This window comes from Peribacillus folii (assembly GCF_030271255.1).
In the GTDB taxonomy this organism is placed as follows: Bacteria; Bacillota; Bacilli; order Bacillales; family DSM-1321; genus Peribacillus.
In genome coordinates, this window is the sequence record NZ_JASJOM010000002.1 from 230686 (window position 1) to 288356 (window position 57671).

A 57671-nucleotide genomic window follows, 5' to 3' on the forward strand; every position below is an offset into this window, starting at 1 on the left:
GATGATAGTCGAGCTTTACATACAGAACCGATGTTTTGCCCCAGGTCGTTAGGTTTACTCAGCCTAATTGACGTTTGAATACCATGCTGGCGAAGAAGTAAGCAATAACCATGATGCCGATGCACCAGGCAAGCGCGATCCAAATATCATTGCCCACAGATCCATGATACAGGAGGGCACGAATCGAATCGACGATAGAAGTCACAGGCTGGTTCTCGGCGAACGCACGGACGATTTTAGGCATCGTTTCTGTGGGGACGAAGGCCGAACTGATAAACGGCAGGAAAATCAGCGGGTACGAGTAGGCGGTCGCCCCTTCCATGGATCTCGCTGTCAATCCGGGAATGATCGCCAGCCAAGTCAGCGCCAGTGTGAATAAGCCAAGTATTCCGGCTACCGCGAGCCATTCCAGGATACCGGCACTGGAACGGAAGCCCATCAAGATTGCGATGAGGACGACCACCACGATAGTAAGCACATTGGAAACAAGGGAGGTCAATACATGTGCCCACAATATCGACGATCGCTTGATGGGCATTGTGATGAAACGTGCCATCAGCCCGCCCTTTACATCTGTAAACAGCCGCACGGAAGTGTAAGCGACTCCTGATGCAATGGCCATCAGCAAGATTCCAGGCAATAGATAATTAACATAATTATCCACACCAGCCTCTATGGCTCCGCCAAATACATACACAAACAGCAGCATCATCATGATTGGCGTGATGGCGACCGTGATGATTGTATCCGGGCTGCGCATGATGTTGCGCATTAGACGCCCTAGCAATACTCCAGTTTTACTTTTCATTTACATTTCCTCCTTTTTGCCGATGATTGCGAGGAAGATCTCTTCCAATGTCGGCTGCTTTTCGATGTACTCCACTTTCGCAGGCGGGAACATCCCCTTGAGTTCCGAAAGGGTCCCGGTTGAAATGATTCTTCCGCCATGCAGAATGGCGAGGCGATCGGCCAATTGTTCGGCTTCCTCCAAATATTGGGTCGTCAGTAAGATGGCCGTGCCGCCTCCAGCAAGCTCCTTGACAGTATCCCAGACTTCTATACGCGCTTCAGGGTCAAGCCCTGTCGTCGGTTCATCGAGAAAAATGACTGCTGGCGTTCCGATCAGGCTCATGGCGATATCAAGCCGGCGTTTCATCCCGCCGGAATATTTGTCTGCGCGGCGGTTGGCCGCATCGGTCAAGCTGAATCTTGCAAGCAAATCGTCGGCGACTTGGGCAGGATTGGAAATCCCCCGTAATTTGGCTATCACCATCAGGTTTTCCCGGCCTGTGAGCATACCGTCCAAAGCTGCGAATTGTCCAGTCAGGCTAATGCTCTGGCGGACATCCTCGGGTTGATGCTGGACGTTATAACCGCAAATAGTTGCTTCGCCGCCATCTGCCTTCAATAATGTCGAGAGAATATTGACCGTCGTCGTCTTGCCCGCTCCATTTGAGCCCAGCAATGCGAAAATTTCACCGCGCCGCACCTCAAGGTCGATCCCTTTTAGTACTTCCTTGTCAGAAAAGGACTTTTTCAGCCCTTTTATGGAAATCACTGCATGTTCCATACATTTTCCTCCTTATAATAAGCTCGGTAAGACCGCCAGCGATATCGTCATCATCCGGTAACGCATCTTGCGGAGCTAGTTTTCCCAATCTTATCTATTCTGTGTTGCTGATAATCAGTATAACTTAGTACTGAGTTGAAAATATAACTGAATAGCGTAGGCAATTACATTTGTAACCAGCTATTCAGTCAGTATTATTTGTTGAGATTGTTTTTTTCCAATCGTTCGATGATGCTTTGATTTAAATCTTCGCGATATTTAGCCACATAGGTTTTCGCATTCGCCACTAGTTCGTCGGCAAAAGAAGCTACATCAGCCCCTGTTATTTCCAGAACTCCCCTGCCCTCCGCGCTACCGGCTTCGAACAAGTCGATCAATTCATATTGGAGGCGAAGCATATCCATCCCGTTTCCAGCTGTGAAATTCCACATATAGGCCTGAATTTTCTTGAATACAAACTGGTAGTCCTCCGGCAGGGCATCGACCCGAGCCATCATCATCTTGTATTCTTTTTTATCACCAATCATTTTCTTGAACATTTCCATCATGCTATTTTCCCTCCTATTAGTAAAAAAATTGAAAAATACACTCCATAAATATCTTACGGAAAACTATATGAAGCTACTTTGACTTTAAGACGTTTATTTTTGATGAAACAAAGGCCCATTTTTCCCAAAACAGTGCCAGCTCCTGGATGCCAGCCTCATTAAGTGAGTAAAACTTGCGGGGTGGTCCCATATCTGACGGTTTTTTTTCTATGTTCACCAGTTTTTTCTTTTCTAAGCGAACTAGGATGGTGTAGACCGTCCCTTCCACCACTTCAGTAAACCCAAGTTCATTCAGGCGTCGGGTAATCTCGTAGCCATAGGTTTCATGACGGCTGATGATTTCGAGCACGCAGCCTTCCAGGGAACCCTTCAGCATTTCAGTTAAATTTTCCATGTTCAGAGCCTCCTCTATCTTGTCTGACTTATATTCAGTATCACTCAGTACAAGGGAAAATTTTTTTACTGAATAGCTTTATATCTTATTCAGTATCGGTAATAAATGTGCATTGAAACCGAGTCGGCTGATATATTTATTGCAGCCTCAGTAATCAGTGAAGCCGGTATTCAGTGTGACTTGTTACGTCTATATCGTATCACGCAGTAGATGTGCTGTCAACTGAATGCCCTAACTACTTTTTCGAAATTCCTCCTGTGCTTGAAACATCAGTGCGTTTACCTCTGCAACTTTTTATATACAAATTCCCGGTACCTTTTGAAACCTTGCTTTTGATAAAACTCCTTTGCCGCAAGGTTTGCAGACCAATAATCCAATTCCAATACGTCTACTCCCTTTTCACTGGCTATCTCTTCCACCTTTTTCATGAGACTACATCCATACCCCTTATTCCTTTTTGCATCACCTATGCTAATTTGATGGAGATAAACAGAATCATATCCTTTTTTAAATGGAGTGTCTGGATATTCTCTTAACTCTATCCATGCGTAACCGAGCGCTGCTTCATCTTCTTCCAACAGCAGGAAAATGAAGCGTTCGTTTTGTATCAGACTTTGAAAACCAGCCTTCACTGCTTCATAATCATATTCCTTAAAATGTTCAGGATATATACGGAAGTGCAAATCATGTACATGTTCATTTAATTTTGCGATCAGCTGGAAATCCTTCGTTTGACTGATTTTCATAACAAGCCCCTCACCTATATCAGTATTTCTTGTAACTACCGCTCCCACTTGCCTACGATAAACCCCATGTCAACATCAAATTCCTGGGCTTAAAAGATGTTATCGCATTCTTGCCGCCGATTTGAGAAATCTCATCTCTATTCCATCCATGATGAACAACAATCAAAATAATTAGGTGCCCTATAGGTCATCAACACTCTTATCAAATATACCAAACTAATCCATATAATGTAAGTGACATATCTCCCTGTCAATGTTGGTCGCTTTCGCCAATCTTCTTTTTCTGACATAGTCCATTACTGTTTCATTGGTAATTTGTTGAAAAAGTCGGTGAAAATGATAATCACAAAAGCCTGCATATCGGGCAATATCGTAAAGATGCAGGGGTGTTTCCAATGATTCCTCTATATGATCAATGGCGGCTTGAACGCTAGTCCAATACTCTGAATGCATCAATAAACCTCCTTCCCCAGTAACTTTTCAGTTTTTATCATTAGCCCTTTCTAAATGCCTTGTCCGGCACAACCTCCATTATAGAAAGATGTAAATGACTTTTCTTGATGATTTTTGCTTTTTTCAACCCTGAAAAAACGTTCATGGTATAAGCAACATAAGGCAAGTATTATCAAGAATTCAAGTGATGGCCGATGTATGATGTAGCTATCCGGAAAGGAAAGATGAAAGAATACTATATACTTTTCATCCACTATAAACATGAAATACGGGAGGAACGAATATGTCAAATTTACAAATACTCGACTTTTCTTTCAAAAATGAAGATAATCGCTCAAAAGACCTTAATTTTTTGCAAACTGTACTAAATTTCAAGGTACAATTTGAAAATGAAGTATACACGGCACTTTCAGATGATAACGGACTCACCATCGGATTCATGAATACAGATAAATTGGAAGAGGCAGCGCGAGAAGGGTATAGAGAACAAGTTATTCCAAATTTTTCTGTCAAAAAAGCTGACTTCGAGCAAGTGATTGACTCTGCCGAACATAACGGAGGCAAAGTGCTGATGCCCCTAACGCACATTGAAGGCACTGGGTTATTCGCCATCGTTCAGTCTCCAGCTGGGATTAACCTGGCACTCGTTCAAGAACAAGAAAAATAAAAGTTAGGGTATATTATATGTTCAGTTAAACTTCCCTAATCAAATTTGAAAATAAGCCTCCTTATCTTTAGGAGGTTTTTTTGTCAATTTCCTTGAGTTAATTCCTTCATTTGAAGGGAACGAGCCCATCACCGCAATTAAAAAACAAACATCAATCAAGGTCGTCGATTTAGCTTAATATCCTGAGATGATGTATAGTGGTGAAAACATGTTGGTTTTCTTTTTGAAAGAGAGGGACATTAAAATTAACCTAATGATATGTTTCTGCAACTTCCAAAAACAGCAGTAAGTAACGATATGTTTCAACTTTTTTAAAAGGACGTGCTCTAAGAATGAATCAAGACAAAACAACCATTTCTAATATTCGAACAGGCCCCATGTTTGCGGTGATGCTGGCTGGTGCTCTGGTCGCCTTCTTGAATCAAACTTTGATCAATATCGCTTTGCCCCAATTGATGGATCATTTTGAGATATCAGCAGCAACCGCTAATTGGCTTACAACCATCTTCTTGTTGGTCAATGGGATTGTTATCCCGATTACGGCTTTCTTGATGGAACGGTTCAATACGAGACAATTATATCTTGCTTCGATGGGGCTGTTTGCGCTTGGCACTTTATTATGCGGAATTGCTCCTGCCTTCTCCGTCTTACTGATTGGGCGTGTTGTTCAAGCCGCAGGCGCCGGGATATTATTCCCCTTGATAACAAATGTAATTTTCACATTATTCCCCCCCAACAAACGCGGATTTGCAATGGGCATATTCGGGATAGCGATGAATTTCGCCCCGGCCATAGGACCTACGTTATCGGGATGGATTGTGCAAAACTATTCCTGGAGAGTCCTGTTTTTCATCATTTTCCCATTCGCTCTTCTTGATTTTATATTTGCCATATTCATCATTAAAAAGGTTGGGCAAACCAGCCGGCCTAAACTTGATAAAATTGGCGTGATTTTATCGACTCTCGGATTCGGCGGGGTTTTATACGGATTTGCTACAGGCGGTACAAAGGGTTGGGGCAGCTTCGAAGTCCTGACTATGTTCCTTATTGGAGGAATCAGCTTAGGTTTATTCGTCTGGAGGCAATTTACTGTAGCGCATCCTATTCTGGAATTCAGGATATTCCGCTACCGAATGTTTACATTAACAACCATCATTAATGTTATCGCGACGATGGGCATGTTCTCAGGAATGATCATCATGCCGATTTATATGCAGAATATCCGAGGCTTCACACCATTGGAGTCTGGCCTCATGCTGTTGCCCGGAGGCATTCTGATGGGAATCATGTCCCCCATAACAGGGAAGCTGTTTGACCGGTTTGGCGCGAGATGGCTGGCGGTAAGCGGGCTTGCCATTACCATCATCACCACTTATCTTTTGACACTGCTTGAAACGGATACATCCTTTTTATATGTAGTGTCGGTATATACGATAAGAATGCTCGGCATGTCGCTATTGATGATGCCCATCTTCACGGCTGGATTGAACGAATTGGCCCTTAGCCTGAATAAATATGGAACAGCCATGGTCAATACATTAAGAATGATTGCAGGTGCTGTCGGCATGGCGTTCTTTGTATCCATCATGACCAACCAGGGAGCAAAGCATGTACAAGGGATCTTAACTCACGAGCACATCTCTCCAGAAAATAAGTTCCAAGTGGCCATGGCCATCAAACAAGGAAACGTAATGGGAGTAAATGATGCATTCATGATCGCAACATGGTTGACGATAGTTGCCTTCATACTCGCCTTTTACATACGGCGGACTTCACCGCAAGAAGATACCATCACGAACCGCCTTTCAAGGAAACAGGCTACCTGAATCAGTGATCATCAATCAGGTTTGAATGACCGCCTCGAAAAGAGGGCATTTTTTTCGGGTGTCCCTTCTTTCATGGGTTCAACTTTTTTATACAAAAAAAAGCCGGTGATCCAAAACATGGATACACCGGCTTTCGTTTGCAAAGGAAAAAAACTGTCTGGTCCAACACCAGGCAGGTTTTTATGTCATTTGCCAGCTGTTCTATTCAGTTTGTTTGCTTTTTGAAAAAGGGTTGTTTCTCTTCCTGTTGGCTTCACTGCTTATTTTTTTCCTTTTCCCCCAAGGTTTTAAATAAGAAATGACAACTAAGAAAGTTAAAATCGTCAAGCTGATCCCGATACCTGAAAACAGGATTTGCCGGCTCTGATGATAAAGCGGGTTTTGTGATGGCTCCACATCACTCGAAAGGATTTTCGGGAATAAATTATGTACGGCATTACCAGTAATGGTTGATCCCAATAAGATGGCAACAATGTTACCGACCCACTTGGCGATGATCCAATAATAGGTTGTAAGTCCTCCCCAATTGGTTCGTAAAGCAATCCAAATACCAGTAAATAAGGAACCCATGGCACCTGGAATCGTTAAATAGTCGTCAAAATAACGGATGAATTCCAATCCTGCATGAATAGACTCTTTTTTTGAAAAAGATGCCGTTGAAAGCAGAATTACCAGTTGACCGGTAACTCCGCAAAAATACACGATCACAAAAAGGATATGGGCAATGACCCACCATTGTTTCCGTTTATGGGGCAGTTTTCTTGGTATTTTATTCGCGATGAATACCATTATCCAAATCAACATGAATACTATCACTACTATCCGCATGATAAATATGACCATCAGCGAGCCTCCCAAAATTTTCAGTATAACGCATTTATTACAAACTGATCATCCATTATCAGCGGCTCTTTTTATCATTTCAGTCACTCCCCATTAAAGCGTGGATAAAAAAAGGGAAGGGGAATATGATTAATTATCAAGCGTAGGGAGGAAGAAATAAATGAAAAAAACAAATAACATATACTGGGTTTTCACCGGATTGCTCGCGGCCTTAATGGGCCTTGGTTCCATACCGGATATCTTGTCTGATCCTGATGCAGTTGTGTTATTTCAACATTTGGGCTATCCCTCCTACCTCCTGCCCTTTCTTGGGATAGCCAAATTATTGGGTGTTGTGGCAATCCTCGTCCCAGGCTTTCCGCGAATCAAGGAATGGGCTTATGCTGGATTCACATTCGATTTGACGGGTGCCATGTATTCAACCATCGCTGTCGGCGATTCCGTAAGTAGCTGGCTGGTTTTCGCCATCGGATATATTTTGATAGCCGGGTCATATATTTATCATCATAAAAGAAACAAGACCGTTCCTGTAAGTGATAATGCTCGGTTCATAAACTGATTGGGTTGATTGTCCCCTGCGCTTTAGCCACAGAAAAAGCTCCGTGACCGGTGCTTTTTCTGTGGCTATTTCCTAATTTCAATGAGTGCTTGAATTTTATTAAAGGGGAGGATTTTTTACGCCTAGATGGATCCAATCTTCTTTTGGCGGTCCATAAACTCCAGGAGGTTTTATCCCTGCTTGGCGCATTAGTATTGTCATTTGGCCGCGATGATGAACGATATGCTTAATCAGCCCCATTAAAATCTGTGCATTTGTTTCCTGCCTTCCGAACGCTGTTTGCATTTGTTCGAGTGAACTGTCTGTCCATTGCTTTTCAATAACTTGGGCAGCTTCGGAACTTATATTCTTAAAGGCCGCAGCGATTTCTTCAGCGGAAGCTGGGACGCTTTCCCCATCCTTTTTCTTGTCCATCTTGAGACCAAAATGCGCTAAATAATCCGGGATATTGGTTGTTACGTGCCATGCAATTCTTCCTAAAGTACGGCCTTCAGCATACACTTGTTGTTTTAAGGAATCATCTGTCAGGCTATCCAAAACATTTTGAGTCAGAATGGCTTCTCTTTCCCATTCTTTAATAAAATCAGATATTGAACGATACATAATATGCCTCCCTTTCAAAAATATCGAACTGCTTGGACTACATTATAAAACATACGTTCCCGCACATCAATTTAAACATTCATTTTTGAAAAAAAGGCTGCAAATGCTTTTGACGGGTCGGCAAACCATTGCGCAATTTCATTCGCTTGTGCCTGATCTTCTGCACCCTTCAGCAGCATCTGCACAATATGATCAGGCAATGGCTCGGTCATGGCATTCGTCCATTCGGTCACTTCTTTTACATATAGTTTCGTACGATTCCAATAAGACTCTCCCATTTCTCCGTCCCAGTTGGAATGCTTCCATTCAATGAGCGTTTCATACAATTGCTCCGCACAGTAAGAAGAGAGATTACAGCCTTGACCGGTTATCGGGTCATTTATAAACACACTGTCCCCGCAGCCAATGACGAGCTTGCCCTGATCGATAAGATATGGCTTTCTAATGACAGGCGTTATCGCTGTTTGCAGCCAGCCATTTTCATCACATAATTTAAATTTTTCCCGTTCAAGGCGGTTATAAACGTCAGGAAAGAACCGTTCGAGAGCACCTCGCATTTCCTGAGAGAATTCCGCGGCATTTTTGATTCCTTTACATACGTCCAGCTCATGGTTTGGAATTGCCATGATGAATAAAATCGTAACAGGACCCTGTTCCGTCATTGCAGGGATTTCAAACATTTCGCCCAAACCAGGGAGAACCGTTACACCGATTCCCAGAGGGTCATTGGCTTTTATGCCTTTGAAATAGCCAACGATGCACTTTCGCTGCGGAATTGAATAAGGAGACAGCTCCGCTTCAATCGGAAACGGAAAAAGGGGTCCCTTTTTCCCGGTACAATCAATGATCAAATCAAATTCTTCCATTAACACGTTTACCTTTTCTTTATCCACCTTTTTCGTAAGGAAGGGTACGCCTTTTTCGGCAAGATCCTTCATTGCTTGAGCGTAATACACACGTTGATCGATGGATAATCCCGGTTCCTGCAGCATTCCTACGAATAGTTTTTCAATTCCAATCGTAATATGAATGCTTTCAAGCTGGGCTTGGTCTCCCCAGTTTGGCATGTTATACCGTTTTTCGCGTGTCCTTGTCGAACCGAAATGGACCTGTGTGGACATGATGCGTCCTTCTTTGATTTCCTCGGATGTACGGCGTTCCATGACGGTGATATCAAATTCATCCTTTAGTGCATAAGCCAGGTGCAGCCCGGCAATGCCACTGCCAATGATGCAAATTCTTTTGTTCAAAGCATTCACTTCCTTTTTCGGAGGTAGTTTCTCATCACCTTATCTTCTTATGAAAGCTGGCATCGTCCACATTCCGAACAGGTTCAAGGAGTTTCCTTGGCTAACATTTCCAGCTTACTTCTTATTTTATGGAAGCCTGTTTTTGATGTAAATGGTTCTTTAGTGACAATGAACGATACTCAGCGAGCTGAATATTTTATTAAACCAGTCGTTGGTCATTTCTTTGGAAGGGTCTCTTTTCCAAGGTATGCAATAGAGTTCATGACAGGCGTTTTGTGCTATAATTAGCAGGAATTGAAAAACACAGAAAAAAAATATTATTCTGTAAACTAGACCTTTTGAGGAGTCGATGAAAATTGACGATTGATATCAGCAAAGAACAAACCATCTTTAACCATAGTGGAAATAAAATCAAAACAGAAGATAGAGAGATTAATATCATTGCCAGGATCGAAGAACCGCTAATTTTAATCTTAGGGAATGTTTTGAGTGACGCGGAATGTGAAGAACTGATTCATATGTCAAAAAACAGATTGCATCGATCCAAAATTGGCGATACACGCGAGATTAATGAAATGAGGACAAGCAGCAGCATGTTCTTTCAAGAAAATGAAAATGATATCATAACGAGAATCGAAAAAAGGATATCTGCCATCATGAATATTCCCCGCGAGCATGGTGATGGCATTCAAATCCTTAAATATGCTCCTGGTCAAGAATATAAAGCCCACTATGATTTTTTCACAAGTAAAGATACGAAGAATAACCGCATCAGCACGCTTGTCATGTATTTGAATGATGTCGAGCATGGCGGCGAAACATTTTTCCCTAAACTAAACTTGTCCATATCGCCGCATAAGGGAATGGCAGTGTATTTCGAGTATTTCTATAAAGACCATGAACTGAACGAACGCACCTTACACGGCGGTGCTCCGGTTATCGCCGATGAAAAATGGGTTGCGACACAATGGATGAGAAGACAAAAAAAAGCTGCGTTTTGATGGTTTGCCATGTTTAAGGCGATACAATATGATGCTCTACATCAGCTGTTAGTGAGCGAGCTTGAAACGAAAAGGACCCTGCCCGGGTCCTTTTTCACAGTTTATATGCCTATCAAATCCAAGCATGCCGAGTATTTCCGTGGAAGCATTGATTTCATTTCACGCAGCGATATTTCACCTCATCTTTAATAGCATGAAATCAACAAGATCTTGCAACATCTCTCTGCAAACATTTATTTTCATTTTCATGTATATAACTGTTTGAAAATTCGAAACCTATGACTAGCAACACATTAAATTATTAGGAGCTGAAGACATGGCTAGAAGTAACAACAGCAATCAATTGGTAGTTAGTGGTGCAGAACAAGCTCTTGAACAAATGAAATATGAAATCGCAAGTGAATTTGGCGTTAATCTCGGTCCTGATACAACAGCCCGTGCAAATGGTTCTGTTGGCGGAGAAATCACTAAACGCTTAGTACAAATGGCAGAACAGCAATTAGGCGGAAGAACTCGTTAATCGAAATTATATGTATTGATAGGGATAGTGATTATGCTATCCCTATTTATATGTTTGACTACTCTTTAAAAAAAATCAAACGGCCCTTCCCATTGAATACTAGGGAAAGGCCTCCATTTATTATATTATTTTGGATGCTAGTTTATCGAGGTCGCGTTCCCGAAAGCCATCATGAGGGCATGCCTAGAATCGCTTTTGGCTCAAGGAATTCTTCAATACCATAATCGCCCCATTCACGTCCGATACCTGATTGCTTGAATCCACCGAACGGTGCCGAGTAGTCGATCTTGGCATTGTTGATTGTAATTTGACCAGCGCGAATATTCGATGCCACTTTTCGCAATTCATCTGCATCCTCACCGAATACATAGCCTGCTAAGCCGTAGATCGTATCATTGGCGATCTCAATTGCTTCGTCAATGGTTTCATACGTAAGAATAGACATGACCGGGCCGAAGATTTCTTCCTTTGCGATCGTCATATCGCTTGTCACGCCTGTGAATACTGTAATCTTCGTGAAATACCCTTTATCTAGGCCTTCTGGTTTACCCTTTCCTCCAGCAACAAGCACCGCGCCTTCCTCGATTCCTGTTTCAATGTAGGATTGGACCGTTTCCCACTGTCCTTCAGATACTTGCGGTCCCATGAAGGTGGACTTATCTTGCGGATCTCCGACAGGAAATTCCGGGAGCACCGCTTTTATCGCTGCAATGAACTCATCATGCATGGATTTCGGAACGATCGTCCTCGTTGCAGCTGTACAAACCTGTCCAGTATTCATGGCCACATTCAAGACAGCCGTTCGTGCCGCTTCTTTTACATTCGCGTCCTTTAAAATCACTAATGGCGATTTGCCGCCAAGTTCGAGCGATACTTTCTTAATATCCTGAGCTGCATTTTCCATGATTTTCGACCCTACGCTTCCAGAACCGGTAAATGAGACAAAATCAATACCAGGATGGGAGCTTATCGCATCACCGATTGTCGATCCAGAGCCATTGACTAAATTGAATGCACCTTTAGGCATCCCCGCCTTTTCGAAGATTTCTGCGAGAATGATTGCTGTAAGCGGAGTCATGGCAGCAGGCTTCAGTACGACTGTGCTTCCTGCGGCAAACGCACTCGCCAATTTCGTGCAGACTTGATTGGCAGGAAAATTCCAAGGAGTAATTAAGCCGGCAACGCCAATTGCCTCTTTTTGGATGATTGTGCCCCCACGCTCCTCCGTAAATTCAAATGTTTTCAGATTTTCTGCCGCTTTTTTAAAATGCTGCAAGCCCATCTCATACTGAACTTGTTCACTCCTTTTAACAGGAGAACCTAATTCTGCTGTCATGACCTTGACAAGGTCTTCTTTCCGATTTTCATATTCTTTTACGATATTCTCCAGAAGCTTGATCCTTTCCTCTCTCTGCATTCTTGAGAATGCAGGGAATGCTGTGCGTGCCGCATCGACAGCGCGGTCGACATCTTCCTTCGTTCCTGAAATGATTTGACCTATGACTTCTTCCGTAGCTGGATTGATAACATCAATCGTCTCCGATCCCGTGGAATCAACCCACTCACCATTAATGTACTGTTGTGTGTAATTACGCATCTTTCCAGCTCCTTTGTTATGTTGAATTCGATTCATATAAATCATTTTCCCTAAATTTTTTTCAATAAACCCTTAAACGAATCTGTACCTACTTGAACCCCTTTTCCAACCTCCCGTTTGATTCGACGGCTTTCACGTAAAAAACCCCGTTCGTTTTCATGAACAGGGCTAACCAAATGGATGACAAAGGCAAATGAATGATGAGCCCTTCAGGTCGTGTATAATGTCCTTATTTTAATATTATTCAGCTTTGGCACAAATTTCTGCTTCGTTTACTTGCAGCATAAAGTCCTACGCCACGATTCCCTTTACAAGGTGCACCTGGCGAAATCCCAAAAACCGCTTATTGAAAAGGTGCCACCAGTGGCTTGCCCATCTTGTTTTAACTCCTTCCCTGAAAAATGGAAATAATGAATAACTGGAGGACCATAAATGAAATGAAAAAAGTATACAGCCTGAGTGTTTTTCAAATTAAACCACCTACGGGTAACTCCCCCAGCTTGCATGGTCTTAGATAAAATGCTGAATCATCGTCACCGATTGTGCGGCATGGGAATTTCCGGCCGATCATGCTTATTTAATGCCAGTTCCTGAGCCTCCCAGGCCCTCCAAAATGTAACGCTGTGCCACGATATAGATAAGGATCAATGGAATCGTTGATAATGTCAATACAGCCATGACCTGATTGATGTATACCGGGTCGGTACTATTGATTGCCGTAATCGCCACCTGGATTGGAAACTTCGACTTGTCTGTCAAGACCATCAGGGGCCAAATATAATCATTCCAGCTTCCGATAAACGCCAATGTTCCAACAGTGGCGACAGCTGGCTTTGACATTGGCAGCATAATTCGCCAAAAGACCTGCCAATTGTTCGCGCCATCCAGTTTAGCCGATTCAATAACGGATTCAGGAATCGCCATGAAGAAGTTCCTGAATAAATAAATATTGAACGCTCCTGCCAATGCCGGCAAGATAACGGCAAGTCGTGTATCCACCAATCCCAGTTTGTGAATAATGGTAAATTGAGAGATCAAGATCGTTTCGAATGGTACGATCAAAAGCGCCAGCAAAATCCCGAACAACAGTTTTTTGCCGCTGAATTTAAGTTTTGCAAAAGCATATCCCGCCATCCCATTGATCATGATCGAACCGATCGCTACACATCCTCCATAAAATAAACTATTTCCGATATAGCCGATTAAATGAAAGCGTGACAGGACCTGACTGTATGATACAAACCATTCCGAAATATGAAAGGAGGGCAGGAAAGCCTTGAATGTATTCATATTATTGTAAACTTCCGCCTCAGGCTTCATCGAGGAAGCCACCATCCAAAACAGCGGGAAAATGAAAAGTACCGCTAACAAAATCAAGCAAATGTACTCAAGAATGGTTAATGGCCCGAATTTCCACCGCATCAATCATCGTCCTCCTTAACCAATTTCCGTTGCGCTAGCGTAACTATTCCAATGATGGTACCGAATAAAAGAGCCATCGAACTGGCATAACCAACCATCCGATCCGAAAACCCGGTTTGATAAATGTAGTAGACAACCGTCATCGTGGAATTCATCGGTCCCCCTTGAGTCATGACCATTGGTTGGACCAAGAGCTTAAAAGCACCGATCAACGTGGTGATAAAGATAAACACCGAAGTCGGCTTCAATAAAGGCAAAGTAATGTAGATGAACCTGTGCCATTTGTTCATGCCATCCATCTGTGCCGCTTCGTATACATCCCTTGGGATGTTCTGTAACCCAGCCAGAAAAATGAGCATCTGAAATCCTGCCCCCTGCCAAGCTGATACAACCACAATCGTAAATATTGCCTGCTTCGGACTCGTCAAAAACGGTTGGGCCGAGATTCCGATGTATCTTAGAGCATTGTTGATGATCCCTTCATTCGGATTCAGCAAATATAGCCAAAGAACGGAAATGACAACCAATGACATGACGACAGGACTGAAGTAGGCTACTTTAAAAAACGTATTGGCCCTACGTTGTTTATTTAATAGAAGGGCCATCCCGAGTGCCGCCCCTACCTGCAAGGGAATCACAAAAACTACGAATTTGAGTGTATTCAGCAAGCTTTTCAGGAATATAGGATCTTTGAATAAATGAATAAAGTTATCCAGACCAACGAATTTACGCATATCAGGTGTCAGTAAATAATAATCCGTAAACGCGTAATATATTGCCATGATCGCCGGTATTACTAGAAACATTGACAATATCATTAACGCTGGACCCAAAAACATATAAGCAATCATATTGTCCTTCCAATGGACACTGCCCCTCAGCCTTCTCTCCGGTTTTAAAAACGTATAGGCCAATCCTTCTGCTTTCCATCCCATTTTCCCCATATTGCCTCCCTCTAATTGACCTTATCGACAGCTGATTGCATTTCTGCCGCTCGCGTATCCAGAACTTTCTGGATGTCATGGTTTTGATCATAGAAGCTGATATCATCGATCGTTTGCTGGAAGGCACGCGTCACTTGCGGATATGCTGGTGTCACCGGGCGTGCATGTCCCGTTTCCTTCAATTGCTTCATGAAGACATTCATTTGCACCGAAAATTCTTTTGCCATCACTTTTTCTGAAGAGTAACGAACGGGTAATGCTGCAATCGAACGGCTTAACTCGATATTGGACTCCTTGTTCGTCATCCAGTCAACCAATTTTGCCGACCATTCTTTATTTTCAGACGATTGTGTCATGGCAAATTGCCAGCTTCCTGAAGGGGATACCAATTTCTTTGTAGTTGGAGAAACTGGATAAGGCATCACGCCATACTCCACTTTTGGGAAGTTGGTTTTCAAATCCGTTACGGTCCACACACCACTGAATTTCATTGGATATTTCTCCGTTTCAAATGCTTGTTTGACCGGAGTGCGTGTCGTATACCCTTCCTTAAGCATCGTTTGGATGAAATCCATGGCCTCTACGGAAGGACCTTTATTGAAGACACCTTCTACTTTCTTTCCATCTTTTGAGATAAGGTCACCTCCTGCGGACCAAACAAAAGGCGTCAGCGCATATGTCAGCATTTCATCTTTCGCTTGTAATTGCATATCGATTGATGGTTTTTTGTATTTATTTGTAAGTGTCCTACAAAGCTCAAGGAATTGGGTCCATGTCCAGGGAGATTCGACCGTTGGTAGCGTTTTCAAGTCAATGCCAGCTTCCTTCAGCATTTTTTTGTTGTAATAGATGCCGACGGAGGATTCACTAACACCTATTGCGTATAGTTTATCCTGATATGTCCCCTGCTGCCTGATGCTTGGAAGCAAATCAGCCTGATCCTTCACATATTCATCCAATGGTGAAATGACCCCCGATTTTGCATATGCGGCTGTATTTGGCCCGTCCAAAGTTATGACATCCGGCAAGGTGCTCGTCGTTAGCGCTGCATTCACTTTATCCTCATAGCCCCCGCCATTTCCGCTGCGCGGTATGAATTCGATTTTTGCTTCGACATCATCGGTTGCATATTCCTTGTTAAACGCTTCGACCCTTTTTTTGTATACCTTTCCTTCTTCGTTATCATCGGAAACGTGGACCCACATCGTGATTTTCTTTTTTCCATTGCCATCCACGTTTTCACTGCTGCTGCAACCCGCCGCAGTAAGCATCAATAAAAGAGACATCCCGATAAAAAGTAATTTTTTCATGCCCTTTCCTTCCCCCTTGTGTATGTTTTCAATCAATCGATAAAAGCGCTTTCAAGTAGAATTTTATGTCAACCGGTACCATATGTCAATCGGTTGATATACTTTTTTTGAAAAATGAAAATTTTATGATAAACTTCAAATAGAAAATGGTGTTGTAAACTATATGGGATTGATGCAGAAAACTGCTTGCGGGTATATTTACACGTTTTTAAAACGAAATGAGCTAATACAGTTACTAATTAACATGATTGCCTGTACAATATGTATGGTACTTTAGAAGATGGGAGGAATGAAAATGAAGCCCAGCATTGATGATGTAGCAGAAGCTGCGGGTGTTTCAAGGACAACTGTCTCACGTGTCTTGAATAATCGTGGTTACATCAGCCAAAAAACGAAAGACAATGTCTACAAGGCCATGAAGGAAATCAATTATATTCCAAACGATTTGGCTCGTTCCCTTTATAATAAACGAACGAATATTATCGGGCTGATCGTCCCCAAAACGAGTAACCCCTTTTACGGTGAACTCACCTTCCACATCGAAAGTGTATGCGCTTCATTCGGATATAAGGTATTACTCTGCAACAGCGTGAACCGGATGGACAAAGAAGAAAAATACCTTGAAATGCTTCTGCGAAATCAGGTCGATGGAGTGATCGTTGTAACCTATAACCGCGGAATCACCAATTATCATCGCGAAAATTTCCCTGTGGTGGCGATTGACCATTACCTTTCGGAGAAGATTCCTGTCGTAGGCTCTGATAATTATGACGGAGGAAAACAAGCTACCGAATTATTATTGAAAAAAGGCTGCCAACATATTATTCATATTAACGGCCCTAGCGAACTGGAAACACCGGCAAATTTAAGAAGGAAAGCCTATGAAGATGTTATGGCGAAAAACGGCAGAACGCCAATAACTTATGAAGTTTCCAGTTCTTTTGACCAACTGGCCAATCGTGATGTGATTGGTAAGCTTTTTGATGAACGGCCCGAGGTTGATGGTATTTTTGCAAGCGATGATTTAATCGCGGCTTCCGTCATGGCTGAAGCTAAAAAACGCCAAAAGGACATACCTTCTCGATTGAAAGTCGTCGGTTATGATGGGACGGAAACAGGTCAGATATTATTACCGGAATTGACAACGATCCATCAGCCGACAGATTTAATTGCAAAAACAGCCCTTGACATCTTATTAAAAGAAATTGAAGGCGAGTTCAACGATCTGCCGCTGGAAACGTGCCTCCCTGTCACTCTTATCGAAGGAGGAACCACGTAAATCAATGCCTCTGCAAGAAAAATAGCCTGATCCAAATTGGATGCAGGCTTTTTATTTATAAAAATCTAAATATAGGCGGCATCATTCGGTCAATTCCAAGATATTGCCTTCAGGGTCTTCGATTACACTCTCATAATAGCCGTCACCAGTGATACGCGGGCCATGAAGGCGGTAGCCATCCAAGTGCAACACTTTCGTCAGCCTATTGACCTCTCCCTGCTTCCGAGTGAGAATGCAAGATGGGCCAAGCCAAGCCGATCATCCTGATCTTTTTTAACCTTACCTATTTGACGCATGATTTCCAATCGCGTCCTTCCCTCGAATTTTATAAAATAAGATTCCAATTGCTTATCTTTATTGTGGTACTTTGCGTTGGCGTTTCCATTGAAATAGCTTTCATAAAAATGCTTCATCTTTTCCAAATTTTTCACCCAGATTGCCGCATGTTCAATTTCCATCTCCTTTTACTTCCTCTGGCTTTTCTTACTAGTTTAGATCAAACGGTTCTCCCCCATTTTACATTGTCATGGAGTTCGGACTTTCACGATTTACGGATTTCCTATTTTTGATTAAATGATTTAATTTTTCCGAACTCAAGAGCATCGCTGCCACGAAAAGGGCAATAAAAAACGGGAAAATCCCGATGGATGTGTGGGCTGCAAGGAATCCTAGGAGAGGCGGCATCGACATGCTGCCAGTATAGGCCATTGCCATTTGAAGGCCCATTATGGTCTGTGAATGTTCCTTTCCAAAACGAGCTGGCGTTTCATGGAGCATGCATGGGAAAATCGGGGCAAAGCCTAAGCCTATCATAATGAACCCTGCTAGCAGGAAGCCATGAGGCACTGGTAATAATATAAGTGCCGTTCCCACTATTGCTGTCACTTGACCGACACGAATCAGTGTCCGATTCGTGACCTTCAATGTTATGAAGCCTGTAATGAACCTTCCGATCGTAATTCCTGCATAATATAAGGAAACCCATTTTGCCGCCACATCCACAGGCAATTCCTTTACATTCACGAGAAAGCTGCTTCCCCATAGGCCGATTGTCGCTTCTGCCCCGCAATAAAACAAGAAGGAAAACAGGGCAAGCTTCACTCCCTTGATTTGCAAAGGTTTTGTTTGTTTGGCAGCTTCTTCATGCAAGGCACCAGCACGTCCGCCCTTCTCTTCCGAAATTGCGGCAGCGCTGTTTTTAGCGATCTTATTCCATAATGGCAGAGTGAAGAAAAGGATGATGACTAAAGCAAACTGAATGCCCGCAATGACGAGATACCCGCTTCTCCAGGAATGCTGCCCTGATATGGACTGAGCCATAATGATCGGACCAAGGGTGGCTCCGACTCCCCAAAAACAATGCAACCAGCTCATATGATGTGCTTTGTAATGCGTCGCAACATAATTGTTCAATCCAGCATCGACAGACCCTGCCCCTATTCCCATTGGTATGGCGAATATGAAAAGCCAGAAAACCGATGGAGCAAAATGGATACCCAGCAGGCTCCCCGCTGTCAGCAAGCAGCTGACAAGAGTTACAACGCCAGTCCCAAATCGCTTAAGGACGAAGCCACTGGCTAAACTCGAGAGGATGGTACCAGCCGCAATCGTCATGAAAAGCCATCCAGCCGTTTCAAGCGGAGCACCATATTCCTCACTCATGACGGGCCAAGCGACTCCTAACAATGAATCTGGTAAGCCTAAGCTTATAAAAGCCAAGTAAATGATGACTAAAAAGAATGTGGCCATGGATGGATTTGCCTCCCTACATTTTCTATTACCGTTCCATTTTTCATGCGTTTTGGCTGCTTTCCCCAGCAATCATCAATTCCAGTCCTAGAACTTGCAAGCCATATAAATAGTCTTGTTTCCAATCACTTGCTACAAGCTTTGGAAGATGCTTTTTTGGAATATACTTCGAGCTTCTTGCCGCAATCTGCTCCAATATGGTTCCGTCCACCTCATCGTTGCAAAAAATGATTGTTTTTGGATTGATGATGGCTGTAAAAGAAGCCACTAGCCGGCTGATGGCATCGATTTCATGTGCTTCATGAATGACCTTCTGCTCTGGCCGTTTTCCTTTTCCTAATGCTTGAAGGAAATTCCGGTCATCATACTGGGGGACAAAGGACACCTCACCCGAAAAAAAGGTGCTTCCCCGCACCACGCCCCCATTGATCATGATTCCTGCCCCTGGTCCATTTTGACCGGAATATAAGTAAATAAGGGAATGGCCGTGCTTGGTTTTCCTGTTGTGGTGATAGCCAAGTACCGCAGCATTCATATCATTCTCCACAACTACCGGAAGGGAAAAATGGTTTTCGAAATGGCCTTTCAAATCAAAATCTTGAATATGCTCGTAGCCTGGAATGAAAAAGAGCCGGCCATCATCCACGGAACCAGGCACTCCGATTGCCATCGAGCTCACCTGAGGATATTCATCCATGAGGTCTTCGATGTCCTTGGTCAATAAGCGAAAAGCATCATCCTTTAACGCAGGTGCCGTTTTTCCCTGCGCCTTCACTTCTCCGAAGCAATTAAAAATTACATAATTCGTTTCATTTTCTTCCATGAAGATGGCCAAACCCAGCTTATGCTCCGGATTGTATGTATACCTCTTTGCCCTTCGCCCGCCACTGGAGTCATCGAGACCTGTCAAAAAAAGTTCTCCATCCTTTTCCATCTGGAGAAGGAATTTACTTATGGTCGGGAAACTGATTCCTAGTATTTCACTGAGCTCAACCTTTGTGGCACTTCCACGTTCCAATAGTGCTGCACGAATGCCATGAAGAATGGCCCTCTTCATGGACTTTGGTTTAGCTACTAACTCATCCATATGGTTCACCGCCTTCTTTATCCACTTATTAAACAAGTTTAATAAGTCCTGATTCAATATACCATATCCATTTATTGAAAACAATGGATACTACATATGTTTAGCAATGAACGATGAAAGGGGCATCCCGGCTTTCTGGAATGGCAAAAACGCCTTCGCATCCGTTACAAAGGCTGGGATGTATGGCCGTCCCGTTTTTAGAAACTATTTTTCCAAAGTCACAAATGTTGTATCCGCAAGATCCTGAAGAAAAGCAGAGATTACAAGCAGCTCGCTTTCGCTGTACTTATGTAAAAAATCATCAAAGTTCTTTTCCATCTCCTTATGCAATTCTTGATGAAGATTGACAAGCTCCTGTCCAATCGGTGTTGTCAGGTAAAGCACTTCCTTTTTATTGTTAGGCAGGAATTCTGCCGTGATTAGTTTTTTTGCGATCAGCTTTCGGGTAATTTTAGATACGCTGCCTTTAGGGATATTCAGCTGTCTTGAAATCGTTATGCCATTGACCGGCTCAAAGCGACCAATGCCATCAAGAACATGCAGCATCAAGGTCGTCATTCCTTTAATCAATTCGGTGATTGCATCATGATTGCTTTTTTGCATTAACCATAGTTTTTCATCGTCATTCTCTGATTCTCTTTCCATTAATTTAATAAACGAATCCATGATCTTTTTCCTTGAAGAATCATTCATAAAAAATCACTCCTTTAAATACCTATCATAATTTCATTTAACCGATTTATCAAGGCATAGCTAGTCAATATTGTTTCCAAGAAACAATATTGACAACCAATAAAGGCATTGGTATTATAGTTTCCAAGAAACAAAATTACCAATGCCCAGTAGGAGATGAAGTCTTAATGAATTCAGTAGTTGACACGATAATGAGCCATCGCTCCATTCGCCGGTTCAAGGATGAGATAATAACAAATGAACAAATAAAGACAATCGTTGAAGCAGCACAAATGGCTCCTTCCTCAAGATTCATGCAAACATATTCGATTATCGGGATAACCAACTCGCAATTGAAAAAAGACTTAGGAAAGGTCACTGGCTTAGCTTATGTTGAAAACAATGGCCACTTTCTACTATTTTGTGCCGATTTACATAGATTGACGATCATGGCCTCAGAAGAGGAAAAACAAAACATGAAGAGCATGCTCGAAAGTACTCAATTCTATCAAATTGCGACGATAGATGCATCGTTAGCTGCTCAAAATGCCGCTCTTGCAGCAGAATCACTGGAACTGGGAGTTGTCTATATCGGTGCCATCGCAAGAAATTTACCTAAAATAGACAAGCTGCTGAACCTACCTTCCCATGTCATTCCTTTGTTTGGAATGGCAATCGGCTTCCCGGACCAGAAACCGGAAATAAAGCCACGTTTACCGATACAGGCTGTTTATTTTGAAAATCAGTACAATCCCGATACATATGAGCAGCGAGAGCTTATTGAAAGCTATGACCAAAAAATGAAAGCATATTATGAAATACGATCCGAAAACCCGCGGACGGATACATGGTCCGGAAAGAATATTGAACATTTTCAAAAAAAAGCGGATGGGGATTATTCACGATATGTAAAAGGTAAGAGGATGAATTTATCGTAATGATTTTGCCTCTGTCCTTGCTCTTAAACGAATCTAGTTAACAATTTGCGGGAATGATAGTTTCCCATCGATCACCTTCCTTCGGTTTAAGGTGATCGATGGATTGCAGACGAAAATGAATTTCCTTGAATAAGATCGTCCCTTCAAGATTGCCTCTCCATATCAACCGTAAGCTTATAGCGGTCTGCACGATAAACGGAATTGGCAACTTCAAACGGTTTGTTATTATCAAGCCTGCTTATTCGTTCAATGCGCAATACAGGCTCCCCTTCAGCTATCCCGAGCATATCGGCTTCGAGCTTTTGAGCGATGGAGGCTTCTATTGACTGACTTCCATTTTTAATTTTCAGTCCAAACGTCTTTTCTAGAAAGCCATAAATGGAGGTAAGCGCCATTTCTTCGGTCACTCTTCCCGGCGAAAGCACCTTTGAAAGATAAACCGTTTCATAGGCCATTGGCAAAGCATCAGCGAGCCTTATCCGTTTCAGCTCAAGGATAGGCGTTCCTGCTTTTACCTCAAGTTTAGCTGAAAGCTCAAGATCAGCTTCTACCTTTGCTAAACTGACAACACGTGTTCCAGGCTCATGGCCCCTGGATTGCATGTCTTCAGAAAAGCCTGTTAACCCTTGAAGGGGGTGTTCAATTTTTTGGTGGGCAACGAATGTGCCTATCCCGCGCTGCCTATATAGATATCCTTCGTTTACAAGATTGGTTACCGCTTGTCTTACCGTCATCCTGCTTATCTCGTATTTTTCCGTGTATTCCCGTTCAGAAGGAATCATTTCACCTGGCAATAATTGACGGGTTTGAATTTCTTTTTTAATCGCTTCCGCAAGTTGATGGTAAATCGGAAGCGGCGAATTCTTATGGATCATTAAGGATACATCATCCTTTCCTCGTGGCTTGTCAAAATATCCTGATAATCACTCTTCGGACGCTTCATGATTTCTGTTGGTGAATTTCAAAACAGACTCCCTCGAACGCTCGATCCCGCTTTTATTTTCATTATAATATTTTGAAACATACGCATAGAAAATGATGCTCACCGTCAATAGCTGGGCGAACAGCGAACTTGTGGCCGCGCTTCGAAATGTAGCTTCCGGTGCCCGTACATGATGTAACGGCATATCGACTTTCTTGGTTAATCCATTATTGCCTAAGCGCGATAAACCGATCGTTTTGATGCCATAGGCTTTAGCAATATCCACAAGCTGGAGGATTTCTTCCGTTTCACCACTATTGGAAATACAGAAAAACACGGTATTTTTTGATGCCGCGGCAAGCGCTGTTGCCGTAATATGCGGGTCCTGATTTGCACTGACGATCTTCCCCAATCGCAACCACTTCTGGCTGATATCCTCGGCTATCAGCCAGGAAGCCCCAAGACCATACACATAGATGACATCGGCTATCCTCATGGTTTCAACTATTTGATCAAGGACAGCTTCATCCAAATAATGTGCTGTTTCTTGAATGGCCTGTACGGAATTGGAAACGATCTTGCCTTTAATGGAGGTAATCGTTTCGTCAGGTTCTATGTCATGGAAACCCGTTTTTTCCGGTTGCGAAATTAGCGATGATAAAGATACCTTCAATTCTGAAAAACTGTTCACTTTTATGGAACGGCAAAACCTAGTTACTGCCGAACTGCTGGCATCGGCATGTGCAGCCAATTCATGAATGGTCATTCTTATGGGATCTGCAGGGTTTTCCAGAATAAATCGGGCAATTTTTCTTTCTGATTTAGGTAATTGGTTCAGTAAACTTTCAATTCTCAGTAAAATATTTTCGACGTGCATAACTTTACTCCCTCGATCTTGACTTAACTTATTTGCTTCAGCGCTATGTAATAACATCCCAACGTAGATGATACTTCATCCACGATAAAGTTCACAGCCGATTTTTCAAGTTTGATATGTTTGATAAAGGAGCTTTGGACCATGGGGATATGGGTCAGGATGCTGCCTTTTATTGCAATTGTAACATTCTCTTCAGCATTTAACTTCCTGCAAACATCGAGGGTTTTTTTTGCAAGGTGATAGCCTGCCTGAGCAAGGATATTTTGCGAGAACGGATCGCCAGCATCCGCTTGTTCGATAATGAGCGGAACAAATGCGGCAATGTCGGCCTTTGTCGCGGAATAGATGAATTTTTTCAAGTCTCCTACATGCTGATATCCCAGTTTTGTAAGGATTGCTGCAGTTAATTGGCTTTGTTTCAGGCCTTCGTCTTCCTCTTTTGTACTGTTGATGAAAGCCCTCATCGCTATCCAATAGCCACTGCCTTCATCCCCGAGAAGATGTCCCCAGCCGCCCGCCTGCTTCTCAACTCCATTGCGTACTCCAATGCTTACAGCTCCTGTTCCCGATATCGTCAATATCCCGTCTTTTCCTTTTAATAAGGCAGCATGAGCGATAATTCCATCATTGACGATGGTATAAGGAAGATTGAAGGCCTTTGTTAACGCACTTTTTAGATTCTGTGGGTCTTTCACCCCGCCAAATCCTGCTAATCCTAAACAAATGTAAAGGCAATTTCCTGAAACGATAGGCGCCATGCATTGTTCTATGGCCCTGATGATGTTCGTAATCGCTTGTTCTTCCTTGATGAGCAAATTGCCGTAGCCGGCTTTGCCTTCACTTATTTTATTCCCGGCTACTCCATATGCAACTGCTTCTGTTTTAGTACCACCGCCATCGACACCGATAATATAGTTCATATCAATCTCCTTTTCAATAAAAAAAGGGAGGAATATGTAAAGTTCCTTCCCTTTTTACCTTTTAATCACTAATTCAAACTAAATTGGAATTTCCCCCATGGTTCCAAATGATCCAGCAGGAATAATTCCTCTTCCGCAATGCGTCCAACAACGTTCGTTTTCCCGGAGTTCTTCATATCTTTTAAGGCTATCTGCAATTCCCCTTTATATTGTCCGTAAAGCTCATTTTCAATTAATAGGTCTCCGCGTTTGATATCAGGCGTAAAAGTTGGCTTGAACTCTTCATTCCTATATTTGACGCGTGATTGAGTCGAACGGATAAGATAATCGGACACATCGCCACGATAAAAATGGAATTCCTCCAAGACGATTTTTTTCTCTAAAGTCGTGATGCTTTCATGAAGATCTACATTGAAAGTTAACAAACCACGATCAAGCATACTAAGCTGTTTTAATTCCTCTTCGGATGCGTATGCATTTGCAATGATTACATCATCTATCAATCCGGTTGCAAAAAAGTGCTTCGCTTGAGTGGTGATGGCTAATTCCCGGTGCATTTCCAAAGTACATAATCCTTCTGTTATTGGCCATGGCCCGTACGTCGCCGCCTGCGAGCTTATGAAGGCAGCCGTGCGGATATTATGCTTTTTGAAGGATTCACAGCATTTTTCAAAATGAGGGTAACTCAAACCTGCATACCGATGGGGATAGAAATTATGCGACCCGATCAAATTTTCTTTCTTTGGTTTATAATTCATGATATTTTCCAAATAATTCGTTGCATTGCTCATGTTGATTTCGATTTTCAGATGATATGGATTATGTGTCATGATAGACTCTTCATTTCCCGTAAAACCCATATCCAGCCTAATTCCATATGCACCCAACTCCGCAAAGAATGATAGATCATCGTAAGAAATACCAAGAGTCCCGAAAACCCGCGGCGCAATATCGACCATCACTTCCATATTCAATTGATTGGCAAAGGAAATGGTTTCTTTGAATTCCTTCATGATCTTCTCCTTATCACCTTCCACTGATAACAGGCATGTGAAGATCTTCTTGAAACCGTACTTATGTGCCAATGCAATGTATTCCTTGTCCTTTGCAACGGTCGAATGTTCTGGATAGATGGAAATGCCTAGTTTGCCCATTTGTTTCACCTCTGTCTTTTTACTGTTCCGGAGCTAATTTTTTGATGATCCTGATCATATGTTCAATCAGTTTTTGTTCACTCATGGCAGTCATCAAATGATCCTGCGCATGTATCATCAACAAAGTCTTTTCACTGGGAACTCCATTCAATTCGGCTTGAATTAATTTGGTTTGTGTCTTATGAGCCAGGTTCAATTCTTCCTGTCCTTGCTTTATCAGCTCTTCCGCTTTTTCAAAATTGAATTCTTCCGCTTCCGTCAATGCATCAAAGGCCAGACCTCTCGCGTTTCCACTATGTGATATGATTTCAAAGATTTCCATTTCGTTATTGTTCAGTTCAACTGACATATTTCTACACTCCTATTCATGTTAAATTTTGAAAAGCATGTTTTTCATTGAAGAATAGTGGTAAGTATTCCTCATGTGCCTCCAGCAGTTTTTGCAGAACCGCTTCAGCCAGGTCATCACTTGGTATCAGCGGATTAATGGTTAATGCGAGCAACGCTTTGTCATATGAGCCTGTAACAGCGGCTTCTGCACCTATTCTTTCAAATGATTTAATTTGCTGGATCAAGCCGAGTATTTGGACAGGCAGCTTTCCCATTGTCAGGGGGATTGGACCATTTTTGGTGACGATGCAGCTGACCTCGACAGCTGAATCAAAATCAATTTCGGCGAGCGCCCCATTGTTTTGGACATTCAAAACTTGAATGTCCTTTTTATCATTATAAATGGAAGAAATGACATTACACGCGGCATCGCTATAGTAAGCCCCGCCACGTTGCTCCAATTGGGGCGGCTTGATGGCAAGGGTTTCATCCTTGTATAGGTCAAACAGGCCATCTTCCAAGCTTTTGACGATTTCAGCCCGGGTTTGCCCTGATTTGAACGCTTCCAGCTCTTCTTCTAAAATGGTTTTTGTTTTGTAATAATAGCGATGGTATGGGCAAGGCACTACGCCTAAAGATTTCAGGAATTTCCGGTTCCAGGGAAGCGGGGCAATATTCTTCATCGTCAGCTGGATTTCTGGATTAGCGAGCATTTCAAGCACTTTATCCGTAACTTCCCGATCATCAACGAATACATGAATCCCGAATACCATATGATTCAGTCCAGCGAAGTCAATATGTACTCTTTTCATCTCAACCCCAAGCATTTTTGAAATCGACATATGCATATTAAACGGCACATTGCATACGCCGATGACCTTTTCATGGCTGCTGTATCGGAGAAGTGCTTCCGTCACCATTCCGGCCGGATTCGTGAAGTTAATGAGCCAAGCATCCGGACATAGTTCCTGCATTTCTGCGGCAATTTCAAGAAGAACGGGTATCGTTCGCAACCCCTTGAACAAACCGCCAGCTCCATTCGTTTCCTGCCCGATCAATCCCAGTTCCAATGGAATGCGTTCATCTTTGACTCGTGCATCAAGTAAGCCGACTCTCATTTGGGTAGTGACAAAGTCCGCATTTTGCAAGGCTTGACGCCTGTCCAATGTTAAGTGGATCTCCATCGGGACTCCCGCCTTTTCGACCATCCTCCTTGCCAAATTCCCCACGATCTCCAGCTTTTCTTTTCCAGCTTCGATGTCCACTAACCAAAGTTCTCTAATCGGCAGCTCCTCATAACGTTTAATGAAGCCTTCTATTAATTCCGGTGTATAACTGGACCCGCCTCCGATCGTGGCAATTTTCAACCCTTTTGATTCTCCCATTTTTCCCCCTCCTCTTACTAATGATTTTACGTATAGATGATTGCATGACACACGGCCGCGCTTACTGCCAATAAAGACAAGAATAATAATGACGCCTGTTTCTTGTTTTTAAACTTACCTTCAACCAAACATATAACAATCGTCAATCCTGCACTGATCGCAATTGTATTTCCTAAGTAAAGGGATAATTGCCTTCCCATCCCGAAGGCATCCATCAATGCGTTAAAGATAAAATTAAAGACAAGAATGAAACTGAAAAAGATCCATGCACTTTTGTAACTGAAAAAGTGAATTTTCGTTGTCATTTTCATCGTTACCCACCTTCTCCATCCTGATTAAAGGGAGTTTGGAGCATTTCTTTCCAAACTCCCTTTTTTGCTCACTTATAAAGCGATGTTCCTGCTATCTGTCGTTTCCACTGTATTTTCTTGTGCCAAAAGTTTCTTATCGTACATTTTAAAGAATGGCAGATAAACAATGACTGAGATTGATAGATTGATCATGACAAGGATAATCGCTCTCCAATCGCCGCCAGTTGAAAGATAAGCGCCTATCGGGGCCGGCAATGTCCAGGGAACCATTACATATGTTGGATTTACCAGCCCTATGGACGTCGCAATATAAGCAAGTGTCGCACCAATCAATGGAGTTATGATGAATGGGATGATCAAGATTGGGTTCAGTACGATCGGCATCCCAAAAATAACCGGTTCATTGATGTTAAAGATACTTGGAACGATCGTAGCTTTCCCCATCGCCTTGCTGTAGGTGGATTTTGCCGTCAACAGCATGGCAATGACCAAGCCAAGTGTTGCACCAGAGCCGCCAATCCATATAAACCATTGGAAGAAAGTTTCAGGAGCTACATGCGGTATGGTTGATCCCGCTGCAACCGCTGCCGAGTTATTCGCTAAATACACTTCCCAAACAGGACGGGCAACCGCGCCCACAACTGACACGCCATGTATCCCAAACGACCAAAAGAATGTAATCAAGAACACCGGAATCAATACACCCGGCAAAGTGTCACCTGCACTGATCAGCGGTGCAACCGCTTTATCTACCAGGGAATGTAAATCGACAGCAAACACGACGGTAATGAACGTCATCACAAGCAGTACGATCGAAACCGGTATCAATGCTTCAAAGGAACGGGCCACAGATGTTGGAACCGAATCCGGCATTCTAATGGTGATGTTTTTCGTCTTGCACAGACGTAGAACTTCAACTGCAAAAATGGACACAAGCATTCCGACAAAAAGACCATGGCCGCCGAGATTCGTCATCGGCAACACGAACCCGACGTCATCCATCGTTTTCACGCCGATCGTGAACAGGAAGGCAGCCAATGAGAGCAAGCCCCCTGATAGCGGATCAAGTTTATAGCTTTGGGATAAGCTGTAGCCTATACCAAATGTAATGTAAAGCGTCATGATGAACATTGTTAATCGATAGGGAATTAAAATTTCTGCGATGTGTTTTGCCGACCATTCACCTACAGCAGAGTCCGCCGCAACAGGCGGGAAGGCGATAATTAAAAACAAACTCCCAAAGATGATGAATGGCAACGCAGAAACCACTCCATCCCGAATTGCCCGTAAATGCTTTTGCTCAGACAGTTTAGCCATCGGAGTTGAAAGATTATTTTCTAAAAACGCTACAAACTTGTCCATGGTTGTTTTCCCCTTTTACTTATGATAGATAAGAAGTTTTTCGATGGTATTTTATTTCGCCAATTCGGTTACCAGCTTTAAAAGCTTGGGGCCGCCAAGAGGACTGTATGCTTGGGCAGGTATCGCTTCACATGGCACTCCCGCTTCGTCTGCAGATGCCTTGAAGCCGTCAAAACGATGCTTGACCTGTGGTGCCACCATGGCAACATCCCAGCCGTTCCGGACCTCTGCATCGAATTCTTGAGAACCTACTGCCAACACTTCAATGTTCATCCCCTGTTTTTCGCCTTCCTTTTTTAAAGCGCTTACAACAATTGCACTTGACATTCCGCCTGAACATACGAATAATACCTTCATCCTTTATTCCTCCCATTTTTTATTAAAAGCTTAAATCGTTTTCCTTATGAAGCCTTGTGCATTTTTCAAACGATTAGCAGCCTCTTCATATGAAACATTCGTTAAAATCATCACGATGGCAATTTTAGGCTGTAAATATGCCTTTGCCAAATATTCATCTGCCATGTCATAACTGCAATCGGTGGCATCCATGATTATCCGTTTTGCCCGTTCGACCAGCTTTTCGTTAGTCAACTGCAAATCCACCATTAAATTGCCATAGACTTTACCGATGCCCACCATCGAAGCTGTAGAAAGCATGTTGCATACTAGCTTTTGGGATGTTCCCGCTTTCAATCGTGTAGAACCAGTCAAAACTTCAGGACCGTTTACGACTTCGATGGCAACGTTGGCGATTTTCCCAATCTCCGAACCTTTGTTACAGCTTATCGATACCGTGGCTGCGCCAATTTGATTGGCATATTCAAGACCGGCGATAACATACGGCGTACGTCCGCTTGCCGCAATGCCGACAACAACATCGTTGCTTGTTAAACCGATTTCCCTTAAGTCCTCAGGACCTAATTCAAAACTGTCTTCAGCCCCTTCCACCGCTTTGATGAATGCCTTTTCTCCGCCCGCTATAAGGCCTACCACTTCTCCGGGGGCAGTATTGAAGGTAGGGGGACATTCCACGGCATCCAGTAAACCGATCCGTCCACTCGTTCCGGCCCCCATATAGATCAATCTGCCTTTCGCATTCATTGCAGCAACGATCATATCCACGGCTTTTGAAATTTGCGGAAGTTCCTTCTTGACGCATTGTGCAACTTTCATGTCTTCCTCGTTCATCACTTCTAAAAATTCAATCGTGTTCATTTCATCCAAACTCATGGTCTTTTCGTTACGACGTTCTGTCGTTAAATGCTCTAGCATGCCTATCATCCTTTTTATTTCTGTAGTGATGCTGTTGAATCTCTTAGAATATATCATTACTGAAAATAAATTTCAATATAGTATATACATTTTTAAAAATAAATTTTAATATATATGTATTACAGTTTCTTGTATTGTTTTTTTATCAGGCATTTCCTCTCAACGTTTAAATGATCTATGTATATTCATTATTTGTTAACGCTTACAAATAATCATATAAAAATAGAATTGAAAAGAGGTTGAACGATTGATGAATGGAAAAATGACAAAGGGAAAATTAGGCTCACTGGCACTGACTGCATTGGTGGGGGGATCACTTCTCCTTCCCACTAACTTGATGGCAGGTGCAAAAGCTCACTCATCATCTCCACAAACCGCCTATGTTAAGCAGGAGCTGCGGGCCACATGGATTGCAAGCGTGTTAAACATCGACTGGCCATCCAAGCCTGGATTGACAGTTAAGGCACAGAAAGAGGAATTCATCAAGTATTTGGATGAACAAAAAGCGATGGGCATGAATGCTGTCGTCATGCAGATCAAACCGACCGCCGATGCTTTTTATCCTTCTCGCTATGGGCTTTGGTCGCAATATTTGACTGGTGTGCAGGGAAAGGATCCAGGATACAATCCGCTTTCATTCATGATTGAGGAAGCCCATAAACGAAATATGGAATTTCATGCCTGGTTCAATCCGTACCGGATCACCATGCCTTTAGCGAAAACGGCAGAACTCTCGGACCTTGAAAAACTGCCAGACTCCCACCCAGCCAGAAAGCATCCAAATTGGGTCATTCCTTATGGGCAGCAATTATACTTTAATCCGGGCATCCCTGAAGTGCAGCAGTTCGTGATTGACGGTATTATGGAAGTTGTTAAGAAGTATGATATTGACGCGGTTCACATGGATGATTATTTCTACCCTTATAAAATCGCTGGCATCCCCTTCCCGGATGAAGAAACCTATCAAACATATGGCTCAAATGAATTTTCTAGTATAGAAGATTGGCGCAGGGATAATGTCAACAACCTGGTTAAGCATATCAATGAACAAATCAAAGCGGAAAAACCATATGTGAAGTTTGGCATCAGCCCATTTGGCGTCTGGCGAAACAAAGCGGTTGACCCAACAGGCTCTGACACCGCTGCAGGACAAACCAATTACGATGATTTGTATGCAGATACGAGAACATGGATCAATAACGGTTACATCGACTACATTGCTCCTCAATTATACTGGAACATAGGATTGCCCGTGGCCGACTATGCGAAGCTTCTTGATTGGTGGACGAATGAAGTCAAAGGCAAAAATGTCCAGCTTTATATTGGACAAGCAGATTATAAGATCAATACGGAATCCAACGGCGTGCAAAACTGGTTTGATCCGGAAGAATTGCCGAACCAGTTAAAATTGAATCGGTCTTTCGAGGAGTTCGACGGGAGTATGCATTTCAGTGCAAAAGATTTACGGAACAACCCCCTTGGGATAGCAGACCGTTTACGGGAAGACATTTACCGCCGTCCAGCCTTGATTCCAGCGATGCCTTGGATCGATAATGAAGCGCCAAAAGCACCTAAGATTAGCAAAGCAAAACAGCTGGATTCCAAAATCCATTTCGAGATTCGCGACGGCAAGCATTCAGATGCATCCTATTATGCCATTTATCGTTTTGATGGGAGGCATGAAGGCAATATCGAGGATTCAGCGAACTTGCTGGCAACAGTCCATAAAGAAAAGAAGGATCAACCATTTAACGATCGTACGGTCGAAAAAGGAAAAACTTACACATATGTCGTGACTGCCTTGGATCGCACTCACAATGAAAGCAAACAAGCGAATCACATTAGCATTAAAGTAAGATAACATACCTTTTATAAAACCAGCAAAAGAAGGTGGCATGACCATGTACATAGTAGGATTAATGTCCGGAACCTCATTGGATGGCATCGATGCGGCACTTGTCCGTGTAAATCACAGCGGCTTGAACACGGAAATTGAAATGATCGAATTCATCACTTACCCTTTTCCAAAAACTGTGGAAGTAGAAATCGTTCAGTCTTTAACCGTTGAAACCTCCAATGTGCAATTGATTTGCAGTTTGAATTTCAAGCTAGGAACATTATTTTCAGAAGCAGCGAAGGAAGTTTGCAACAAAGCCGGGCTCCCACTGGAACATCTGGACCTGATAGGGTGTCACGGGCAAACGATTTATCATCAGCCCTTGCTGGAAGGGAACATGGTTCCGTCAACCCTCCAAATTGGGGAGCCAGCTGTGATTGCTTACGAAACGAACACACCGGTCATATCCAATTTCCGCACCATGGACATGGCCGCTGGCGGTCAAGGGGCCCCGCTCGTACCATATACCGAATATGTTCTTTACAGAAGTGAAACGAAGGGAAGATTGCTTCAGAATATCGGTGGAATAGGAAATGTGACGGTCCTGCCTAAGCAAGCCACACTCGATGATATGTATGCCTTCGATACCGGTCCGGGAAATATGATCATTGATGAAGTATGCCGCCAGCTGTTTCAACAGAAATATGACGAAGGCGGAAAAATTGCAAAGCAAGGGAATATAGACGAAGAGCTTTTAACCTATTGCCTCAGCCATCCCTATATAATGAGCCACCCACCAAAGTCAACAGGCAGGGAACTGTTCGGTAAGCAATATGTCGAAAGCCTATTAAAAAGATTCGAAACGCTTCCGGCCCCAGACATTTTGGCGACGGTAACAATGTTTACTGCCAAGTCGATCGTCGAGAACTATCGAGCTTTCATCTTGCCAAAAACCAACATAGATGAAGTGATCATTGGCGGCGGCGGCAGCTACAATATCACTTTAATCGAAATGATTCAGTCATTGCTTGGTGACTCCATTACAGTCCTCACGCAGGAAGAACTGGGATACTCATCTGAAGCAAAAGAGGCGGTAGCATTTGCCTTGCTTGCAAATGAAACGTTTCATGGCAAACCGAGTAATGTCCCAAGAGCTACAGGAGCAAAAAAAGCTGTCATCCTGGGGAACATCACCTTCCCTCCTTTAAAAGGAAGTTGATGAAGAAGAAAACATAATATAAGAAGTTTAAATACTAAAAATCCCCCTCGGAACTCAGTGCAAGTCCGTTATTGTAGCGTTTGAAATAGGCTTGGAGATAACCTCGTACACCATATCAGTTTCTGTTGTCTGCAGCTTGATCATTACGTGATGCTTGAAAACAATAGGAGCCAACCTCCAATTGGCTCCTACATAACATACTTGGAATGGTATCTCTTGCATTCCCGGATTTCTCCTCTTCCCCCCTCCTCGATCCTTTAGATCACGGTGAAAAAGCGTCGGGAAATGAAAAGTCCGATTCATGCTTAGGTATAGAAAAAGACTGCCCCATTCTGTTTCCGCTTCAACGATCGATCACTACTCGCCCTACACCTTCAAACTTTTGCCAAATCCACTTCGAATTCAGTGCCCCATGAACTCAAGCCTTCCCAAACTCTCGGCTTAAGTGGTAAATGTTTATGCCAAGGACGCGGCTCAAACATACCCAGTTCAGGGATGAATACATCAAGATCCGTGTAAAGCTCGATGATATTCCCATCTGGATCATGATGGTATGAAGCAATGTTATGGCCAGCCGTATGGCGCGAAGGTCCCCAAAGTATTGGGCGGCCATGTTTGGCCAATACATCTGAACTGTTGCATTGATGACTTGCATCTTTCAGCTGGAAAGCAATATGATGTATTCTGGTCTCGTTGGATGCAACAATATTCAATACATGATGATCCGCATTACATGTTAAGAAGTTGCAAAAGTCTTCACCAATTTGATCTGTAAACCAGAAGCCTAATGACTCTTGGTAAAATTGAACCACTTCCTTGTGATTGTCCGCATAAAATGCGATATGTCCAAGTTTCAGGGGAACAATCCCCGACGAACCATAGCCAACAGCTGAATGTTCCATATCCGAAAATAATTCAATGATGTTTCCCGCAGGATCATTTAATTCGATGAGCGAGGCAATTCCAGGCTTTCCTTTTCTCAGTTTTGATGCGATGCCCTGTTCTTGTAATTGATCCTGTACTTCCTCCAAGCTCAGCTTGCCATCCAATTGGTATCCATAGCTGCGAATGGCCGTTTTTTCAGCTGGTGTGATGATAATATTATGATGATCCAGCCCATTACTTAAATATGTAATGCCTGCTGTCTTTTCCGTGACCCGATACCCCATCACATTTGTATAATAATTGATCATATCTTCGGGATTATTCGTCAAGAAATCTGCATATGCTAACCGAAAAACTCTTATTTTGGTCATCATTCATTCCTCCATTATCATTTGCTATATGAAAAAACTTATAAATCGGATTTCTAAAATTCAGCTAATTCATTAATAATAGATTGATAGTTATGCTATACTTAATTCATGGATATGATTGGTCCTGCCTCCCACAGGCAATACCCTTTCAATAAACCTTGACTAGATACATGGGGGTGATGACACACCCTATACTCTTATTGAGTGATGTATCTAGTATTGTCTGTCTTCCTATTCAGCTTTATTTGTCTAGAAAGATCATCGATCAAAATAGGCAGCCGATCGAATGACGAAACAGCGCCAAATATATAAAAGTCCGGGCGGACAATGACCGCTTTGAATCCGGTTTCATCAAAAAACTGTGTGTACTTCCCCTTTACATCCACTACAGCACCCCTGCTTATTTCTTGATTCGGAATAATGGTTATGAATCTAGTTCCCAGTTGCTCCAAAAACTCTAGCTGCCCACTCCCTAAAAACCTGCTTGCATCGTCAAGGAAACTTAAAATCTTCCATCCCTGTCCAACTGCATCGTCCAACAGGCTTGTCACGCCTTTGTAGGTCACTTCACTTTGCAACGACAACCGACCTGCATGCGATTCACTGGCTGCTTCATCGTTTTTATAAAGAATTCCGTCCGTCATGTTCGGGAATTCCGGAAATTCCGGTGCCTTTCCGGTTATAAAGGCTACGTCCCTATCCTTCGCAGCTTCTGGATCGGTTACACAAATCATTTTGCCTAAGTATAAAGCGGCTTCAATAACCGCCTGTGTATGAGGTTTTCTTTCTGCCGTATACGTATCCAAGATAGCTTCATCAGCTATCCCGCGTAAAACAAGATCTAGCTTCCAAGCCAAGTTTTTCGAATCACGAAGCCCTGAGCATAGTCCTTGCCCCATGAACGGTGGAGTCAAGTGAGCAGCATCGCCTGCTAACATCAGCCTTCCTTTTCGCCAGTCGTCCACCCAAATTGCCCGAAATGTATACACGGCATGCCGCTCCAAAATCGCATTATCAGCTGAAATATTCCACGGTTCCAGTAAACGCCAAGCGACTTCTTCATGATTAAGTTCTTCCTTTGTTTCATCAGGAAGAACCATGAATTCCCAACGTCTCCTTCCTGGTCCTCCAGAAACCACGGTTGTTGGTCGTGCGGGGTCACATAATTGCAGATTGCTAGGTTTCCACTCCCGTTCTGCTTTTGGGATGATATCCACCACGAGCCAGTCGGATTGAAATCCCAGATCGGTGACCGTATGTTCCATCTGTTTACGAACGAAACTATTGGATCCATCACACCCTACAACATACCGAGCTGTTACATTTGTTTGTACACCCTGAAAATCTTTGACGACCAATTCCACCCTATCCTGATATTCAGAAAGTCCAACTGCCTCATATCCAAGATTGATGCTTACTGTAGATAGACTTTTGCACGCTATATCCATTTTGCGTTCCAGTTCAGGTTGATTGAAAAACATATCCCGCGGCCATCCAGAGATGCCAAACTCCGACCAATCCAATTTCAAAAGGGTTTGATGATCCGCATTACACCACTCGTACATATCTTGAACCCTTTCGGAAATCTTGTCGATATCAATTGTGGGGATTACCGTTTGAAGGATCCTCGCTACTTCATGATCATAATGTACGGCCCTAGGTAATGAAAAGGGCTTTGGAAATCGTTCATAAACACCCACTTTCCAGCCTTTTTGGCCAAGCAAGGCTGCCAACAATTTCCCTGCTGGACCATAACCGACGATCGCTACATCGAAAATCTCTTTTTTCATAAAACATCCCCTTCCATCATTCATACCAATATCGCAAACCCTAATTGTAAGCGCATACAAATTAAGCATGCTAAATAACTTAAGCGAAGAACAAAGCTGGGATTCACCTCAAAACAAGGTCATGTACAATCCCAACCTTTTACATCCGCTTAAGAATTCAGGAGACTAGCAACTTGACTTGGAACGACTGTATTAATCTGTTCGCCTAGGTCTATGCTCCCATCCTCGCTTTTAATAGTACAGCGGATTACATCGCCATCCCGAAGGTATTTTGCGCTAGTTCTTTGATTCTCAACGAGCAAATCCAGTTTCTTTTGCCCAGGGACCGCCAGACTGGATACTTTACCCATGATTTCCGATGAAAGATTTAGAGCGACCCCTCCAGTTGTACCAGTAATGATCAAGTCTCCTTTTGATAAGTCCATGATTTCACTTAGCTCTGTTAATGTTTCTGCTGGCTTAAATAATAATTGATTCGTGTTAGCAGACTGACGTAATTCGTCATTCACCCAAAGATTCACCTCTAAATCATGGATCAACGGTATTTCTTCTTCGTCAAGCAGGTAAAGGTAAGGACCTGTTGGGCCGAATGTCCGATAGCTTTTCCCTTTTAACCATTGACCTTCAGGAAGCTGAATATCCCTTGCTGAGACATCATCCACAATGACTAAACCTGCCACATACCTATGAAGGTTCTTATCGGTAACATGGGCTGGCCCTGTTATATCAGTACCGATCACAAGACCAAGCTCTATTTCATAATCCAGCAATTTCACGTGTGCAGGACGAACGATATCTGTGTATGCCCCACAAAGGGAGCTGTCCGCTTTACTGAATATCATATTAAAAGACGGACGTTCGGTTTCAAGCCCTGCCTCGGCACGATGTGTGGAATAGTTCGCCCCTTGGCATACGATCCTTGCCGGTTTCGTAACCGGACTCAAGATATTCACTTCGTTTAATGCAACAAAATCGGCCGTTTCTTGCTTCATTATCTCCCGAGCTTTCTCCGCCCCTTTCTCGAGAAATTCGGCCAGGGTGTCATATGCTTCATTAAGGACGAGGATTTTGTCTCCAGCAACAACTCCCCATCTTTTTTTATTTTCTTTTTCGAATCTAACAACTTGTATACCCAACTCCATTACTCCTCTCTTTTTTTGAAAAATGATGATTAGATTTATTATGGAGAACTTCATGGTGCATATATCTCTTCCAGCAGCCGCCTGACGCGTAAGATCAGGTCTGTCATTTTTTGGCGTGCCAGATCTTCATCACGTGCAAGCACGGCCTCATATATTGCCCGATGTCGATCCAACACTTCCTTTGTTGGAGAATCGAAGGTCGGATCTGCAAATTCCTTCACCGCATGAAACGTTTTTTCACGGCTTATTATGAGCGCTTTATGCAAAGACTGGATAGTGCCAATCATTAAGTCGTTATAAGATGCATGTAAAATGCTTTGATGGAAATCATAATCAGCCTTTGCCCAGGCTCTCTCGTCCCCGACAGATTGCTCAAGCCTATTGAAGCAGGCCTTGATCCTGACGTGATCTTCGTCCGTTGCCCTATTAGCTGCCAAAGCAGCTGCCATTGGTTCAAGCCCCAGCCGAACATCGGTCAAATGCAAGATGAAATCACTATTGTTTTCATCTTCCATGATCCAGGTCAATACATCAATATCCCACCATTGCCACATTGCCCTTGGCAATACACTCGTTCCTGACCTTTGATTGGACCTTATAAGTTTACGTGTAGCCAACCCCTTAAGGGCTTCACGGACCACAGTTCGACTGACTCCATGCATTTCACTCAATATTTCAGCCTTTGGCAATATTTCACCAGGAAGGTATTCTCCGTTCACGATTTTCCGTCCAAGCTCATGGACCAATTCTTCACTTCTATTTTGCATTGCCCGCATTGCCTCCCTTTCTTATACCTTTACCAACAGTATACATGGTAACGGAGCTTAAATGAGAATGGGAGTCATATCTCACGAAAAACCAGTAATCGTTTTCATTTTCTTTATGACCAAAGAATCATCTTACCATTACCAGCCTCCTTTGAATTTATAGGGAGAAAAAATAAATACTATTTATCTGTTTATTCTAATAAATAGTATTTATTTAATCTTAAAGGGCTTCTATATAATTGTCAATCCATTTTATTTTGTTCTGAATGACCGTACCCTTTGAGTACGGCAAAAGGAACATTAATATGAAAAAATGACCCGTTCGCAAATTCTGTGAACGGGTCATGGCTCATGACTACATCAATTTCTCATTACTGTTTTCCATATTCATCGTTGATGGATTGTTCTTGGACAATTTGAACTTATGGAATAATAGGCAGGCTACCAAAAATCCGATTCCATAAAGTAGGCCAACCCGTTGAGTGGGATCGAAAGCAAGGAATACTAAAACCATTGTGCAAAAGCCTAAACAAAACAACGGTACAAACGGATAAAAAGGCACTTTGTATTGTAACTCCTCCGTATCTCCACCCGCTTTTATAAATTTCCTGCGGAACATAAATTGCGATAAGGCAATCCCCATCCAGGAGATCGTAACGGAAATGCCCGCAATCGACATGAGCAAAACGAACACCGTATCAGCAGCCATGAAGCTGGTCAATAACGATAACAGTGAAAAGATTATGGTGAATAAAAGGGCATTCAAGGGTACCTTCCTTCTGGATAAAGATCCAAACACCTTTGGTGCCATTCCATCATGGGCCATCGCCCAAAGCAAGCGTGTTGAGGCATATAGACACGAATTCCCGACAGAAAGGATCGCTGTCAAAATGATGAAGTTCATGATGCCTGCTGCATAAGGTACTCCTGCTATCTTCATCAAGGTAACAAATGGACTTTCCAATAACCCCAATTCCGAAGATGGGAATATCGCTGAAAGAATGATGATGGATGCAAGGTAAAAGACGATGATTCTAAAAAGGACATTCCGGATCGCCTTAGGAATGTTTTCTTCCGGTTTTTCGCTTTCTCCTGCGGCAATTCCGATCAGTTCCGAGCCTTGATAGGAGAATATGACATTCATCATCGTGACAAAGATGATCGTTATCCCGCCTGCTGGAAAAAGGCCGGACGGAGCAAGATTTTCAAAAAAAGGGGTCGGACGGTCCGATAAAGAGATAAAACCAAAAATGCCAGCGATCCCTATTAAGATGAACAAGATTACGGCAATGATTTTTATTCCGGAGAACCAATATTCAGCCTCTGCAAACCCTCTGGTCGTCAACGCATTCAATGAGAATAATAGCAGAATGAACACTGCACACCAAATCCAAGTGGGAATGTATGGAAACCAGTACTTCATCAAGATTCCTGCTGCCGTAAACTCAACTCCCGCCGTGGCAGCCGAGCCGACGAAATACATCCACCCAAGAGAAAACCCAGCGGATGGCCCAATATATTCAGCCGCGTATTTTTGGAAGGAACCAGTAACGGGCATATGAACCGCCAGCTCGCCAAGGCAGACCATGACCATATATAAGATTAGGCCGCCCGCTAAATAACCAATCAACGCCCCTCCGGCACCGGCTTGATTGATCGTATAGCCTGCGTTCAGAAAAAGGCCTGTACCAATCACGCCTCCAAGCGAAAGCATGAATAGATGGCGTCGCTTCATCGATCGCTGCAGTTGCTCATTGTTCTCCAATCCATTCCCCATATTTCCCACGTCCTTATCTTATCTATTAACTATCTTATTCCAGCTATCTTCCAACCTAGAAACATAGGCACCTGGGGATCAGCTTACCACCCATCGCTTTCTTTTGTTGCTGGCTGCTGCCCGCATAATTTATCGGCTATCCCGACAAAATATCTCACACCATATTCCAATGCCCCTTCGTCGATTTTAAATTTAGGATGGTGTAAAGGGTAAGCTTTTCCCAGCTCATCACTATGAACCCCCAAGAACTGCATGGAAGCTGGAACGATTTCGGAAAACGCCGAAAAATCTTCCGTTCCAAACATGGGCTCATCGACTACAATGATCTGTTTTTCCTCGAAAATCTCTCCCATGACCGTTCTCGAAATATCAGCGGCCGCCTTATCATTCACTACGGCTGGATAACCTAAATGCCATGTTAATTCGTATCTTGCCCCATGAGCCTCGGTAACACCTTTGACGATTTGCTCCAGGTACTCCCTGGCCTTCACTCGACTATCGGCGTGTAAGGAGCGAATCGTACCGCCGATTTCAGCATATTCCGGAATGACATTGAGCGCACTTCCAGCATGAAACTGAGTGATTGAAATGACGGGCGCCCTAAGTGCGGAAATCTTTCTGGAGACGATGTTTTGAATATTGGTTGTCATTTCTGCACCAATCATTAGCGGATCAATCGTCAATTCAGGGGTCGAAGCATGTCCGCCTTGACCAATGATTTTGATTTCAAAGTCATCTGCAGCTGCACAGAAAACCCCATCCCTTAAACATATCGTCCCTGTTCGTTCATAAGGAGTAACATGAAGGGCAAATGCAAAATCAACTCCCTCCATGACCCCTTTTTTCACCAACTCTTGAGCTCCCCCCGGCAAGACCTCTTCGGCATGCTGGAAAACGAACCTGATTTCCCCATGGATGGCTGCCTTTTTTTCAGAAAGGATTTTGGCCGCACCCAATAACATCGCTGCATGCGCGTCATGGCCGCATGCATGCATGACGCCAGGATTTCTTGATTTACATTCCAATTCTGTTTCCTCTTCAATCGGAAGTGCATCAATATCCGCACGGAAAGCGATGATATTCCTTTTTTGCGCCGCAGCCTTCCCTCCTTTGAGAACCGCCATGACGCTTGTGCCAGTCGGCCTTGTCACCTCTAATCCTGAAAGGGAGCTCAATATCGTGTAGATATATTCCGAAGTCTCGTGTTCCTCGTACGAGAGCTCAGGATTTTCGTGAAAATGGCGCCTCCAAGAAATCACCTCATCTACAATCGTATCCTGCACATGCTTCAACATAAAATACCTCCTTAAATTTCTTTTTGGAAAATTCTGATTTTTATACCTCTAAAAAGGACCATATTGAATGCTTTGGGCAATGATTAAAAAAATTATCGCCACAGCAATCTGGATGATAAGGAAAGGAAGCACCCATTTGACCCATTTCGTAAATGAAATCCCCGCTACGGCAAGACCGGCCAAAAGCACTCCAGACGTCGGGAATATCATATTGGATATCCCGTCCCCCAATTGAAAAGCCAATACGGCGGTTTGTCTTGTCACTCCCATTATATCCGCCAACGGCGCCATGATCGGCATCGTCAATGCTGCTTGGCCGCTGCCGGACGGCACGATGAAGTTAAGGAACATTTGCACAATGAACATTCCAAGTGCATTAATGGCGGGCGGAAGATGCTCGACCATTCCTGCCGCATAATATAAAATCGTATCCAGCAAGCCGCCGCTTGTAATGATGACCAAGATCGTTTGCGCAACACCAATAATCAATGCTCCTGAAACCATATCGCCCGCTCCTGATATGAAACCATTGGCCATTTTGGATGCTGATAAGCCCCCGATCATTCCCATGATGATCGCGCTCAATAAAAACAAGCCGCCAATTTCACTTATATACCAGCCTAATTTAATGACACCATAGATTAATAGGATGAAATTCAGCAATAAGATGAGCAACGCCAAGGAATGTCGTTTACTCATCTTGAAGTTTTCATCAACCATCGTATGATCTTCACGCCTGAACTTCCCGTATTCACCTAGTTCAGGATTTCGTTTCACTTTCATGGCATGAAAATATATATACATAACGGTAACGATATAAAACACTGCAAGGATTGCGATTCTCAAGCCCATTCCCGAGTACATCGGCAGTTCCGCAATGCTTTGGGCGACCCCTACATTGAATGGGTTGGTTATTCCGGAAATGAATCCCGTTGCCAAGGTTCCCAGGATGACGATCGCAAACCCTGTAAGTGCGTCAAAGCCCAAAGCAATCGTCATCGGAACGATGATTGCAATATAAACGAGTGCATCTTCAGCCGAACCTATCAAAGTCCCTAAAGATGCGAATATCAAAACCATCAACGGAATAAGCAGTTTTTCTTTAGTCCCGAATCGGACCGCCACGAATTTGATGAATGAATCGAGGGCCCCTGTTGCCTGCATGATTCCAAGTGCCCCACCGAATAAAAAGACAAACAAGATGATCGATGACCCTTCGATCATTCCAGCGTGAATGCTGCTGAACATTTGCAGGAGTCCGACCGGTGTTGAATCGATAAATTCAAAGGATGTTGGATCGACGACACTTCGCCCATCTTGTTCAATCCTTTCATATTGACCTGCAGGCAATATATAGGTTAATATCGTCACAATTACAATGACGATGAACATTAACACAAAAGGATTGATTCCTTTTTCCGGCAACTCGGTTAGTTGGTTCGGCACTTTAGTTTTAGGATGAAGCGGCTCGGACGTGGTTTGCTCGTTTGGTAGGTTATCCATATTTGACCCTCCCTTATTTTCTCCTTTTTACTACAAGCTGGACCTTTTCAATATCATGGTCATCCTTGCCGTCTTCGGGGAATCAATGCGCATCCTTGACTTTGACCATGCTCTTTATTAGCTTTTCCAACATGAAGGGCGTATGAATGAAAGCATTATTGATATGAAGCCGCTCAGTTCGCTGATGTGCATCCTTGCCGAACGGACCTACATTGAGTACCGGCGCCTGCAGCTGCAGCATGTCGGAAAAAGGAATGCTGTAACTGTCCCCCCAGACTGGCGTGTTTTTCTCAAATGCTGTCCAGCCATCCGATTCATCTTTATATTGGACATAGCTCAAATCGCAAAGACCATTGAAATAATGAATCTGACTGACTTCTTCATTAAACGATTGCGCCGTTTCCTTTAAAAGTTTTACGGATTGGATGATGAGCGGATCATGGGAAGTATTGACGGCAGGATAATAGGGAGGGGCAAACAGCAATACAATGGCAGGGGCAAGCTCCTGGCATTGTATCATCAGTTTTTCTGCGATCCGCAGCGATTTTTCCCGTTCATCCCAAGCCTCATTTGCCTGGACCTCTCCTTTCATTTCCTCAACAAAATCCCCCCCGAATTTTCCAATGGCATAGGATAGCAGCTTTTCGTAGCGAAGCACCTTGACTTCACCCACCCCTTCAATTCGTTCACGAATGCATAAAGCCTTATAGGACTCATTGCACCTGATCGCAGCTTCCTGTGCAACCTTCTCGAAAATATCCATGATTTCCGCAGCGCTTCTCTTCATGATGAAAACATTATAAAGCGCTGCTGCGCGGTAAGGCGTTTGTGTTGAATATTGCAATTTTAGATCTTTTTGCTGAAGCGATACTGGCAAAGGTGTTTGTTCGGAGAAATCGCTTTCCAAAAAAGAAGCATTCCACTCCATGAGCTGTGTAAGGAACGAGGCCATATAGTTAGCCGTCATCCCCTTCAACGGCTCGCCCACATGTGTTTCCTTCCCATAAAACAGCGCTGCCGGCATGATTTTCCCCATCGTTCCCGAATAAATATAATGACACTCGTCTCCAGGTTTCTGTGAAAAAGATGGTTCACTGTTAAGGAACATTTTATAGGTAAGACGATATTTATTGCGTAAAGCGACAAGCTCCTTGACTGCTGCCCTCATACCAGCAGAATTCACTTCTTCGTCTGGAACGGTTAGCAGCAAAAGATTGACCGGCCACCCCTCCACGCTTGCTTTTTCGATGATGGCCATATGAAGGGCCAGCCCCATTTTCATGTCCATCGTCCCGCGCCCAAACAGGTAGTTACCCGACTCTAGATCGATGCGCGCTTCTTCCGGCAGATCACCTTTTCGCTCATGAAGTTTTGCCGTAAGCTGTTCGGGCTGAAAGGCCAGCATCTCCAGATCACCATATTCCTCAGTCTGTACCGTATCAAAATGACTTATCAATACGATCGTCTCATCCGCCTCAGGATGTTTATAAAAGGCTTGGACGAAATGCCTTCCCAAATCCACTTCATGAAGTGATAAATTGGCAGGGTTCTTCTTAAAAAAAGCAAGCTCGCCTAATTTTTCCTGGACTTTATAAGGAAACATGCTTTCGCCTTCTGAAAGTGTCCTGCTTTCCCAGCTCACAAGTTCACATAATAATGCACGCAGTTTTTCCGGAGTTCCCCATTTTAATTGGCTCATTGAAATCCCTCTTTCCGTTTGTCATCAAATGCCAGGAAACAAAGACATGCTTCCTGGCAATCACTTATTTTAAAAGCGAAGTGATAAACAGCTCAATCCTCCATCCTGCTTCTGAAACTCAGACATTTCCAACTCGATCGTTTTATATCCTGCTTCATTTAATTTACTTTGCGTCTGGTCATACCCGATGGGGATGATTACATAATCGTTGACAAGAATGCAGTTTGCCGAGTATTCATCTTCAGTGGAAACGATGATTTTCTTATATTGGGCAAAGTCTGGATGTTCGATGAATTCCCCTGCTGCTACGATCAAATCATCTCCCAGGTATGCAATTCCCGTCTTTAAATGGAAAAACTCTTTTAATGGAATAATCGTTCCTTTATAGCCTTCGGATTCAACGATCTTCTTTAACTGCTGTGCACCTTCCTCATTAGTACGCTCGGAAATGCCAATATAGAAATGGTCATCTACTTGAAGCACATCGCCTCCATCTAAAGTTCCCGGAGCATGAATATGGTGAATGGTTTTGTGGAACTCCTTCAAGACAGGCTCCATTTCCACTATCTCCTTGTTTCTAGTAGCATCCCCTGGATTCGTGATGACCGCAAATTCAGGGGCGATCACAGCCGTATCCTCAACGAAAGTCGAATCTGGAAACTCCTCATTTGCCGGAAGGTGTGTCACGTCCACCCCGCATTTTTTCAAAGCTTCCACATAAGCGGCATGCTGCTCCAATGCTTTATCATAGTCGGGCGTGCCAAGGTTCGATGTTGTTAATCCATTTACATAACTTCTGCTTGGTGTTTTTACGATAACATGTTTATACAAAGCTCATTCCCCCATTATCCACTATTTTTTTCGCACTACCGGGCAAGTTAAGCAGGTCGGGCCGCCCGTGCCCTTATAACTGATTTCGGTTCCTTTGTATTCATATACCGTAGCTTTCGCATCAAGAAGCTTTTGCTTCGTATAATCGTTCCCGGCAGCCATTACACATACCCGAGGAGCTAATGCAAGCACATTGCAGCCAAGGTTCATGTACTCCTCTTCCGGCACTTCTATTAGCTGGACGCCCCGTTCAATGAGGAGTTTTCTAAAGTAGACTGGCATGAGCCGTGAATGAACGACAGCCAAATCATGGTCGATCATGCTGATGAAAGACATGAGATGGAGACACTCTGCCTCCCCTTGATCATGGGGCAGCTGGACTACGATGAATTCATCCACAAGGTGATCCGTCATTTCTTTTAATTGCCTGATTGCCTCGGCGTTTGTCCGGTAACCATGACCTACAACTAGAGTCCTATCATCAAGCCAAACTAGATCACCGCCATCCGCAACTGCATCACCCGTTAGTTCGCCAATGAGCGGGATGTTATTTTCGAGGCAAAAATGCTTGTAAACATTTGCCTCGGGCTGCCTAAGTTCTTTCCCTGACTTTAAAATGATCGCACCATCGATTGTGAACTTGACAGGATCATGCGCGTACAAGGAGTCAATACCCACTTCCCTTGATTTGGGCAAGTAATTGATCTCGGGTACATACTTCTCCAAAATGGAGATGAAACCAGCAAACTCTTTTGCAGCTTCTATTAAATCTGGTTCTTCGGTAAAATTAAATCTTTGCCATGCATCACTTAAATGCGCTTGACTTATAAACGCATCGTTCGGGTGTTTAACAATGACACGTTGCAAAGGGCTGTACATTGACGAACAATATGACATTACCTCTCCTCCTTTTTCCACTATGCGGAAAACATTTCCGTTAATAGGAATTTTTATTAAATTATAAAATTATCTATGGTATAATGTCAATATGTTTTAAATATTCAAACAATAAAGTCTTCACAACTTCTGTTTGGAAAGATAGGTGAAATGTATATGCAATCGATTGACCGTGCGATGAATGTCATTAACGTATTAGTTTCCAATTCATCGGTAAATGGGCTTTCAATTACGGATCTCTCCCAAGAATGTGAGCTTCCGGTAAGCTCCATGCACCGCTTGTTAAAAGCCATGTCCAAGCACGGCCTTATTCAACAAGATGAGCGATCCAAACATTATGGTTTAGGGAATATTTGGCTTGAATACGGCCTGCGGATGTATGACAAAATGGATTATATCAGTCAAATCAGGCCAGAGCTGGAAAGGCTGATGAATATGGTTAAAGAAAGCGTCTACCTTAGCCAGCCAATGGAGATGGAGTCCCTCATTGTTGAACGGATCGATAGTGAAAAAAGCCAAATCCGTGTTTATGATCAGCTCGGCTCACGGATCGCGATGCACATCGGTGCAGCCAATAAAGCAATGCTAGCCTACATGCCATATAACCAAGTGAAAGAAATCATAGATTCACTCGTTCCCGAGCAAGATAGGGCCGCATTTTTGAATATTTTGACTGAAACGAAAGTGAAGGGATTTGGCATCAGCCACAACGAAAGAACGGAAGGTACCTCTTCTGTTGCCGCTCCGATTTTAAACCATTTTGGGGAAGTGCATGGCGCAGTGAGCATCGGGTTTGTCAGCTTTAATTTGACAAGTGACAGACTGGATTTTCTCATTCAACATGTGATGGAGACAGGGCAGAGGATTTCTTCCAAATTAGGATATAGGGGACCATGACTATTCGGTTTCTGCCCAGGATACCCTGGACGATCATCTGGAAAATAAAAAAGAAGATGAAAGTCATTTCATCTTCTCTCACTTGTTGTCAATCGCTGCCGGTCACGAATAAGTCTTCTTTAAAATAAGCAAGCACTTCCCCTGTCACCACTTCTTCACCTTCCATTACCTCCAATGACTTTATTTCACCGCTGACGCCAATATCAATGACCTCCACACGCCCGTCTTCTCTCTTGATTTGGAACAGCTGCTCCCATTCGTAAAATCTGGATTGTTCGGATACCGAAATTTTTTCAACCGTGCCTTCACAAGGGCTAAGAATTACATCAACATACATAGTGTCGCTCCTCCTTTTAGTATTGTTCATAATTAAATGGGGATTGCAGGACTAACTTGAGAAAATCCTGAGATTCAGAAATATCTTCTTGTTCAATGCCAAGCGTTCGGACCCAATATTGCTCCGAAGGAATATCTTCGGCACACAGCAGGATCATTCTTCCGCTCTGCAAGGAAGTCACCATCGCTTTCCCGAAAAATTGCGACGTGTATACAATGGTCACATCATAACGATGATGATTGGACAACAGGCAATAATGGTGGATCGCTTGATTTTCTTTATTTTCCAAAAGGATGTCAAAATTCATTGGTATCCTCCCTTTCATCCAGTGCCTAAATCATTTCAATACCTGACCCATCCACGAAGCCGGGAAGCTTCTGCAATTTTCCGTATACCTTCTATATAGGCAGCCACCTTCATATTCACCGAAAATTTTTGGGAGGTATGATGGACATTCAAAAAGCTTTCTGCCATCTTTTCTCTCAATCGTTCATCTACAAGCTTTTCCGACCAATAATAGCCTTGATTGTTTTGGCACCATTCAAAATATGAAACGATCACTCCCCCTGCATTGGCCAAGATGTCCGGTACCAAGATGATCCCTTTTTCATCGAGGATTTTGATTGCTTCTTTCGTTGTCGGGCCGTTCGCAGCTTCGATTACGATTTTACATTGCAATCGCCGCACATTTTCTTTATGGACCACACCACTTATTGCCGCAGGAATCAGTACATCGCATTCCTTTTCCAATATCTCCCGGTTCGATAATGATTCTTTGAATAAATTCGAGACGACACCAAACGAGTCGCGGTTCTCCAAAAGATAGGGTATGTCCAGACCTTTTGGGTCATACAAGCCCCCAAGCTCATCCGCTATCCCAACCACTTTAGCCCCCAATTCATGCAAGTACATCGCCAAATGGCTGCCAACATTACCGAAGCCCTGGATGATCACGCGCAGCCCTTTAATGGGAATGCCTTCTAATTCACATACCATTTGAAGCGTATATAGCACGCCCTTTGAGGTAGCTGTTTCCCGCCCCTTAGATCCGCCTAATGCCAGAGGCTTACCTGTAATGAAGCCGGGTGAATCGAATTCCCTGATATGATCGTATTCATCGAGCATCCAAGCCATGATTTGGGAATTTGTATACATATCCGGTGCAGGAATATCCTTTGTCGGTCCCACTATTTGGCTGACTGCCCTTACATACCCCCTGCTTAACCGTTCCAGCTCAGACGAACTCATCACCCTGGTATCACAAACGATTCCCCCTTTTGCTCCTCCGTAAGGGAGATCCGTTATTCCGCATTTCAAGCTCATCCAGCCGGCCAATGCCTTAACCTCGTCAGGTGTGACATCCGGGTGAAACCGGATCCCTCCTTTCGTCGGACCTGTCGCATCATTATGTTGGGCACGGTATCCTTGAAACATCCTCGTTTCCCCATTATCCATTTGTATAGAAATGCTGACTTCCAAAAAGCGCATCGGCGTTTTCAAAAAATCATAAACAGAATCCGGATAGCCCAAAACTTGAATCGCTTCTTTTAAGATATCCTGGAACTCTTGCAGTGGATTATCACTTTGACGTGTTTCCATCAGCTTTGTATTGCCTGTCATTTTAGCACCTCACTTTTATTCTTATTAAACTAACAAGCAACTTTCATGCCAGCCCTGAAAGCATCTGGATACAGCCATGTATCAGGAGTTTGCATCCACTCCTTTCAGCTGAACTTTTTCTGCGGTATGTATGAATTCATAAGCCATTCAGGTTTGCATAAATGGCACGAAATCAACAAGCTATGTATAAGCTGGCCCATTCAAGCAATAAAAAAAAGGGCAAGTTGAATGCCCTTTTGACAACTTTCACTTCCACATAGGTCACTTTCCGAAGTTTTCATTTTTCAGCCACCAGCTTTTCAGTTCATCCACGAACCATTTGGTGATGATTTCCGGCCGGGTTATGGCCGTCCCAACAACGACGGCAAAGGCACCGCTTTCCATTGCTTTTCGTGCATGAAATTTCGTGTGAATATGCCCTTCAGCAATGATGGGGATCTTACATGCAGCAGAGAGCTTTCGAATGAGATCATAATCAATTTCGTCGACATATTTTGTCTCCTCTGTATATCCGCACAATGTTGTTGATACGATATCCGCCCCCAACTCTTCTGCTATCCTTCCCTCTTCAAAAGTCGCACAATCTGCCATCACTAAAATATCCGGATGCTCACGATGGATATTTTCTATGATTCTTCCCAGCGTTTCTCCCCCGGGACGGATACGTTGAGTCCCATCCAAGGCTACGATGCAGGCCCCAGCCTCAATGATGCTATTAGCACTTTCATATGTAGGGGTGATATAAACCTCGCTTTCATCAAACCATTGTTTGTGTATCCCCAAGATTGGCAAAGTCGTCACCTTCCTGATCGCTTCAATATTATCCGGCCCAGTTGCCCTTATCCCGACGGCACCTCCCATTTCAGCCGCCTTGCTTAAGGCACTCATGATATCCTGCCCATACATGGGCCACCCAATCCTTGCCTGGCACGACACGATCAATCCACCCTTAATCATCTTCAATATGCTTTTATTATCCATCCTTATCACCTACAAGAATCCAAACAATTTACCAGCTATTCCGACAACAAAGCAAAAAAGGATGAGCCAGTAAATTGCTTTTTTATATTTCCGCAATACCCATAAGAAACCAAGCGTCAAGAGGAGGGGCAAAAGTCCGGGCAAGATCGAATCGAGAAGTTCCTGCAAGATAATTTCTTTACCGGAGAAGTTCCATTTAGCCGCTACTCCCACATGAACAAAATGGACGACCTTCGATCCAGTTACCATTAAACCAACTATTGTTGCCCCCTGGACAAACTTATCAAGAATATCCGAATCTTTCATTTTCAAGATAAGGTTCAGACCAAACCGATACCCATATATCACTCCATAATAACGGGAGAAAATGTTTAGCAATACGTTGGGAACGATGAATATGATCGGCCCTACTGGGTTGCCCTCCAGCGCCAAGCCAGCGCCGATTGCCGCAAATATGGTCATGAAGGTTGCTTTAAACACAGAATCACCAATTCCGGAAAGCGGCCCCATCAATGCGGCTTTGGTGGCTGAAATGGTCTCAGGAGTGATCGGTTTGCCTTGCGCCCGTTGCTCCTCCAAAGCAAGGGTCACGCCGATGATGGCATTAGTTGTATATGGATGACAGTTAAAAAACTCATTATGGCGGACAATTGCTTCTTTTAACTCCTCATCATCTCCATAGAGTCTCTTGAGTGCAGGCATCACCGCATAGCAAAACCCTAAACTGCCATACCGCTCATAATTTATCGATGTCATGCTGAAGAAGGAACGGAAAACAGCGGTGATCAAATCCTTCCTTGTCAGTATCGCCTTCTCTGCTTCATCTTTTTTTGTCGACGGGAGAGGTGCATCATTGATATCCGTCTTATTCATCACCACCGAAATGCTGATGGCGATTCCGAGGCCCAGCAAGGCAATCGAAAGTACAGGAAGTTCCAAATAGACGGCCAATACGAACCCCACCAGGAAAAAAGACCAATATTTTTTGAAATTCATCATTTTCAGGAGCATCGCCATCCCTATTGCAGGCAGAATTCCCGCAGAAACCTTTAAACCATCCATGAACCACGCAGGCATGGAATCCACAAAATGCTTTACGAAGTCACTCCCGAAGTGAACAGCCAAAAACGTCGGTATGAACATGACCGTAAAAAAAACGATCAAGCCAGACAAATGCAGGCGCCCTGCCCTTTTTAGATCAAGCTCTTTCAAAGCACTGTCAGCACGATGCACGAGATAGATATTGAAGTTCCAAGCAAGCATGATCAATAGCTGTGCCAGAATGCCGATTGGCAAGGCCAGGGCGATTCCAACTTCCGGTTTACCTCCTGCCCCGATTGCAAAAATCGTACCAATCAGGCCCGCAATTTGTGCATTGGGAGGAACGCTTCCACCAATCGGCAGCACCCCCATGAACATCAATTCGACGCTTGCACCCACTATCAATCCAGTTTGAAGGTCCCCCATCATTAAACCCAATAAAGGACCTGCAAAAATCGGGCGGCTGATCATCCAATATCCGTACCCATAATTTTCAGTCATGAGAGCTGCAACAAAAGCGCTCAGCAAAACGGCTGATAGGAAGCCAATCTCCATTCCTTCATCCCCCTTTATTACTTCGTGACGGCTTTACCCGTCTCTATATTTTCGTAAATAAATCGATGGATTTGTCACTTGGAGATGTTCTGATTTCACAGGCGACTCCGTGATCTCTTATTCTCCGGAAGACGGACTTATCTTCTTCATCCACATAGACTGTTTTACTTATTTCCTGTTTCCCTGCTTTATAATACATACCGCCTACATTTATGGAGAGCAGCGTAATCCCTTTCTCGATCAAGGATAAGAGAACATGCGGACTTTTTGCGACGATGAATGTCTTTACGGAATCCGGCTGCGCATCAAGATGGCTCACTGCATCTTCGACAGAGAGGATTGCATGATTTTTTCCAGAAGGAACTGCCATGCTAAGCAGCAGAATTTGATTCGGATCGTTCGCCGCTTCATCATCAACCACCAGATATTCCGTGATTTGATAAGCAACGCTCCATGAATAAGCGACTTGCCCATGAATGAGCCTTTCATCGATACGGGTAACAACAATACTCATGATAAGCCTCCTCCTTTACAATTTTCGTTCGATTGCGGAGTTAATGTGGCTAATGCTTTGTGAGGCATTGGCAATCAACTCTCTCGGTCTTGCAGGTGATAAGCAGCACTCAATCACTAACCCTAAATGGAAACCTGCGATAACCTGTACATCACCATCAATCAACACTTGAAGTGTAGCTGCATTGCATGGGGAACCGCCTTTAATATCAGCCAGTATGAAGATTTCCTGGTAGCGAGCCCGCAGTTTATTGACTGAAGATTCCAGTTGGCTTGAAAAAGAGTCGAACGTTTCATTGGCATCCATACTCAGTGCATGGAGATGTTTTTGCTTTCCTGTAATCAGCTCCACACATTCCTTCATGGTCGAAGCCAGGTTGCCATGACTTACAAGTAAAATGGCCCTATTCAATATCCCACCTCCTTATATTCAATTTTTAAAATATTCTATCTTTTATTATCTTAAATAAAAAGAATTAAAATATCAATATTTTTCAAGGAATTTAAGAAATAAAATTTCATATACGGCATTTTTTTCGATAAATTGGTCCCAAAAAAATTTCATTTGTGATATAAATGTAATAAAGCTAAAGTATCTAGGGGGACGATTATGAGCTCATCTTTATTACAAAAAATCAAAGAAAAGGCCGATTCCCTGTCACGTGCAGAAAGGCAAGTGGCCCAATATATATTGGATCATGCCGAATTGGTGCAAACGTACACGATTTCTGAAATATCGATTAACGCCAATGTTTCTCAAGCCAGTGTTGTCCGTTTTTGTAAACGCATCGGGATTGAAAGCTTTAAAACCTTTCAATTAACACTCGTGAAAGAATTGAGTTCAAATCATGACAATATCAATGACCTTTCTTTATTACGTGAAAATGATACCCCTTACCAGCTTTTTCAAAAGGTAACGATGAGCAATAAAATTGCCTTGGATTCGCTGGAGCAAACATTGAACAAGAAAGAATTCGATAAAGCGGTGGAATGCTTAAGCCAGGCAAAAAGGATTGCTTTCTTCGGTGTCGGCGGCTCTTCTACAGCTGCATTGGATGCCAGCCATAAATTCGCTAAACTTGGCGTAGGGGCAGGGATGAACGCGGATTTTCACACCGTGATTTCCTATGTTTCCAACTTCACTCCCGATGATGCCCTCGTCCTTTTTTCAACTTCCGGAAAAACCAAAGATGTCTTGGAAATGGCTTCATACGCAAAAAAAATTGCCGTTCCCATCGTGGCCATCACGTCCTATTCAAAGTCTCCGCTTTTGAAACTGGCCACAATACAGCTTTGCTTTCCTGATATTGAACACGATCAACGGATTGGGAGCATCGCATCGAGAATCATGCAGCTTAACATGGTCGATGCTCTTTACTTAAGCGTTTTTCACCGCATCGACAAACAAACCATCGATAATTATCAAAAGGCACGTGAAGAAATCCTTCGACTAAGAAGATAAATGTTTTAGCTAAATCATGCACGATATGGGCAGCGCGCTCTCTGTTTTCAATGCCTTGCACCTTACAGTTTTGAAATAAAAACGCATCCTGTTCCTACAAGTTTGACTTTTAGGCAAACATATCAAAAGGGCCCGGAAAGTGGAAATTTCCGGGCCCCTTTTGTGCAGATTGAATGCATTTTCACGTTGAAAATTATTTCTATTGGGAAGCTATAGCTGCATCTCTTCGACTTGATATTCGGGAGGTACTGTGCGAAAGGCTTTTGTAATATATACGAGATAACAAAATCCAATTAAAAACCAGCTCAGCCCCATGATCAGGGAGCTTGTCTCAAGATTGATCCAAAGTATGCCAATGGAGATCGCCCCAATTAGGGGCATGATTAAGTAATGGAAACATCCCTTTAGTGTTCGATGTTTTTTTTCTTTGATGATGAATTGGCTGATTACAGAGAGATTCACAAAAGTGAAGGCCATTAATGCACCAAAGTTAATCAGTGATGCGGCCGTCACCAAATCAAAGAATAAGGCAGACAAGGCAATGCCCCCCACGATGAGTACATTGATGGCAGGTGTTTTCCACTTAGGATGGATATAGCCAAACCATTTTTCCGGAAACACTTTATCACGGCCCATCACATACAATAGCCGGGAAACACTGGCATGGGATGCTAGTCCCGATGCCAGCGTATTGACAATAGTGGTGCATAAAAAAATAGATTGGAACAACTTCCCTCCCACATATAAGGCTATTTCAGGCAATGCTGCATCCGGCTCCTGGAAGCGGGAGATATCCGGAAAAAAAAGTTGGATGAAGAATGAAGAGATAATGAAAATCATTCCTCCCCAAAGAGCCGTTAACAAGATCGCCTTCGGAATCGTTTTTTTCGGATCGGGCGTTTCCTCGGAAAGTGTCGTTACGGCGTCAAACCCCAAAAAGGAAAAACAAAGGATGGTTGCCCCAGTGATGATGGCGGAATAGTCCATCCCATCCTGGACGAAGGGCTGCATCGTAAAGACTTCCCCTGTCCCTTCTCCATCATGCAGGCCCTTGATTACAAGAATGATGAACACTGTCATGATGGCAATCTGAATCAATACAAATAGGGCATTGAAATTAGCCAATACATTGACACTCCGAAGATTGAGAATGGTGACAACGGCAACGAACAATACTACCCAGAGCCATGTTGGTACCTCTGGAAATAACGCCGTCAGATAAATTTTGGTCAGCAAGGCATTCACCATCGGCAAAAAAAGATAGTCCAACAACGAGGACCATCCTACCAGGAAACCCAAGTGCCGGTTGATGGCCTTTTGCGTATACGTATATGCCGATCCTGCTGCTGGAAAGACCTTTACGAGTTTACCATAGCTTGCTGCTGTAAAGAGCATGCCGACCAACGCAACGATATAGGCAGTAGGTACATGCCCTCCCGTGATACCGGATACGATCCCGAATGTATCGAATACGACCATTGGTGTCATATAAGCCAATCCCATCATGACGATTTGCCATAATTTCAGCGTTCGTTTCAGTTTCGCATCATTTTCCACTTATCATTCCTCCTTGAAACCGCTTTCAATACATTAGCATAGCAAAATCCAACTTAATGATAAGACCTCCCTTTCCCTTAAAATACAACCTAAATATCTACATGCAAAAAACGTGCCATATAATTGGTTTAACAATGATTGCTGGCATTCCAGTATCATCGAAGGCATTTCGTTCACTTATCCGAAGATGCGGCATTGTTTTTTTTTTGCATCATGATTCATTTTTCGATAGATTATTCGACCGTGCATAAAGCTCTTGCAGAAAAAAATGGTGAAGCGCTCCAGAAAATCGCATGACTGGACTTGGCATGGGAATTGCATTAGATAAAGGGGGAATAGCAGAAGATTAAAAGTGTTAAGAAAATGGAGGAATTACAAAATGAAATATCCCTTAACTCCCGATGTAAAACCAGAGTTTTGTACCACCGGTTCATTTATGCGCTTACCTTCTTCAAGAGAAAATGCAAAATTTGCGGTGGTTGGCTTGCCTTTCGATACAGCCGCTTCATTCAGAGTAGGAGCAAGGTTTGCTCCCCAGGCAGTCCGTCAGGCGTCCATGACTTTGTTTCCGTATCATCCCATTCACAAAGTCTTTCCATTTGACGAGTGTAACGCCATTGATATTGGGGATGTTTCAGTGATTCCCCATAATATCCATCGAAGCTATGAATTAATTGAATCGGCAATGGCTGAATTGATGAAGACGGGAATTATCCCAATCGGTATTGGGGGAGATCACTCTGTAACATTGGCCAATTTAAGAGCTGCCGCAAAAATTCATGGACCAGTGGCGCTTCTCCATTTCGATTCACATACTGACACGTGGGATACTTATTATGAAGAGAAATATTGGCATGGATCACCATTCATCCGGGCATATGAGGAAGGTTTGCTTCAGGCGGACAAGGTCTTCCAAATTGGAATCAGGGGGACGCTCAATCATCCTGGGGATATTGATTCCAGTACAGAGTTGGGTTATACCGTGATCACTACTCCCCAGCTGAAGGAAAGGGGTATCGTGGATGTCGTGAAGGAAGTCAAAAAAACCATTGGAGATACGCCATGTTTCTTAAGCTTCGATATTGATTTCGTTGATCCATCTTGCGCACCAGGGACGGGCACCTTGGAAGTCGGCGGATTGAACAGCTTTGAAACGCTGGAGCTGATTCGATCCCTGCACGGATTTAACTTCATTGGTTTCGACCTTGTGGAAGTTCTCCCGCCCTATGACCCAACCCAAATCACATCCCTACTGGCAGCTACCATCATCCATGACTTTGCCAGTTTAGTAGCACTTAAATTAAGGGCAGAACAAGAAATGCCAGTCGAAAATAGTCAAAATAGCTAGCACAGAAGTGGCAGCAATCAAAGGTTGAAGAGTTTTATTGTTGAATCTAGGAGGACACGATCCTCCACCGATGGACAAGAAGGGCCATTTAATAAAATGGCCCTTCTTCTCATCTGGCCTACCTAACATATGTGTTGAGGTGAAGATCAGTGGGCATCGTCAGACTTACATTCATTTTGTTCTAAAACCGCTTTCAATTCTATGGGTTATTGCGCTCCTTCTTTCAGCAACATTCGTTCAATATCTTTTAAGCCTTTCATTCGGGCGTGCTGTAATGGAGTCACCTTATCATGGTCTGCGATATTCACATCAGCTCCATGATCTAACAGCAATTGCACGGTTTGTTGCTGTTCATCCCCATCATTTAAAATGATCGCCTCCAATAATGCCGTCCAACCTAGATTATTGACATGGTTTATATCGATATCAGTTTGGTTCAGAAGCTCCTTGATCACACTGACATAACCGTGTTCCGAAGCAGGAATCAGGGCTGTTCCCCCATATCGGTTTGTCATGGCAGGATCTGCACCTGCATCAATCGTTGCCCTGAGGATTTCTAGATATCCTTCTGCACCAGCATATAGGAAAGGATTGTTTTTCATATCATCCTGAATATTGACATCGGCACCTGCTGCAATTAGAATTTTTGCCGTCTTAAGGTCATTATGATAAGCAGCGATCATAATGGCTGTCCGCCCTTTTGAATCCTGTAGATCAATATCGGCACCGTCCTCAATCAAGCTGTTAATCGTTTCCGTGTCTCCCTTTTCTGCAGCTTGAAGAAGTTGTTCATTCATTTCAATTGCCTCACTTCCAATTTTTTCTGTTTCTTTCTT

General features: G+C 43.3%; 57 protein-coding genes and 1 pseudogene (1 of these 58 running past the window's edge). 12 read left to right on the forward strand and 46 right to left on the reverse strand.

Annotation, left to right across the window (positions count from 1 at the left end; translation table 11 throughout):
• Positions 1–58: 58 nt before the first annotated feature.
• The 6 genes from QNI08_RS03735 to QNI08_RS03760 form a co-directional block, all read right to left on the reverse strand.
• Complete coding sequence (locus tag QNI08_RS03735; protein ID WP_285766090.1) at positions 59–808, reverse strand: ABC transporter permease; 750 nt, start codon at positions 806–808, stop codon at positions 59–61.
• On the reverse strand, positions 809–1570 hold the full coding sequence (locus tag QNI08_RS03740) for an ABC transporter ATP-binding protein (RefSeq protein WP_285766091.1): 762 nt from the start codon (positions 1568–1570) through the stop codon (positions 809–811).
• Between the two features lie 194 nt (positions 1571–1764).
• Positions 1765–2118: a DUF1048 domain-containing protein gene (locus QNI08_RS03745; protein WP_285766092.1), complete on the reverse strand. Its 354-nt coding sequence runs from the start codon at positions 2116–2118 to the stop codon at positions 1765–1767.
• Between the two features lie 73 nt (positions 2119–2191).
• The gene (locus QNI08_RS03750; protein WP_285766093.1) at positions 2192–2512 is read right to left on the reverse strand and encodes a PadR family transcriptional regulator; all 321 of its coding nucleotides are present in this window, start codon (positions 2510–2512) and stop codon (positions 2192–2194) included.
• Positions 2513–2790: 278 nt separating this feature from the next.
• Entirely contained in the window at positions 2791–3258 is a 468-nt protein-coding gene (locus tag QNI08_RS03755) for a GNAT family N-acetyltransferase (RefSeq protein WP_285766094.1), read from the reverse strand.
• A gap of 216 nt (positions 3259–3474) precedes the next feature.
• Positions 3475–3711 carry an AraC family transcriptional regulator gene (locus QNI08_RS03760; protein WP_285766095.1) on the reverse strand — a complete coding sequence of 79 codons (237 nt, stop codon included), beginning with the start codon at positions 3709–3711 and terminating at the stop codon, positions 3475–3477.
• A gap of 283 nt (positions 3712–3994) precedes the next feature.
• Between QNI08_RS03760 and QNI08_RS03765 the strand changes: the two genes are divergently transcribed.
• Positions 3995–4378 carry a VOC family protein gene (locus QNI08_RS03765; protein ID WP_285766096.1) on the forward strand — a complete coding sequence of 128 codons (384 nt, stop codon included), beginning with the start codon at positions 3995–3997 and terminating at the stop codon, positions 4376–4378.
• Positions 4379–4710: 332 nt separating this feature from the next.
• Positions 4711–6204, forward strand: a complete 1494-nt coding sequence (locus QNI08_RS03770) for a DHA2 family efflux MFS transporter permease subunit (RefSeq protein ID WP_285766097.1) — start codon at positions 4711–4713, stop codon at positions 6202–6204.
• A 201-nt stretch (positions 6205–6405) separates the two neighbouring features.
• On the opposite strand, the gene QNI08_RS03775 is transcribed toward QNI08_RS03770, so the two are convergent.
• On the reverse strand, positions 6406–7047 hold the full coding sequence (locus QNI08_RS03775; RefSeq protein WP_285766098.1) for a DUF2269 domain-containing protein: 642 nt from the start codon (positions 7045–7047) through the stop codon (positions 6406–6408).
• 160 nt (positions 7048–7207) lie between these two features.
• Here QNI08_RS03775 and QNI08_RS03780 point away from each other — a divergent pair, with 160 nt between their 5' ends.
• The gene (locus tag QNI08_RS03780) at positions 7208–7606 is read left to right on the forward strand and encodes a DoxX family protein (RefSeq protein WP_285766099.1); all 399 of its coding nucleotides are present in this window, start codon (positions 7208–7210) and stop codon (positions 7604–7606) included.
• A gap of 99 nt (positions 7607–7705) precedes the next feature.
• On the opposite strand, the gene QNI08_RS03785 is transcribed toward QNI08_RS03780, so the two are convergent.
• Together QNI08_RS03785 and QNI08_RS03790 are read right to left on the reverse strand one after the other, a co-directional pair.
• Positions 7706–8209 (reverse strand): DinB family protein, encoded by a 504-nt coding sequence (locus QNI08_RS03785; RefSeq protein ID WP_285766100.1) that lies wholly within the window; start codon positions 8207–8209, stop codon positions 7706–7708.
• Positions 8210–8280: 71 nt separating this feature from the next.
• Entirely contained in the window at positions 8281–9468 is a 1188-nt protein-coding gene (locus QNI08_RS03790) for a styrene monooxygenase/indole monooxygenase family protein (RefSeq protein WP_483313736.1), read from the reverse strand.
• Positions 9469–9815: 347 nt separating this feature from the next.
• Here QNI08_RS03790 and QNI08_RS03795 point away from each other — a divergent pair, with 347 nt between their 5' ends.
• Positions 9816–10460: a 2OG-Fe(II) oxygenase gene (locus QNI08_RS03795; RefSeq protein ID WP_285766102.1), complete on the forward strand. Its 645-nt coding sequence runs from the start codon at positions 9816–9818 to the stop codon at positions 10458–10460.
• Positions 10461–10776: 316 nt separating this feature from the next.
• Entirely contained in the window at positions 10777–10980 is a 204-nt protein-coding gene (locus QNI08_RS03800; protein WP_285766103.1) for an alpha/beta-type small acid-soluble spore protein, read from the forward strand.
• Between the two features lie 169 nt (positions 10981–11149).
• On the opposite strand, the gene QNI08_RS03805 is transcribed toward QNI08_RS03800, so the two are convergent.
• The 4 genes from QNI08_RS03805 to QNI08_RS03820 form a co-directional block, all read right to left on the reverse strand.
• The gene (locus QNI08_RS03805; protein ID WP_285766104.1) at positions 11150–12577 is read right to left on the reverse strand and encodes an aldehyde dehydrogenase family protein; all 1428 of its coding nucleotides are present in this window, start codon (positions 12575–12577) and stop codon (positions 11150–11152) included.
• A 573-nt stretch (positions 12578–13150) separates the two neighbouring features.
• Positions 13151–13999: a carbohydrate ABC transporter permease gene (locus QNI08_RS03810; RefSeq protein WP_285766105.1), complete on the reverse strand. Its 849-nt coding sequence runs from the start codon at positions 13997–13999 to the stop codon at positions 13151–13153.
• Entirely contained in the window at positions 13999–14943 is a 945-nt protein-coding gene (locus QNI08_RS03815) for a carbohydrate ABC transporter permease (RefSeq protein WP_285766106.1), read from the reverse strand. Before QNI08_RS03815 ends, QNI08_RS03810 begins: the two co-directional genes overlap by 1 nt.
• Positions 14944–14954: 11 nt before the next feature.
• Positions 14955–16253, reverse strand: a complete 1299-nt coding sequence (locus QNI08_RS03820) for an ABC transporter substrate-binding protein (RefSeq protein WP_285766107.1) — start codon at positions 16251–16253, stop codon at positions 14955–14957.
• 295 nt (positions 16254–16548) lie between these two features.
• Between QNI08_RS03820 and QNI08_RS03825 the strand changes: the two genes are divergently transcribed.
• On the forward strand, positions 16549–17532 hold the full coding sequence (locus QNI08_RS03825; RefSeq protein ID WP_285766108.1) for a LacI family DNA-binding transcriptional regulator: 984 nt from the start codon (positions 16549–16551) through the stop codon (positions 17530–17532).
• Positions 17533–17613: 81 nt separating this feature from the next.
• On the opposite strand, the pseudogene QNI08_RS03830 reads toward QNI08_RS03825, so the two are convergent.
• The 4 genes and pseudogenes from QNI08_RS03830 to QNI08_RS03845 form a co-directional block, all read right to left on the reverse strand.
• Positions 17614–17990 (reverse strand): annotated as a pseudogene (locus QNI08_RS03830) (VOC family protein).
• Between the two features lie 58 nt (positions 17991–18048).
• A complete protein-coding gene (locus QNI08_RS03835) occupies positions 18049–19281 on the reverse strand; it encodes an MFS transporter (RefSeq protein WP_285766109.1) in 1233 nt (410 codons plus the stop codon).
• A gap of 43 nt (positions 19282–19324) precedes the next feature.
• The gene (locus QNI08_RS03840) at positions 19325–20368 is read right to left on the reverse strand and encodes an ROK family transcriptional regulator (protein ID WP_285766110.1); all 1044 of its coding nucleotides are present in this window, start codon (positions 20366–20368) and stop codon (positions 19325–19327) included.
• 204 nt (positions 20369–20572) lie between these two features.
• Positions 20573–21061, reverse strand: a complete 489-nt coding sequence (locus tag QNI08_RS03845; RefSeq protein WP_285766111.1) for a MarR family winged helix-turn-helix transcriptional regulator — start codon at positions 21059–21061, stop codon at positions 20573–20575.
• A gap of 167 nt (positions 21062–21228) precedes the next feature.
• On the opposite strand from QNI08_RS03845, the gene nfsA reads away from it, so the two are divergent.
• The gene (nfsA, locus tag QNI08_RS03850; RefSeq protein WP_285766112.1) at positions 21229–21978 is read left to right on the forward strand and encodes an oxygen-insensitive NADPH nitroreductase; all 750 of its coding nucleotides are present in this window, start codon (positions 21229–21231) and stop codon (positions 21976–21978) included.
• 143 nt (positions 21979–22121) lie between these two features.
• Here the strand turns inward: nfsA and QNI08_RS03855 are convergent, their stop codons facing one another.
• The 10 genes from QNI08_RS03855 to murQ form a co-directional block, all read right to left on the reverse strand.
• The gene (locus QNI08_RS03855; RefSeq protein ID WP_285766113.1) at positions 22122–22853 is read right to left on the reverse strand and encodes a GntR family transcriptional regulator; all 732 of its coding nucleotides are present in this window, start codon (positions 22851–22853) and stop codon (positions 22122–22124) included.
• A 48-nt stretch (positions 22854–22901) separates the two neighbouring features.
• On the reverse strand, positions 22902–23777 hold the full coding sequence (locus QNI08_RS03860; RefSeq protein WP_285766114.1) for a MurR/RpiR family transcriptional regulator: 876 nt from the start codon (positions 23775–23777) through the stop codon (positions 22902–22904).
• Positions 23778–23800: 23 nt separating this feature from the next.
• Positions 23801–24697 carry an N-acetylglucosamine kinase gene (locus QNI08_RS03865; RefSeq protein ID WP_285766115.1) on the reverse strand — a complete coding sequence of 299 codons (897 nt, stop codon included), beginning with the start codon at positions 24695–24697 and terminating at the stop codon, positions 23801–23803.
• Between the two features lie 68 nt (positions 24698–24765).
• Positions 24766–25851 carry a DUF871 domain-containing protein gene (locus tag QNI08_RS03870; RefSeq protein WP_285766116.1) on the reverse strand — a complete coding sequence of 362 codons (1086 nt, stop codon included), beginning with the start codon at positions 25849–25851 and terminating at the stop codon, positions 24766–24768.
• Between the two features lie 19 nt (positions 25852–25870).
• Positions 25871–26200 (reverse strand): PTS lactose/cellobiose transporter subunit IIA, encoded by a 330-nt coding sequence (locus tag QNI08_RS03875; RefSeq protein WP_285766117.1) that lies wholly within the window; start codon positions 26198–26200, stop codon positions 25871–25873.
• 16 nt (positions 26201–26216) lie between these two features.
• Positions 26217–27566, reverse strand: coding sequence for a 6-phospho-beta-glucosidase (locus QNI08_RS03880; protein WP_285766118.1), 1350 nt, complete (start codon positions 27564–27566; stop codon positions 26217–26219).
• 26 nt (positions 27567–27592) lie between these two features.
• A complete protein-coding gene (locus QNI08_RS03885) occupies positions 27593–27877 on the reverse strand; it encodes a hypothetical protein (RefSeq protein WP_285766119.1) in 285 nt (94 codons plus the stop codon).
• A gap of 72 nt (positions 27878–27949) precedes the next feature.
• Positions 27950–29239, reverse strand: coding sequence for a PTS sugar transporter subunit IIC (locus tag QNI08_RS03890; protein ID WP_285766120.1), 1290 nt, complete (start codon positions 29237–29239; stop codon positions 27950–27952).
• Positions 29240–29290: 51 nt separating this feature from the next.
• Complete coding sequence (locus tag QNI08_RS03895; RefSeq protein WP_285766121.1) at positions 29291–29596, reverse strand: PTS sugar transporter subunit IIB; 306 nt, start codon at positions 29594–29596, stop codon at positions 29291–29293.
• 30 nt (positions 29597–29626) lie between these two features.
• The gene (gene murQ / locus QNI08_RS03900; protein WP_285766122.1) at positions 29627–30520 is read right to left on the reverse strand and encodes an N-acetylmuramic acid 6-phosphate etherase; all 894 of its coding nucleotides are present in this window, start codon (positions 30518–30520) and stop codon (positions 29627–29629) included.
• A gap of 328 nt (positions 30521–30848) precedes the next feature.
• Here murQ and QNI08_RS03905 point away from each other — a divergent pair, with 328 nt between their 5' ends.
• Together QNI08_RS03905 and anmK are read left to right on the forward strand one after the other, a co-directional pair.
• On the forward strand, positions 30849–32372 hold the full coding sequence (locus tag QNI08_RS03905; protein WP_285766329.1) for a glycoside hydrolase family 10-like protein: 1524 nt from the start codon (positions 30849–30851) through the stop codon (positions 32370–32372).
• A gap of 40 nt (positions 32373–32412) precedes the next feature.
• Positions 32413–33567 carry an anhydro-N-acetylmuramic acid kinase AnmK gene (anmK, locus tag QNI08_RS03910; protein ID WP_285766123.1) on the forward strand — a complete coding sequence of 385 codons (1155 nt, stop codon included), beginning with the start codon at positions 32413–32415 and terminating at the stop codon, positions 33565–33567.
• 374 nt (positions 33568–33941) lie between these two features.
• Here the strand turns inward: anmK and QNI08_RS03915 are convergent, their stop codons facing one another.
• The 10 genes from QNI08_RS03915 to QNI08_RS03960 form a co-directional block, all read right to left on the reverse strand.
• Positions 33942–34826: a VOC family protein gene (locus QNI08_RS03915; RefSeq protein WP_285766124.1), complete on the reverse strand. Its 885-nt coding sequence runs from the start codon at positions 34824–34826 to the stop codon at positions 33942–33944.
• 194 nt (positions 34827–35020) lie between these two features.
• The gene (gene mhpA / locus QNI08_RS03920) at positions 35021–36613 is read right to left on the reverse strand and encodes a bifunctional 3-(3-hydroxy-phenyl)propionate/3-hydroxycinnamic acid hydroxylase MhpA (RefSeq protein ID WP_285766125.1); all 1593 of its coding nucleotides are present in this window, start codon (positions 36611–36613) and stop codon (positions 35021–35023) included.
• Between the two features lie 149 nt (positions 36614–36762).
• Positions 36763–37749 carry a fumarylacetoacetate hydrolase family protein gene (locus QNI08_RS03925; protein ID WP_285766126.1) on the reverse strand — a complete coding sequence of 329 codons (987 nt, stop codon included), beginning with the start codon at positions 37747–37749 and terminating at the stop codon, positions 36763–36765.
• 56 nt (positions 37750–37805) lie between these two features.
• Positions 37806–38522 carry a FadR/GntR family transcriptional regulator gene (locus QNI08_RS03930; RefSeq protein ID WP_285766127.1) on the reverse strand — a complete coding sequence of 239 codons (717 nt, stop codon included), beginning with the start codon at positions 38520–38522 and terminating at the stop codon, positions 37806–37808.
• 355 nt (positions 38523–38877) lie between these two features.
• The gene (locus QNI08_RS03935; RefSeq protein ID WP_285766128.1) at positions 38878–40299 is read right to left on the reverse strand and encodes an amino acid permease; all 1422 of its coding nucleotides are present in this window, start codon (positions 40297–40299) and stop codon (positions 38878–38880) included.
• Positions 40300–40382: 83 nt separating this feature from the next.
• A complete protein-coding gene (locus QNI08_RS03940; protein WP_285766129.1) occupies positions 40383–41594 on the reverse strand; it encodes an amidohydrolase in 1212 nt (403 codons plus the stop codon).
• A gap of 48 nt (positions 41595–41642) precedes the next feature.
• On the reverse strand, positions 41643–43097 hold the full coding sequence (locus QNI08_RS03945) for a YfcC family protein (RefSeq protein ID WP_285766130.1): 1455 nt from the start codon (positions 43095–43097) through the stop codon (positions 41643–41645).
• Positions 43098–43179: 82 nt separating this feature from the next.
• A complete protein-coding gene (locus QNI08_RS03950; protein ID WP_285766131.1) occupies positions 43180–44796 on the reverse strand; it encodes a M20/M25/M40 family metallo-hydrolase in 1617 nt (538 codons plus the stop codon).
• 69 nt (positions 44797–44865) lie between these two features.
• Positions 44866–45627, reverse strand: a complete 762-nt coding sequence (locus QNI08_RS03955; protein ID WP_285766132.1) for a dimethylarginine dimethylaminohydrolase family protein — start codon at positions 45625–45627, stop codon at positions 44866–44868.
• Positions 45628–45648: 21 nt separating this feature from the next.
• Positions 45649–46524, reverse strand: coding sequence for a dimethylarginine dimethylaminohydrolase family protein (locus tag QNI08_RS03960; RefSeq protein ID WP_285766133.1), 876 nt, complete (start codon positions 46522–46524; stop codon positions 45649–45651).
• Positions 46525–46680: 156 nt separating this feature from the next.
• Between QNI08_RS03960 and QNI08_RS03965 the strand changes: the two genes are divergently transcribed.
• Positions 46681–47421 (forward strand): IclR family transcriptional regulator, encoded by a 741-nt coding sequence (locus QNI08_RS03965; protein ID WP_285766134.1) that lies wholly within the window; start codon positions 46681–46683, stop codon positions 47419–47421.
• An 88-nt stretch (positions 47422–47509) separates the two neighbouring features.
• Here QNI08_RS03965 and QNI08_RS03970 read toward each other — a convergent pair whose 3' ends face one another.
• From QNI08_RS03970 to QNI08_RS04000, 7 genes are all read right to left on the reverse strand, one after another.
• A complete protein-coding gene (locus QNI08_RS03970) occupies positions 47510–47758 on the reverse strand; it encodes a biotin/lipoyl attachment domain-containing protein (protein ID WP_285766135.1) in 249 nt (82 codons plus the stop codon).
• Positions 47759–47774: 16 nt separating this feature from the next.
• Positions 47775–48065, reverse strand: coding sequence for an SAV0927 family protein (locus QNI08_RS03975; protein WP_285766136.1), 291 nt, complete (start codon positions 48063–48065; stop codon positions 47775–47777).
• A gap of 35 nt (positions 48066–48100) precedes the next feature.
• On the reverse strand, positions 48101–49378 hold the full coding sequence (locus QNI08_RS03980) for a Glu/Leu/Phe/Val family dehydrogenase (RefSeq protein ID WP_285766137.1): 1278 nt from the start codon (positions 49376–49378) through the stop codon (positions 48101–48103).
• Positions 49379–49639: 261 nt separating this feature from the next.
• Positions 49640–50359 carry an N-acetylmannosamine-6-phosphate 2-epimerase gene (locus QNI08_RS03985; RefSeq protein WP_285766138.1) on the reverse strand — a complete coding sequence of 240 codons (720 nt, stop codon included), beginning with the start codon at positions 50357–50359 and terminating at the stop codon, positions 49640–49642.
• A 9-nt stretch (positions 50360–50368) separates the two neighbouring features.
• The gene (locus tag QNI08_RS03990; protein ID WP_285766139.1) at positions 50369–51955 is read right to left on the reverse strand and encodes a PTS system mannose/fructose/sorbose family transporter subunit IID; all 1587 of its coding nucleotides are present in this window, start codon (positions 51953–51955) and stop codon (positions 50369–50371) included.
• A gap of 43 nt (positions 51956–51998) precedes the next feature.
• Positions 51999–52469: a PTS sugar transporter subunit IIB gene (locus tag QNI08_RS03995; protein ID WP_285766140.1), complete on the reverse strand. Its 471-nt coding sequence runs from the start codon at positions 52467–52469 to the stop codon at positions 51999–52001.
• 15 nt (positions 52470–52484) lie between these two features.
• The gene (locus tag QNI08_RS04000; protein ID WP_285766141.1) at positions 52485–52880 is read right to left on the reverse strand and encodes a PTS sugar transporter subunit IIA; all 396 of its coding nucleotides are present in this window, start codon (positions 52878–52880) and stop codon (positions 52485–52487) included.
• A gap of 195 nt (positions 52881–53075) precedes the next feature.
• Between QNI08_RS04000 and QNI08_RS04005 the strand changes: the two genes are divergently transcribed.
• Entirely contained in the window at positions 53076–53930 is an 855-nt protein-coding gene (locus tag QNI08_RS04005; protein ID WP_285766330.1) for a MurR/RpiR family transcriptional regulator, read from the forward strand.
• A 210-nt stretch (positions 53931–54140) separates the two neighbouring features.
• Here QNI08_RS04005 and QNI08_RS04010 read toward each other — a convergent pair whose 3' ends face one another.
• Complete coding sequence (locus tag QNI08_RS04010) at positions 54141–55436, reverse strand: APC family permease (RefSeq protein WP_285766331.1); 1296 nt, start codon at positions 55434–55436, stop codon at positions 54141–54143.
• A gap of 430 nt (positions 55437–55866) precedes the next feature.
• On the opposite strand from QNI08_RS04010, the gene speB reads away from it, so the two are divergent.
• Positions 55867–56835: an agmatinase gene (gene speB, locus QNI08_RS04015; protein ID WP_285766142.1), complete on the forward strand. Its 969-nt coding sequence runs from the start codon at positions 55867–55869 to the stop codon at positions 56833–56835.
• A 206-nt stretch (positions 56836–57041) separates the two neighbouring features.
• On the opposite strand, the gene QNI08_RS04020 is transcribed toward speB, so the two are convergent.
• Positions 57042–57671: the 3' portion of an ankyrin repeat domain-containing protein gene (locus tag QNI08_RS04020; RefSeq protein ID WP_483313737.1), read on the reverse strand. The gene runs 66 nt beyond the window's last position; only the last 630 of its 696 coding nucleotides appear in the window; its start codon lies off the right edge, out of view; it ends in the stop codon at positions 57042–57044.

What these genes read in the sequence shown, in the direction of transcription:
- QNI08_RS03735 (WP_285766090.1), bottom strand. Translation starts at nt 808, where the DNA reads ATGAAAAGTAAAACTGGAGTATTGCTAGGGCGTCTAATGCGCAACATC.
- QNI08_RS03740 (WP_285766091.1), bottom strand. Translation starts at nt 1,570, where the DNA reads ATGGAACATGCAGTGATTTCCATAAAAGGGCTGAAAAAGTCCTTTTCT.
- QNI08_RS03745 (WP_285766092.1), bottom strand. Translation starts at nt 2,118, where the DNA reads ATGATGGAAATGTTCAAGAAAATGATTGGTGATAAAAAAGAATACAAG.
- QNI08_RS03750 (WP_285766093.1), bottom strand. Translation starts at nt 2,512, where the DNA reads ATGGAAAATTTAACTGAAATGCTGAAGGGTTCCCTGGAAGGCTGCGTG.
- QNI08_RS03755 (WP_285766094.1), bottom strand. Translation starts at nt 3,258, where the DNA reads ATGAAAATCAGTCAAACGAAGGATTTCCAGCTGATCGCAAAATTAAAT.
- QNI08_RS03760 (WP_285766095.1), bottom strand. Translation starts at nt 3,711, where the DNA reads ATGCATTCAGAGTATTGGACTAGCGTTCAAGCCGCCATTGATCATATA.
- QNI08_RS03765 (WP_285766096.1), top strand. Translation starts at nt 3,995, where the DNA reads ATGTCAAATTTACAAATACTCGACTTTTCTTTCAAAAATGAAGATAAT.
- QNI08_RS03770 (WP_285766097.1), top strand. Translation starts at nt 4,711, where the DNA reads ATGAATCAAGACAAAACAACCATTTCTAATATTCGAACAGGCCCCATG.
- QNI08_RS03775 (WP_285766098.1), bottom strand. Translation starts at nt 7,047, where the DNA reads ATGGTCATATTTATCATGCGGATAGTAGTGATAGTATTCATGTTGATT.
- QNI08_RS03780 (WP_285766099.1), top strand. Translation starts at nt 7,208, where the DNA reads ATGAAAAAAACAAATAACATATACTGGGTTTTCACCGGATTGCTCGCG.
- QNI08_RS03785 (WP_285766100.1), bottom strand. Translation starts at nt 8,209, where the DNA reads ATGTATCGTTCAATATCTGATTTTATTAAAGAATGGGAAAGAGAAGCC.
- QNI08_RS03800 (WP_285766103.1), top strand. Translation starts at nt 10,777, where the DNA reads ATGGCTAGAAGTAACAACAGCAATCAATTGGTAGTTAGTGGTGCAGAA.
- QNI08_RS03805 (WP_285766104.1), bottom strand. Translation starts at nt 12,577, where the DNA reads ATGCGTAATTACACACAACAGTACATTAATGGTGAGTGGGTTGATTCC.
- QNI08_RS03810 (WP_285766105.1), bottom strand. Translation starts at nt 13,999, where the DNA reads ATGCGGTGGAAATTCGGGCCATTAACCATTCTTGAGTACATTTGCTTG.
- QNI08_RS03815 (WP_285766106.1), bottom strand. Translation starts at nt 14,943, where the DNA reads ATGGGGAAAATGGGATGGAAAGCAGAAGGATTGGCCTATACGTTTTTA.
- QNI08_RS03820 (WP_285766107.1), bottom strand. Translation starts at nt 16,253, where the DNA reads ATGAAAAAATTACTTTTTATCGGGATGTCTCTTTTATTGATGCTTACT.
- QNI08_RS03825 (WP_285766108.1), top strand. Translation starts at nt 16,549, where the DNA reads ATGAAGCCCAGCATTGATGATGTAGCAGAAGCTGCGGGTGTTTCAAGG.
- QNI08_RS03835 (WP_285766109.1), bottom strand. Translation starts at nt 19,281, where the DNA reads ATGGCCACATTCTTTTTAGTCATCATTTACTTGGCTTTTATAAGCTTA.
- QNI08_RS03840 (WP_285766110.1), bottom strand. Translation starts at nt 20,368, where the DNA reads ATGGATGAGTTAGTAGCTAAACCAAAGTCCATGAAGAGGGCCATTCTT.
- QNI08_RS03845 (WP_285766111.1), bottom strand. Translation starts at nt 21,061, where the DNA reads ATGAATGATTCTTCAAGGAAAAAGATCATGGATTCGTTTATTAAATTA.
- nfsA (WP_285766112.1), top strand. Translation starts at nt 21,229, where the DNA reads ATGAATTCAGTAGTTGACACGATAATGAGCCATCGCTCCATTCGCCGG.
- QNI08_RS03855 (WP_285766113.1), bottom strand. Translation starts at nt 22,853, where the DNA reads ATGATCCATAAGAATTCGCCGCTTCCGATTTACCATCAACTTGCGGAA.
- QNI08_RS03860 (WP_285766114.1), bottom strand. Translation starts at nt 23,777, where the DNA reads ATGCACGTCGAAAATATTTTACTGAGAATTGAAAGTTTACTGAACCAA.
- QNI08_RS03865 (WP_285766115.1), bottom strand. Translation starts at nt 24,697, where the DNA reads ATGAACTATATTATCGGTGTCGATGGCGGTGGTACTAAAACAGAAGCA.
- QNI08_RS03870 (WP_285766116.1), bottom strand. Translation starts at nt 25,851, where the DNA reads ATGGGCAAACTAGGCATTTCCATCTATCCAGAACATTCGACCGTTGCA.
- QNI08_RS03875 (WP_285766117.1), bottom strand. Translation starts at nt 26,200, where the DNA reads ATGTCAGTTGAACTGAACAATAACGAAATGGAAATCTTTGAAATCATA.
- QNI08_RS03880 (WP_285766118.1), bottom strand. Translation starts at nt 27,566, where the DNA reads ATGGGAGAATCAAAAGGGTTGAAAATTGCCACGATCGGAGGCGGGTCC.
- QNI08_RS03885 (WP_285766119.1), bottom strand. Translation starts at nt 27,877, where the DNA reads ATGAAAATGACAACGAAAATTCACTTTTTCAGTTACAAAAGTGCATGG.
- QNI08_RS03890 (WP_285766120.1), bottom strand. Translation starts at nt 29,239, where the DNA reads ATGGACAAGTTTGTAGCGTTTTTAGAAAATAATCTTTCAACTCCGATG.
- QNI08_RS03895 (WP_285766121.1), bottom strand. Translation starts at nt 29,596, where the DNA reads ATGAAGGTATTATTCGTATGTTCAGGCGGAATGTCAAGTGCAATTGTT.
- murQ (WP_285766122.1), bottom strand. Translation starts at nt 30,520, where the DNA reads ATGATAGGCATGCTAGAGCATTTAACGACAGAACGTCGTAACGAAAAG.
- QNI08_RS03905 (WP_285766329.1), top strand. Translation starts at nt 30,849, where the DNA reads ATGGCAGGTGCAAAAGCTCACTCATCATCTCCACAAACCGCCTATGTT.
- anmK (WP_285766123.1), top strand. Translation starts at nt 32,413, where the DNA reads ATGTACATAGTAGGATTAATGTCCGGAACCTCATTGGATGGCATCGAT.
- QNI08_RS03915 (WP_285766124.1), bottom strand. Translation starts at nt 34,826, where the DNA reads ATGATGACCAAAATAAGAGTTTTTCGGTTAGCATATGCAGATTTCTTG.
- mhpA (WP_285766125.1), bottom strand. Translation starts at nt 36,613, where the DNA reads ATGAAAAAAGAGATTTTCGATGTAGCGATCGTCGGTTATGGTCCAGCA.
- QNI08_RS03930 (WP_285766127.1), bottom strand. Translation starts at nt 38,522, where the DNA reads ATGCAAAATAGAAGTGAAGAATTGGTCCATGAGCTTGGACGGAAAATC.
- QNI08_RS03935 (WP_285766128.1), bottom strand. Translation starts at nt 40,299, where the DNA reads ATGGGGAATGGATTGGAGAACAATGAGCAACTGCAGCGATCGATGAAG.
- QNI08_RS03940 (WP_285766129.1), bottom strand. Translation starts at nt 41,594, where the DNA reads ATGTTGAAGCATGTGCAGGATACGATTGTAGATGAGGTGATTTCTTGG.
- QNI08_RS03945 (WP_285766130.1), bottom strand. Translation starts at nt 43,097, where the DNA reads ATGGATAACCTACCAAACGAGCAAACCACGTCCGAGCCGCTTCATCCT.
- QNI08_RS03950 (WP_285766131.1), bottom strand. Translation starts at nt 44,796, where the DNA reads ATGAGCCAATTAAAATGGGGAACTCCGGAAAAACTGCGTGCATTATTA.
- QNI08_RS03960 (WP_285766133.1), bottom strand. Translation starts at nt 46,524, where the DNA reads ATGTCATATTGTTCGTCAATGTACAGCCCTTTGCAACGTGTCATTGTT.
- QNI08_RS03965 (WP_285766134.1), top strand. Translation starts at nt 46,681, where the DNA reads ATGCAATCGATTGACCGTGCGATGAATGTCATTAACGTATTAGTTTCC.
- QNI08_RS03970 (WP_285766135.1), bottom strand. Translation starts at nt 47,758, where the DNA reads ATGTATGTTGATGTAATTCTTAGCCCTTGTGAAGGCACGGTTGAAAAA.
- QNI08_RS03975 (WP_285766136.1), bottom strand. Translation starts at nt 48,065, where the DNA reads ATGAATTTTGACATCCTTTTGGAAAATAAAGAAAATCAAGCGATCCAC.
- QNI08_RS03980 (WP_285766137.1), bottom strand. Translation starts at nt 49,378, where the DNA reads ATGACAGGCAATACAAAGCTGATGGAAACACGTCAAAGTGATAATCCA.
- QNI08_RS03985 (WP_285766138.1), bottom strand. Translation starts at nt 50,359, where the DNA reads ATGGATAATAAAAGCATATTGAAGATGATTAAGGGTGGATTGATCGTG.
- QNI08_RS03990 (WP_285766139.1), bottom strand. Translation starts at nt 51,955, where the DNA reads ATGGAGATTGGCTTCCTATCAGCCGTTTTGCTGAGCGCTTTTGTTGCA.
- QNI08_RS03995 (WP_285766140.1), bottom strand. Translation starts at nt 52,469, where the DNA reads ATGAGTATTGTTGTTACCCGTATCGATGAAAGGCTCATTCATGGGCAA.
- QNI08_RS04010 (WP_285766331.1), bottom strand. Translation starts at nt 55,436, where the DNA reads ATGATGGGATTGGCTTATATGACACCAATGGTCGTATTCGATACATTC.
- speB (WP_285766142.1), top strand. Translation starts at nt 55,867, where the DNA reads ATGAAATATCCCTTAACTCCCGATGTAAAACCAGAGTTTTGTACCACC.